At 66.6% G+C, this 56659-nt stretch carries 51 protein-coding genes and 1 pseudogene (2 of these 52 running past the window's edge); 28 read left to right on the forward strand and 24 right to left on the reverse strand.

Annotated elements, in window-relative coordinates; genetic code table 11:
• Positions 1-1094, reverse strand: partial view of an NADH:flavin oxidoreductase gene (locus AC07P1_RS15645; RefSeq protein ID WP_494696679.1) — the 5' portion only. 22 nt of this gene lie to the left of the window's left edge; the window shows 1094 of its 1116 coding nt (coding positions 1-1094); its start codon is at positions 1092-1094; its stop codon lies off the left edge, out of view.
• 99 nt (positions 1095-1193) lie between these two features.
• Between AC07P1_RS15645 and AC07P1_RS15650 the strand changes: the two genes are divergently transcribed.
• Positions 1194-1586: a winged helix-turn-helix transcriptional regulator gene (locus AC07P1_RS15650; RefSeq protein WP_494696680.1), complete on the forward strand. Its 393-nt coding sequence runs from the start codon at positions 1194-1196 to the stop codon at positions 1584-1586.
• Positions 1587-1670: 84 nt separating this feature from the next.
• On the opposite strand, the gene AC07P1_RS15655 is transcribed toward AC07P1_RS15650, so the two are convergent.
• The 6 genes and pseudogenes from AC07P1_RS15655 to AC07P1_RS15680 all read right to left on the reverse strand — a co-directional run bounded on the left by AC07P1_RS15655 (position 1671) and on the right by AC07P1_RS15680 (position 7094).
• On the reverse strand, positions 1671-2372 hold the full coding sequence (locus AC07P1_RS15655; RefSeq protein WP_494696681.1) for a DUF4197 domain-containing protein: 702 nt from the start codon (positions 2370-2372) through the stop codon (positions 1671-1673).
• 67 nt (positions 2373-2439) lie between these two features.
• Positions 2440-2979, reverse strand: coding sequence for a chemotaxis protein CheW (locus AC07P1_RS15660; RefSeq protein ID WP_494696858.1), 540 nt, complete (start codon positions 2977-2979; stop codon positions 2440-2442).
• 45 nt (positions 2980-3024) lie between these two features.
• A pseudogene (locus AC07P1_RS15665) lies at positions 3025-4017 on the reverse strand (chemotaxis protein CheW); the annotation flags it as partial.
• On the reverse strand, positions 3971-4546 hold the full coding sequence (locus tag AC07P1_RS15670; protein WP_494696682.1) for a chemotaxis protein CheD: 576 nt from the start codon (positions 4544-4546) through the stop codon (positions 3971-3973). The gene AC07P1_RS15670 and the pseudogene AC07P1_RS15665, both read right to left, overlap by 47 nt.
• Positions 4543-5388: a CheR family methyltransferase gene (locus AC07P1_RS15675; protein ID WP_494696683.1), complete on the reverse strand. Its 846-nt coding sequence runs from the start codon at positions 5386-5388 to the stop codon at positions 4543-4545. The genes AC07P1_RS15670 and AC07P1_RS15675 overlap by 4 nt, the downstream gene beginning before the upstream one ends.
• A gap of 8 nt (positions 5389-5396) precedes the next feature.
• Positions 5397-7094, reverse strand: a complete 1698-nt coding sequence (locus AC07P1_RS15680; protein ID WP_494696684.1) for a methyl-accepting chemotaxis protein — start codon at positions 7092-7094, stop codon at positions 5397-5399.
• Between the two features lie 290 nt (positions 7095-7384).
• Between AC07P1_RS15680 and AC07P1_RS15685 the strand changes: the two genes are divergently transcribed.
• Both AC07P1_RS15685 and AC07P1_RS15690 read left to right on the forward strand, forming a co-directional pair.
• Positions 7385-9472 (forward strand): 3-hydroxyacyl-CoA dehydrogenase NAD-binding domain-containing protein, encoded by a 2088-nt coding sequence (locus AC07P1_RS15685; protein WP_494696685.1) that lies wholly within the window; start codon positions 7385-7387, stop codon positions 9470-9472.
• Positions 9473-9685: 213 nt separating this feature from the next.
• Positions 9686-10321, forward strand: coding sequence for a PEP-CTERM sorting domain-containing protein (locus AC07P1_RS15690; protein ID WP_494696686.1), 636 nt, complete (start codon positions 9686-9688; stop codon positions 10319-10321).
• A gap of 71 nt (positions 10322-10392) precedes the next feature.
• Here AC07P1_RS15690 and AC07P1_RS15695 read toward each other — a convergent pair whose 3' ends face one another.
• Complete coding sequence (locus AC07P1_RS15695) at positions 10393-11625, reverse strand: lipase family protein (protein ID WP_494696687.1); 1233 nt, start codon at positions 11623-11625, stop codon at positions 10393-10395.
• Positions 11626-11752: 127 nt separating this feature from the next.
• Here AC07P1_RS15695 and AC07P1_RS15700 point away from each other — a divergent pair, with 127 nt between their 5' ends.
• Positions 11753-12775 (forward strand): helix-turn-helix transcriptional regulator, encoded by a 1023-nt coding sequence (locus tag AC07P1_RS15700; RefSeq protein WP_494696688.1) that lies wholly within the window; start codon positions 11753-11755, stop codon positions 12773-12775.
• 220 nt (positions 12776-12995) lie between these two features.
• Here AC07P1_RS15700 and AC07P1_RS15705 read toward each other — a convergent pair whose 3' ends face one another.
• On the reverse strand, positions 12996-14693 hold the full coding sequence (locus tag AC07P1_RS15705; protein WP_494696689.1) for an MFS transporter: 1698 nt from the start codon (positions 14691-14693) through the stop codon (positions 12996-12998).
• 191 nt (positions 14694-14884) lie between these two features.
• Between AC07P1_RS15705 and AC07P1_RS15710 the strand changes: the two genes are divergently transcribed.
• The 5 genes from AC07P1_RS15710 (at position 14885) to AC07P1_RS15730 (ending at position 19954) form a co-directional block, all read left to right on the forward strand.
• The gene (locus AC07P1_RS15710) at positions 14885-16063 is read left to right on the forward strand and encodes an acetyl-CoA C-acyltransferase (RefSeq protein WP_494696690.1); all 1179 of its coding nucleotides are present in this window, start codon (positions 14885-14887) and stop codon (positions 16061-16063) included.
• 4 nt (positions 16064-16067) lie between these two features.
• Entirely contained in the window at positions 16068-17993 is a 1926-nt protein-coding gene (locus AC07P1_RS15715) for an acyl-CoA dehydrogenase (protein WP_494696691.1), read from the forward strand.
• Positions 17994-18005: 12 nt separating this feature from the next.
• Positions 18006-18308, forward strand: coding sequence for a Dabb family protein (locus AC07P1_RS15720; RefSeq protein WP_494696692.1), 303 nt, complete (start codon positions 18006-18008; stop codon positions 18306-18308).
• Positions 18309-18314: 6 nt separating this feature from the next.
• Positions 18315-19313, forward strand: coding sequence for an NADP-dependent oxidoreductase (locus AC07P1_RS15725; RefSeq protein ID WP_494696859.1), 999 nt, complete (start codon positions 18315-18317; stop codon positions 19311-19313).
• Between the two features lie 113 nt (positions 19314-19426).
• Positions 19427-19954 carry a superoxide dismutase family protein gene (locus AC07P1_RS15730; RefSeq protein WP_494696693.1) on the forward strand — a complete coding sequence of 176 codons (528 nt, stop codon included), beginning with the start codon at positions 19427-19429 and terminating at the stop codon, positions 19952-19954.
• 149 nt (positions 19955-20103) lie between these two features.
• Here AC07P1_RS15730 and AC07P1_RS15735 read toward each other — a convergent pair whose 3' ends face one another.
• Positions 20104-21183 (reverse strand): tartrate dehydrogenase, encoded by a 1080-nt coding sequence (locus AC07P1_RS15735; protein ID WP_494696694.1) that lies wholly within the window; start codon positions 21181-21183, stop codon positions 20104-20106.
• Positions 21184-21290: 107 nt separating this feature from the next.
• On the opposite strand from AC07P1_RS15735, the gene AC07P1_RS15740 reads away from it, so the two are divergent.
• Together AC07P1_RS15740 and AC07P1_RS15745 are read left to right on the forward strand one after the other, a co-directional pair.
• Positions 21291-22220, forward strand: coding sequence for a LysR substrate-binding domain-containing protein (locus AC07P1_RS15740; protein ID WP_494696695.1), 930 nt, complete (start codon positions 21291-21293; stop codon positions 22218-22220).
• Positions 22217-22654: a GNAT family N-acetyltransferase gene (locus tag AC07P1_RS15745; RefSeq protein ID WP_494696696.1), complete on the forward strand. Its 438-nt coding sequence runs from the start codon at positions 22217-22219 to the stop codon at positions 22652-22654. Before AC07P1_RS15740 ends, AC07P1_RS15745 begins: the two co-directional genes overlap by 4 nt.
• Before the next feature lie 122 nt (positions 22655-22776).
• Here the strand turns inward: AC07P1_RS15745 and AC07P1_RS15750 are convergent, their stop codons facing one another.
• From AC07P1_RS15750 to AC07P1_RS15785, 8 genes are read right to left on the reverse strand one after another with little or no spacing between them, the layout of a single operon-like run.
• Positions 22777-25311, reverse strand: coding sequence for a hypothetical protein (locus AC07P1_RS15750; RefSeq protein ID WP_494696697.1), 2535 nt, complete (start codon positions 25309-25311; stop codon positions 22777-22779).
• Positions 25308-25976, reverse strand: coding sequence for a tetratricopeptide repeat protein (locus AC07P1_RS15755; RefSeq protein WP_494696698.1), 669 nt, complete (start codon positions 25974-25976; stop codon positions 25308-25310). Before AC07P1_RS15755 ends, AC07P1_RS15750 begins: the two co-directional genes overlap by 4 nt.
• Complete coding sequence (locus AC07P1_RS15760; RefSeq protein ID WP_494696699.1) at positions 25973-27283, reverse strand: glycosyltransferase; 1311 nt, start codon at positions 27281-27283, stop codon at positions 25973-25975. The genes AC07P1_RS15755 and AC07P1_RS15760 overlap by 4 nt, the downstream gene beginning before the upstream one ends.
• A complete protein-coding gene (locus AC07P1_RS15765; protein ID WP_494696700.1) occupies positions 27277-28128 on the reverse strand; it encodes a hydrolase 1, exosortase A system-associated in 852 nt (283 codons plus the stop codon). Before AC07P1_RS15765 ends, AC07P1_RS15760 begins: the two co-directional genes overlap by 7 nt.
• On the reverse strand, positions 28118-28981 hold the full coding sequence (locus AC07P1_RS15770) for a hydrolase 2, exosortase A system-associated (RefSeq protein ID WP_494696701.1): 864 nt from the start codon (positions 28979-28981) through the stop codon (positions 28118-28120). Before AC07P1_RS15770 ends, AC07P1_RS15765 begins: the two co-directional genes overlap by 11 nt.
• Complete coding sequence (locus AC07P1_RS15775; protein ID WP_494696702.1) at positions 28978-29229, reverse strand: acyl carrier protein; 252 nt, start codon at positions 29227-29229, stop codon at positions 28978-28980. Before AC07P1_RS15775 ends, AC07P1_RS15770 begins: the two co-directional genes overlap by 4 nt.
• A gap of 6 nt (positions 29230-29235) precedes the next feature.
• Entirely contained in the window at positions 29236-30384 is a 1149-nt protein-coding gene (locus AC07P1_RS15780; RefSeq protein WP_494696703.1) for a GNAT family N-acetyltransferase, read from the reverse strand.
• Positions 30333-31583: an aminotransferase class I/II-fold pyridoxal phosphate-dependent enzyme gene (locus AC07P1_RS15785; protein WP_494696704.1), complete on the reverse strand. Its 1251-nt coding sequence runs from the start codon at positions 31581-31583 to the stop codon at positions 30333-30335. Before AC07P1_RS15785 ends, AC07P1_RS15780 begins: the two co-directional genes overlap by 52 nt.
• A 259-nt stretch (positions 31584-31842) precedes the next feature.
• Between AC07P1_RS15785 and AC07P1_RS15790 the strand changes: the two genes are divergently transcribed.
• The 9 genes from AC07P1_RS15790 to AC07P1_RS15830 all read left to right on the forward strand — a co-directional run bounded on the left by AC07P1_RS15790 (position 31843) and on the right by AC07P1_RS15830 (position 42631).
• On the forward strand, positions 31843-33477 hold the full coding sequence (locus AC07P1_RS15790) for an acyl-CoA ligase (AMP-forming), exosortase A system-associated (protein ID WP_494696705.1): 1635 nt from the start codon (positions 31843-31845) through the stop codon (positions 33475-33477).
• Positions 33474-34760 (forward strand): pyridoxal-dependent decarboxylase, exosortase A system-associated, encoded by a 1287-nt coding sequence (locus tag AC07P1_RS15795; RefSeq protein WP_494696706.1) that lies wholly within the window; start codon positions 33474-33476, stop codon positions 34758-34760. Before AC07P1_RS15790 ends, AC07P1_RS15795 begins: the two co-directional genes overlap by 4 nt.
• Complete coding sequence (locus tag AC07P1_RS15800; protein ID WP_494696707.1) at positions 34757-36601, forward strand: asparagine synthetase B family protein; 1845 nt, start codon at positions 34757-34759, stop codon at positions 36599-36601. The genes AC07P1_RS15795 and AC07P1_RS15800 overlap by 4 nt, the downstream gene beginning before the upstream one ends.
• A 4-nt stretch (positions 36602-36605) precedes the next feature.
• Positions 36606-37631 carry a polysaccharide deacetylase family protein gene (locus AC07P1_RS15805; RefSeq protein ID WP_494696708.1) on the forward strand — a complete coding sequence of 342 codons (1026 nt, stop codon included), beginning with the start codon at positions 36606-36608 and terminating at the stop codon, positions 37629-37631.
• On the forward strand, positions 37628-38296 hold the full coding sequence (locus AC07P1_RS15810; RefSeq protein ID WP_494696709.1) for an arsenate reductase/protein-tyrosine-phosphatase family protein: 669 nt from the start codon (positions 37628-37630) through the stop codon (positions 38294-38296). Before AC07P1_RS15805 ends, AC07P1_RS15810 begins: the two co-directional genes overlap by 4 nt.
• A complete protein-coding gene (locus tag AC07P1_RS15815) occupies positions 38293-39417 on the forward strand; it encodes an acyltransferase family protein (protein ID WP_494696710.1) in 1125 nt (374 codons plus the stop codon). The genes AC07P1_RS15810 and AC07P1_RS15815 overlap by 4 nt, the downstream gene beginning before the upstream one ends.
• Positions 39410-40651, forward strand: coding sequence for a carboxylate--amine ligase (locus AC07P1_RS15820; protein ID WP_494696711.1), 1242 nt, complete (start codon positions 39410-39412; stop codon positions 40649-40651). Before AC07P1_RS15815 ends, AC07P1_RS15820 begins: the two co-directional genes overlap by 8 nt.
• On the forward strand, positions 40648-41655 hold the full coding sequence (locus tag AC07P1_RS15825) for a glycosyltransferase family 2 protein (protein WP_494696712.1): 1008 nt from the start codon (positions 40648-40650) through the stop codon (positions 41653-41655). Before AC07P1_RS15820 ends, AC07P1_RS15825 begins: the two co-directional genes overlap by 4 nt.
• Positions 41656-41755: 100 nt before the next feature.
• Positions 41756-42631, forward strand: a complete 876-nt coding sequence (locus AC07P1_RS15830) for a ThiF family adenylyltransferase (RefSeq protein WP_494696713.1) — start codon at positions 41756-41758, stop codon at positions 42629-42631.
• A gap of 197 nt (positions 42632-42828) precedes the next feature.
• Here AC07P1_RS15830 and AC07P1_RS15835 read toward each other — a convergent pair whose 3' ends face one another.
• From AC07P1_RS15835 to AC07P1_RS15860, 6 genes are all read right to left on the reverse strand, one after another.
• Complete coding sequence (locus tag AC07P1_RS15835; protein WP_494696714.1) at positions 42829-43935, reverse strand: nucleotidyltransferase domain-containing protein; 1107 nt, start codon at positions 43933-43935, stop codon at positions 42829-42831.
• A complete protein-coding gene (locus tag AC07P1_RS15840; RefSeq protein WP_494696715.1) occupies positions 43932-44846 on the reverse strand; it encodes an HprK-related kinase A in 915 nt (304 codons plus the stop codon). The genes AC07P1_RS15835 and AC07P1_RS15840 overlap by 4 nt, the downstream gene beginning before the upstream one ends.
• Positions 44840-45109, reverse strand: a complete 270-nt coding sequence (locus AC07P1_RS15845; RefSeq protein WP_494696716.1) for an HPr-rel-A system PqqD family peptide chaperone — start codon at positions 45107-45109, stop codon at positions 44840-44842. The genes AC07P1_RS15840 and AC07P1_RS15845 overlap by 7 nt, the downstream gene beginning before the upstream one ends.
• Positions 45106-45705 (reverse strand): hypothetical protein, encoded by a 600-nt coding sequence (locus AC07P1_RS15850; protein WP_494696717.1) that lies wholly within the window; start codon positions 45703-45705, stop codon positions 45106-45108. The genes AC07P1_RS15845 and AC07P1_RS15850 overlap by 4 nt, the downstream gene beginning before the upstream one ends.
• Positions 45706-45877: 172 nt before the next feature.
• A complete protein-coding gene (locus tag AC07P1_RS15855; RefSeq protein WP_494696860.1) occupies positions 45878-46483 on the reverse strand; it encodes an XrtA/PEP-CTERM system exopolysaccharide export protein in 606 nt (201 codons plus the stop codon).
• A 147-nt stretch (positions 46484-46630) separates the two neighbouring features.
• Positions 46631-47434 carry a S1C family serine protease gene (locus tag AC07P1_RS15860; RefSeq protein ID WP_494696718.1) on the reverse strand — a complete coding sequence of 268 codons (804 nt, stop codon included), beginning with the start codon at positions 47432-47434 and terminating at the stop codon, positions 46631-46633.
• A 206-nt stretch (positions 47435-47640) separates the two neighbouring features.
• On the opposite strand from AC07P1_RS15860, the gene AC07P1_RS15865 reads away from it, so the two are divergent.
• The 8 genes from AC07P1_RS15865 to AC07P1_RS15900 form a co-directional block, all read left to right on the forward strand.
• Positions 47641-49167, forward strand: a complete 1527-nt coding sequence (locus tag AC07P1_RS15865; protein WP_494696719.1) for an XrtA system polysaccharide chain length determinant — start codon at positions 47641-47643, stop codon at positions 49165-49167.
• Positions 49168-49255: 88 nt separating this feature from the next.
• A complete protein-coding gene (locus tag AC07P1_RS15870; protein WP_494696720.1) occupies positions 49256-50203 on the forward strand; it encodes an XrtA-associated tyrosine autokinase in 948 nt (315 codons plus the stop codon).
• Between the two features lie 34 nt (positions 50204-50237).
• On the forward strand, positions 50238-51776 hold the full coding sequence (locus AC07P1_RS15875; protein ID WP_494696721.1) for a TIGR03016 family PEP-CTERM system-associated outer membrane protein: 1539 nt from the start codon (positions 50238-50240) through the stop codon (positions 51774-51776).
• 15 nt (positions 51777-51791) lie between these two features.
• The gene (locus tag AC07P1_RS15880) at positions 51792-52799 is read left to right on the forward strand and encodes an XrtA/PEP-CTERM system-associated ATPase (protein WP_494696722.1); all 1008 of its coding nucleotides are present in this window, start codon (positions 51792-51794) and stop codon (positions 52797-52799) included.
• Positions 52796-53965 (forward strand): non-hydrolyzing UDP-N-acetylglucosamine 2-epimerase, encoded by a 1170-nt coding sequence (wecB, locus tag AC07P1_RS15885; RefSeq protein ID WP_494696723.1) that lies wholly within the window; start codon positions 52796-52798, stop codon positions 53963-53965. Before AC07P1_RS15880 ends, wecB begins: the two co-directional genes overlap by 4 nt.
• Complete coding sequence (locus AC07P1_RS15890) at positions 53962-54813, forward strand: XrtA system polysaccharide deacetylase (protein WP_494696724.1); 852 nt, start codon at positions 53962-53964, stop codon at positions 54811-54813. The genes wecB and AC07P1_RS15890 overlap by 4 nt, the downstream gene beginning before the upstream one ends.
• Positions 54810-55913: a FemAB family XrtA/PEP-CTERM system-associated protein gene (locus AC07P1_RS15895; protein ID WP_494696725.1), complete on the forward strand. Its 1104-nt coding sequence runs from the start codon at positions 54810-54812 to the stop codon at positions 55911-55913. Before AC07P1_RS15890 ends, AC07P1_RS15895 begins: the two co-directional genes overlap by 4 nt.
• A 3-nt stretch (positions 55914-55916) precedes the next feature.
• Positions 55917-56659: the 5' portion of a TIGR03087 family PEP-CTERM/XrtA system glycosyltransferase gene (locus tag AC07P1_RS15900; protein ID WP_494696726.1), read on the forward strand. 478 nt of this gene lie beyond the right edge of the window; 743 of the gene's 1221 nt are visible here — the first part of the coding sequence; it begins with the start codon at positions 55917-55919; the stop codon falls past the right edge of the window.

Consider the following 56659-nt stretch of genomic DNA (forward strand, 5'->3'; position numbering starts at 1 on the left):
GCGGGATCGAAACCTTTCAGGTTGTCGAACTTGCCGGCCTCGATCTTTGCCACCCAGTCGGGATCGGTGAGCAGGACGCGGCCCACCGCGATCAGATCGAACTCGTCGCGCTCCATCCGTTCGATCAGGCGGTCGATGCTCATGACGCCCGAACCCTTGCCGGCGAACGCATTCAGGACGTCGCCGTCGAGTCCGACCGACCCGACGCCGATGGTGACGGCGCCGGTCAATTTTTTAGCCCAGCCGGCGCAATTGAGGCCGTTTTCGCCGTCGATTTCCGGGAATTCGGGCTCCCAGAAACGTCGTTGCGAGCAGTGCAGCACGTCCACGCCGGCCTCGACCAACGGCAGCAGCCAGTCCGTCATCTCGGCCGGCGTCGCGGCCAGGCGAACGCTCAGGTCCTGCTGTTTCCATTGGCTGATACGCATCAGGATCGGAAAGTCCGGACCGACCGCCTTGCGCACCTCGGTGACGATCTCGCTGGCGAAGCGCGAGCGTTCCTTGAGCGTCGCGCCGCCGAAGCGGTCGCTGCGCAGGTTGGTGCCCGACCAGAAGAACTGGTCGATCAGATAGCCGTGGGCGGCGTGGATCTCGACGGTGTCGAAGCCGAGGCGCTTGGCGTCGGCCGCCGCCTTGGCGAAGGCGGCGATGGTGTCGGCGATGGCGCCGTCGCTCATGGCCTGGCCGCGCGGCTTGCCGGGGGCGTGGAGTCCGGAAGGGCTCTCGACCGCTGCCGCGGGTTCCCAGTCGCTGGAGCGGGTGGCGCCGGTGTGCCACAGTTGCGGCCCCATGCGGCCGCCGACGCCGTGCACAGCGTCAATCACGTCTTTCCACCCGGCCAGCGCCGGCTCGCCATGGAAGAAGGGGATCTGGGGATCGTTGCGGGACGCCGGGCGGTCGATGACCGTCCCTTCCGACAGGATCAGTCCCACCCGTCCGGCCGCGCGGCGCTGGTAGTAGGCGGCGCTTGCCTCCGTTGGCACACCGTCGGGGGAGGCGGTGCGGGTCATGGGGGCCATGACGATGCGGTTTTTCAGTTGCAGCGACTTGATGGTGAGTGGGCGGAAAAGTACGCTGGTATCGATGGATGACATTGTTTTAGCTCAATTGTGGTTGGAAATGGCATGGTATATGAATTATACTTAGAGTCAATTAGGCACCTTGAGGTGCCTAGGTATAGCCAAGGAAACCCCATGCCCGATAATCCGCTCGAACCTTCTATCCAATGCTTTTCCGCCGATTGCCCGAGCCGTTCGCTGTTCGATCAGATTTCCGATAAATGGTCGATGATGGTGCTCATCACCCTGGAGGATGGGCCGGTGCGTTTCAACGCCGTCAAGCGGCGTCTGGAAGGCATCACTCAAAAGGCGCTGACGCAATGTCTGCGCAGACTGGAGCGCAACGGGCTGTTGACGCGGCACGTGATACCCGTCTCGCCAATCGCGGTGGAATATGCGATCACGCCGCTGGGGCGCACGCTGCTGGACCCGATGAAAGTGATGCATGGCTGGACCATGGATAATTTGCAGGCGGTGGAGGAGGCGCGCCGCGCGTTCGATCAGCGCGGCGCGGGTAAGCCCGTTTAACGCTTAGGCGACCTTGCATTCAACCGCGCATCGGGATCGGGCTATTGCGCGACTGCAGCGAGGCGTTCGGCCTGCGCATGGTCATTATTGCGGCTTGATCGCCCCAAACACCTTGCCAATCAGCTTGCTGCCAGCGCCCAGCGGATCGGCACGGATCGCTTTCTCCTCCTCGGCGATCATCGTGTACAGTCCATCCAGCGCGCGCTTGGTCACATAGCCCTCGACCGTCCTCTGGTCTTCGGACACCAGGCCCATGGTCGGCGCCAGCGCCATCGTCGAATTGTATTGGGTGGACAGTTTCGAGCGGTCGGTGACTTTTTTCACGATCGGCAGGAACTGTACCGCCAGCTTGGCCGACGTCTTGTCGCGGAAGAAATCCGTCACCGACGTCTCGCCGCCGGTGAGGATGTTCTTGGCGTCGGTCACGCTCATCGACTTGACCGCATCCATCAACAACGGCTTGGCCATCGGCACGGCCGCTTCGGCGGCATGGTTCATCTGTACCACCAGCTCCTCGAGTTTCTGGCCCTTGCCGGTCATTTGCAGCAGTGGGCGTGCCTGTTCCAGGATCTTCGGCAGCTGGATGCGGACCTTCTCATTGTTCAGGAAGCCGTTCTCGGCGCCCAGCTTGGCCACCGCCAGGCTGGAGCCTTGCTCCAGTGCCGCCTTCAAGCCGCCGGTGGCATCCTTGTTACTGAGGTCGGACAGCGAGAGGGCGAAGGCGCTGGCGGCGACCAGCCCAAGCGGGAGCAGCGCGAAGGCGCGGAGGGAAATAGCGGCGGACATGATGGACCTCGGTAAAGAAAGCGTCGCCGGCGGTCGCCGGCACCCCGCTACTGTACCCGACGCCGTATCAAGCCGCCAGTGCGGGCATTTCGCGCGCCAGGCGCTGCAACAGGCGGTCGCATTCGAACACGCTGAGCGTCTTGTGGCTGTCGCCTTCGCCTTCGATGTCGATCACTTCCTCCATCTCGCCGCGCGGGCCGTCGTTGACGCTGCTGTTGCGCATCATCTTCGGCGCGGTGAAGCGGCGGTTGTCGTTGACGGTCATGATGTTTTCGACCGCGTCGACCAGCAGGCCGTAGCGGTCCTGGCCGCGCTCGATGACCAGGATCTTGGCCTGGCCGGTCTGCGGGGCCGGCGCCATCTGGTACAGGCTGCGCAGGTCGATCACGCTGATCATCTGCTGGCGCAAATTCAGCATGCCGCGCATGAACGACGGCATGCCCGGCGCGTGGGTGACGGCGTCGGAATAGTCGATGATCTCGCGCACCTGCTTGATCTCGATCGCATAGGTGTTCTCCAGCGCGAAGGTGATGTAAACCTGGCGCTGGTTGCGGCGCGCGTGGCCGCCCTCCTGGCCTGCGGCGCCCGGTTCGTCCTTGGGATACAGGTTGGCGTGGCCGGTGCGCATCGCCACGATCTCGGCGCTCGACAGGATCTGGCGGTGCTCCAGCAGGATGATGTCGCCCAGCTCGGGTTTGGAGAGGCAGCCGCCGAACATCCCGGCGCGCGCCTTGCCCAGCATCGGGATCGGCATGATCTCCTCGCTGAAGAAGTTGACGATGTTGTCGACCGAGTCGACCAGGAAGCCGATCGTGGCGTCGTCGATGCGGGCGATCACCACCCGCTGGTCGGGGTGGAACACGCGCCCGCCCGGCGGCGGGGCGCTGGCTGCGCCGGGTGTGAGCAAGGTGTGGAAGCACACCACCGCCACCGGGCTGCCACGGAAGTTGATGCGGCCCAGGCACAAGGCGCTATTGAGCACCGAGGCCTGGATCTCCGGCACGCGGATGATTTCCTGGATCGCGCCCATCTCCAGCGCGAACGACGAGCTGCCGACGCGGAAGCTGACGCACTGGCGCCGCTCGCCCTGGTGCCGGCGCGCGGCCTGGCGGCCCGCGCCTTGCAGCGCCAGCACCTGCGGGACGTTTTCGATGCGCGCCAGCGCCGCCGGGTCGAGCACCTGCAGCAGCCGCGCGCCGTCCTCGAGCAGGATGGTGCCGGCCACCACGCCGTGGCTCTCGCCGGACGCGTAGCTCAGCGTGCTGCGCTGTTCCGGGCGCACGCGCAGGATTTCGCCGGTGGCGTGGAACAGGATGCCGACCAGTACACCGTCGTAGTCGAGGATGGCGATCTTGTGCGTCCGCTCGGCGGCAGGCGCGGCCGGGTTGAACACGCGGCCCAGGTTGACCACGGGGATGACACTGCCGCGCAAGGTGAACATGCCTTCCAAAAACGGCGGCGACAGCGGCAGCGCGGTCATCTTGTCGGGGAAGTTGACCACTTCGCGGATGCACAACGCGGGCAGGGCGAATTCGTCGGGGCCCAGCACGAAGGAGCCGAACAGCTCGGTGGGGCCGGCGGTGGCGGGGGTTTTCTGTTCAAGCATGTGCATGGCGGCGTTCCAGGGGCTGGGCGGTGATGTCATCGATTTGATAACCGCAAGTGGCGCAGTCGACGGTCAGGGTGCGGCCGGTCTTGCCGCCGACGCGGCATTCCAGCACGTTCAAGCCGTACAGGTCGAGGTACTTGCGGGCGGCGTCGGCGTTTTGCTGACCGATCTGGAAGCGTGACGAGCAGGCGTCGAGCATCATGCCGCCGCCGGCCACCACCACCTCGATGTCGGCGTAGTCGGCGGCCGTCGCGCCCATCAGCCGCAGCAGCGACGGCACGGCCTGGCTGACGTAGCGCGCGCCGGGCTCCCACTGCTGTTCCGCCGTCTCGGGCAGCAGACAATGGGCCAGGCCGCAGCGGCCGCGTTTTTTCCACAGGAAGGCGATGCCGACGCAGGAACCGAGCAGCGCTTTCAACTGCTCGGCGCGGCCGCCGATTTTCAGTTCGCCGATGCCGACGTGCTGGAACGGTCCGGCGAGCCGGGCGGCCGGGTCGTCGGGGGTATCCCATGGCAAGGCCGGAAGGATCAGGGTGTCGCCGATCGTGGGGAGGAGTGCAATCATAGTGGTAGGCTGCCGAGCGTGTAGATCAACGGCCGCTCGAACTGCCAGGCGGTATCGAGGCCTGTGATCGATTCGGATTCGCCCAGGATTAACCTGGCTTGGGGCGCCATACTGTGGCGGACTTGCTGGAGCACGGCCTGTTGGTGTTCCTGGTCGAAATAGAACAGGACGTTACGCAGGAACACGAGGTCGAACTTCTGCTGCTTGAACGGCGCCGGCGGCCGCAACGGCTTGAGCAAATTATGCTGGGCCAGCGTGACGTGCCGTTTCAGCGCGTCGACCGCCTGCAGGCCGTCGTCGCGCGCCGTGAAATATTTGTTGACCCAATCCGGGTGCGAGGCCAGCAGCCGCTCGACCGAGCGGCCCGCGTACCTGCCGGCGCCCGCCTGCGCCAGCATCTGGCGCGAGATGTCGGTGCCGAGGATACGGTAGTGGAAACCTGGCGTGTTCGCCTCGAACTGGTCGCACAGCATGGCGATCGAATACAGTTCCTCGCCGCTGGAGGCCGCCGCCGACCACACCGTCAGCGTCCGGCCCGGATGTTCGCGCCACCAGCGCGGCAGGAACTCGCGTTCGACGTAATCCCACACGTGCCGGGTGCGGAAAAACAGCGTGTCGTTGGTGGTCACCAGATCGATGAAGTGGGGCACCTCGGCGTCGTCGTCGCGCACCCGCTGCACATAGCCCTGGTAGCTGCCGATGTCGAGCGCCAGCATCCGCGGCCGCAAGCGCCGCTCCAGCAGCAGGCTTTTGCGGTCGCTCATGGCGATGCCGGTGTGCTCGCGCACCAGCGCGATCAGGGCCGACAACGTCGCCGGTTGGATGCCCGCGCTGGTATCCATCTGTCCACTTAGACCACGAAGCCGGAAACGGTTTTGTTGAGGTCGCCGGCGCGCTCGTTCAGCCCCTCGGTCGAGCGGGCGATGCTGTCGCAGGCGGCGGCCGTCTTTTCCGCCTCCTCGGCGATGTATTGCACCGCCGTGCTCACCTCGCGCGCCGTCAGCAGCTGCTCGTTGGTGGCCTTGGAGATGTCGGAAATGGCCAACGTCGTCTTGGCCACGCCGGCGACGATCTTGTCGAAGGCGTCGCTGGCCTGGCGCGAGATCTCGCTGCCGGCCGAGACGCGCTTGACCGATTCGTTGATCAGCTTGGAGATCTCCTTGGTCGCCTGCGAGGAGCGCTCGGCCAGCTTGCGCACCTCGTCGGCCACCACCGAGAAGCCCAGGCCGTGCTCGCCGGCGCGCGCGGCCTCGATGGCGGCGTTGAAGGCCAGCATATTGGTCTGGTTTGCGATCTCGCTGATGACCTTGACGATCTCGCCGATGTCCTCCGACGAACGGTTGATCAAGTCCATCGCCTCGATCGACTTGGCCACCGCCTTGGCGCCGGCCTCGGCTTCGTGCTGGGTGTCCTTGGCCAGCGTGTCGGCGTTGGAGGTGTTGCCGGCGATGATGTTGATCGAATTGGTCAGGCCGTCGATCGAGGCGTTCATCTCTTCGACGGTGGCGCCCAGCGCCTGGGTGCCCATGGCCACGCCGCCGGAACGCTCGGCGATGGTGGTCGAGGCGTCGGCGAAGCCGTTGGCCGAGGCCACCACCTCGCCGATCACCTTGCGCAGGTCGGCGATCATCTTGCTGATGCCGCCGGCCAGATGGTCGAGCGGCTCGTCGCCGTCGATGGCGACGGTGCTGGTCAGGTCGCCGGCGGCGGCGCGTTCGACCGATTCGAGCAAACGCTTGATCTTGGCGCCGTCGGAGGCAGCCTGGGCGGCCACGGAGGCCTCCAGATTCACCTGCGCGGTAATATCGCTGGCGAATTTAACCACCTTGTAGGGGTTGCCATTCAAATCGAGGATGGGATTATAAGTCGCCTGTATCCATATTGTTTTGCCATTATTACCGATGCGTTTATAACGGCCCGAATCGAATTCGCCGCGATTGAGCTTTTGCCAGAAACGTTTATATTCCGATCCGGTCGCGTATTCGGGTTCGCAGAACATCCGGTGGTGTTCGCCGCGTATATCGTCGATGGTGTAGCCCATCGCGTCGAGGAAGTTGTCGTTGGCGCACAGCACGTGGCCGGTCATGTCGAATTCGATCACCGCCTGGGCCTTGGACATGGCGGCGACCTTGCTCTCGTACTCGGCGCTCTTGAGCTTGCTGTCGGTGATGACGGTGGCGAACTTGATGATCTTGTAGGCTTTGCCGTCGGCGTCGATGATGGGGTTGTAGGAGGCGTTGATCCACACTTCGCGGCCGCCTTTGCCCACCCGCTTGTAGTCGCCGCGGTCATATTCGCCGCGCCCCAGGCGGGCCCAGAAATCCTTGTACTCGGCGGTCTTGACGTATTCGGGATCGCAGAACATGGCGTGGTGGCGGCCCTGCACCTCGGCCAGGGTGTAGCCTACCGTGGCCAGGAAATTCTCGTTGGCGTGCAGGATGATGCCCTCGAGATCGAATTCGATCAGCGCCTGCACCCGGTTCAGGGCGGTATTAATCGCCTGTAAATCCTGGTCGCCCGATTGAACCGCCTGTGTATGCGCGTCCATAGAAGTCCTATATGTAAAGATAATAATGGGTAGATAATGTTGTGCGCTGATTGCATCGCAGGCGCGGCCATATATTATTTCCCTTAACCAAGTCGGAATACAAGCTGAGCCATTCGATTTAGATCGGACCGTGTACCTTATTTTCCACTCGCGGCCGTACTTTCTCCGCATTTAAAAGCGCGGCCGCCGCATTCAAAAGCCGGCGCCGGCCGACGCGATTTTCCGGTACGATCGTTCTTTTTTGCGGTATAGTTGCTTCGTTCCGTTTCACACAACAATAAGGAAGAGACATGACCGCTGAATATCAAGTCCACGGCGCCGTCGCCGTCGTCACCCTCAACAACCCGCCGGTCAACGGCCTGGGCCTGGCCACCCGCACCGCCGCCGTCAAGGGCATCCAGCAGGCGCTGGCGGACGACGCGGTCAAGGCGATCGTCATCACCGGCGCCGGCAAGGCGTTCTCGGGCGGCGCCGACATCAAGGAATTCAATTCGCCCAAGGCGCTCGCCGAGCCCAGCCTGCATACCCTGATCGCCACGGCCGAAGGCTCGACCAAGCCGGTGGTGGCGGCCATCCACACGGTCTGCATGGGCGGCGGCCTGGAGCTCTCGCTCGGCTGCCACTACCGGGTCGCCATGCCGGGCGCGCAGATCGCGCTGCCGGAGGTCAAGCTGGGCCTGCTGCCGGGCGCCGGCGGCACCCAGCGCCTGCCGCGCGTGCTGGGCCTGGAGATGGCGCTCAACATGATCGTCTCCGGCACGCCGGTGGCGTCCGAGAAACTGGCAGGCACCGCGCTGTTCGACCAGGTGTTCGCGCCCGACGCCGACCTGCTGGCGTCGGCCATCGCCTTCGCCGAGAAAATCGCCGACGCGCGTCCGCTGCCGAAGGTGCGCGAGCGCAAGGTCGACTACCCGAACCACGAAGCCTTCCTGCAATTCTCGCGCAACACCGTCAAGGCCATGGCCGGACCGTTCCCGGCGCCGCTCGAGTGCGTGGAGACGGTGGCCGCCTCGGTGACGATGAAGTTCGACGACGGCATGAAGTTCGAGCGCGAGCGCTTCATGCACCTGATCCAGACCACCGAGTCGAAGGCGCTGCGCCATGCCTTCTTCGCCGAGCGCGTCGCCAGCAAGGTGCCGGACGTGCCGGCCGATACCCCAACGCGCGCGATCAAACAGGCGGCCGTGATCGGCGCCGGCATGATGGGCGGCGGTATCGCCATGAACTTCCTCAACGCCGGCATCCCCGTCAAGCTGCTCGAGACCAAACAGGAGGCGCTCGACAAGGGCCTGGCCACGATCCGCAAAAATTACGAAAGCACGATGAAAAAGGGCAAGCTGACGCAGGAGAAGTTCGACCAGCGCATGGCCCTGGTCAGCGGCACCCTGGCCTACGAGGACATCGCTGACGCCGACATCGTGGTCGAAGCCGTGTTCGAGGAGATGGGCGTCAAGGAGGCGGTGTTCCGCCGGCTCGACGAGGTCATGAAGCCGGGCGCCATTCTGGCCACCAACACCTCGACCTTGGATGTCGACCGGATCGCCGGCTTCACCAAGCGGCCGCAGGACGTCGTCGGCACCCACTTCTTCAGTCCGGCCAACGTGATGAAGCTGCTGGAAATCGTGCGCGGCGCGCAAACCGGCAACGACGTGCTGGCGACGGCGCTGGCGCTGTCGAAAAAACTCAAGAAAACCGGCGTCGTCTCCGGCGTCTGCGACGGCTTCATCGGCAACCGCATGATCGAGCAGTACAGCCGCCAGGCCGGCTTCCTGCTGGAGGAGGGCGCATTGCCGGAGCAGGTCGACAAGGCCGCCGAGAAGTTCGGCTGGGCCATGGGGCCGTTCCGCATGGCCGACCTGGCCGGCAACGATATCGGCTGGGCCATCCGCAAGCGCCGCTACGTCGAGAAGCCGGAGATCAGCTATTCTAAGACGGCCGACCTGCTGTGCGAGATGGGCCGCTACGGCCAGAAAACCGGCGGCGGCTGGTACGACTACAAGCCGGGCGACCGCAAGGCTTACCCGAACGCCGAGGTCGACGCGATGATCGTCGCCCATTCGGCCGGGCTGGGCATCACCCGGCGCAAGATCGGCGACCAGGAGATCGTCGAGCGGCTGGTGTACGCGCTGGTCAACGAGGCGGCCAACATCCTGGAGGAGGGCATCGCCCTGCGCGCGTCCGACATCGACATGGTGTATCTGACCGGCTACGGCTTCCCGCTGTTCCGTGGCGGACCGATGTTCTACGCCGACACCGTCGGCCTGCCGAATGTGCTGGCCGCCATCAACAAGTATGCGCAAGGCAGCCACGGCGAGGCGTGGAAGCCGTCGCCGCTGCTGGTCCGGCTGGCCGACGAAGGCAAGGGCTTCAACAGCTGATCGTCGGCGCCGGCCGATGTTGTCGGATGCTCACATGCCTTGGAGAAAATTCAATGGCCTGTGAGCATTTCTTTGCAAACCTCGGTATAATTCTCGAAAGCACAATTTTTATCGAAGCCCTAAAAAACGGTTCGAGTCGCAGCGTGAGCAAAACCCGGCATCCCCATCGATGCCCCACGTTACCACCCAATCTATCCATTTTTAGAGGCCTACATGAAACGCACCATCATCGCCGCAGCACTCGTCCTCGGCGCATTCTCGACCGCCCAGGCGGCCAACATCAACGGCCTGGTCAACACCGGCGTCGGTGCCAGCGGCAGCACCGATACCCATTACACCCTCAGCTCGGCCAGCACGACCAACACCGTCCCTGTCATCACGTACAACAACCAGTGGCCGATCAGCCCGTGGATCGGCAACGATGCCATCTCCAAGTGGATCACGCCGACCGCCGACCAGGCGCAGAGTTTCGACGCCTGGAGCACTGGCACGTACACGTACTCGCTGTCGTTCGACCTGAGCGGCTTCAAGGCGGGCACCGCCAGCTTCGGCGGCCGCGTGGCCGCCGATAACGCGGTAACGGTGCTGCTCAACAACCATTCGATTTCCAGCGCCAGCGGCTTTACCGGCTGGAGCTCCTTCGCCGCGAATGGCGGTTTCATCGACGGCGTCAACAAACTGGACTTCGTGGTCACCAACTGGGCGCAAAATGGCGGCAATCCGACCGGCCTGCGCGTCGAATTCATGGACAGCACCGTCACTCCGGTGCCGGAGCCGGAAACCTACGCCATGCTGCTGGGCGGCCTGGCATTGGTCGGCGCCATCGCGCGCCGCCGCAAGTCAAAATAATAACAAGTGGGTTCAGCCTTGGGGCCGCCAGCGATGGCGGCCCTTTTTTCATGCCGCGACATCGAGCCCGGTTATGGCGCGCCGCAGTTGCTGGCGGCGGCCCGTCCGCTGAAGCGCTCCTCGAACCAGGCCGGCAGCACCTTGGCCGCCTGTCCGACCACCGCCTCGTGGTCCAGCCCCGGGAACTCCTGGTAATCGACCGCCGATCCGGCCGCGCACAGGGCGGCCCGCTCGCGCTTGGTCAGCGACACCGGGGTGGTGGTGTCGGCCGAGCCCTGGTAGATCTTGAACGGCATCGAGCCGCGCGGGGTGAAGTTGTCGACCGCCGTCATCGCCGTCCACCAGGCCGTGCCGGGGGACAGGGCGCCCGGCACGTAGGCGTCCTTGACGCCGGCGGCGGCGCTCCACACGTCGAAACAGCCGCTGGCCAGCACCGGCAACTGTTCCATCGCCTCCGGCGTCAGGAAGTCGCGGTACTTCAGCGCCGGGAAGTAGGCCTGGATGCCGGGCAAGGTCGAGATCACGTAGCCGGCGTTTTCCGTGCTGGTCATCGAGTTCAGGGTCAGGTCCTTGATGCGCACGGCCGGCGCGATCAACGCCGCGCCCAGGCCGGCGAACTCCGGCGCGTAGCTGGCGGCGATATTTTCCGCCCACATCGTGGTCTGGCCGCCCTGCGACCAGCCGTACATGACGTAACGCCGCGAGGCGTTGGCTTCGCTGAACTTCTGCGCCACGCGCAACATGTCGAGCGAGGCGCGGGCGTTCGGCTGGCCCGCCATGTAGAAGGCGGGGCCGGGCAGACCGAGTCCGGGATAGTCGCTCATGACCACCACGTAGCCCTTGGCCAGCAGCGCCTCCAGCGCCGGGGCGCGCTCGCGGCCCGCTTCGAGCCGGCTGCGGCGCGACGGCGCGCAGGCGTCGGCCAGGCCGGCCGTCTCGTGGTTCCACAGCACCACGTCGCGCTGGCCGCCCGCGGACCCGGCGGGGATGTAGATTTCCCCCGAGACGTAGGCCAGTTTGCCGGGTTGGATTTCCGAAACGTAGACCACGTCCCAGGCCTTGGCGCCGGCCGGGGCGTCGCTGCGCAACTGGGCCTGCAGGATGTCGCCCGCGGCGGCGCCGGATGGCGGCACGGCCGCGATGTCCCAGAACGAGGTGCCCAGCGACACCTCCTTGTAGCCCGCCACATTGGCCGCGTGCGCGGTGTTGTCGCCACAGCCGCCGAGCAAGGTGGTCGACAGCGCCGCGCCGCAGGCCAGTATCAGCGCGCCGGCCCGCGCCGCTTTGGTTTGAGTGATTGCCATGAAAAGTCTCCGATTATCGTTATGGGTGATATTTATCAGGTTGCCTGATACTATCCATACTACCGGCTGGCTTGCCGGCGCGGCCCTCCGCAAATGCGGGGGTGGCCGACTAATCGGGGGAGGGCGCGTGGCAGATCGATATCCAGGGATCAAGACAGGCTGCGGGACGGCGGCGGCCGTGCCGCAATCGGCGTACCTGGCGTTCAGCGGTGCGGTGCTGGCGTTGGGCGAACTCGCGCGGGAGGCCGGACCGGAGCAGTTCCTGCGCGAGTCCTTGCTGATACTGCGGCGCTGCATCGGCTTCGATTCCGCCTGGTGGGGCGAGGTGAGTCCGGCCACGGCCGAGCGGGCGCCGCGCAACCTGATGCACGCGAGCATAGGCCTGAGCCCGGACTTCGCGCGGGAATGGAACCAGACGATCGCGGCCTCCGACAGTTTCGCGCGCGCGTCGATGGACAGCCTGGGCGTGGTGGTGCGCGAGGGCGGCGGCGAATGTCCGGACGACGCGGATGAGATGACCGCGTTTGTCGAACGCCATGGCCTGCGCACGACCATGGCCATCACCGAGGAGTTGCCGGGCAAGGGCTTGCTGTTTTTCGTCTGCCTGTACCGCAACTGCCCGCGCTCGCCGTTCAGCGATCTGGAGAGCATGTTGTTCCAGATGTTCAGCCGGCATTTGCTGCAACACTGGGGACATCGTCTGGCCGACATACGGGTGTCGAGCCAGGCCACGTCGCTGGCGTCGCTGGCGATCGCGGACATGCAGGGGCGGCTGTCGTTTCTGGGTGGCGGCGTCGGCCGGCTACTGTGGAATGCCTGCGAAAGCTGGCAGGGCACGATCTTGCCGGCCCGGGTGGTCGACGGCTTGGCGCGCGCGCCGTGCGGCATCGCGCTGGCCGGACGGCGGCTGCTGCTGGACCGCAGCGGCCCGTTGGCGGTGCTGTCGCTGGTCGACGACGCCACGCGCGCGTCGCGGGTCTCGCCGCGCGAGCTGAGCGCCGCGATGTTGTACGCGCGCGGCCACTCGTACAAGGAAATCGCCCGGCTGATGGGCCTGACGCCGGCGACGGTGCGCAGCTATCTGAAGAACGCCTACGGCGGCCTGGGCGTGTCCAACAAGATCGAGCTGCTGGCGGCGTTAAACCAGTAAGCGTGTGGCCGTCAACCTATGCGTCCTCTAAACCACGTAGGGCGGATTAGCGAAGCGTAATCGGCCAATGCGTGCGTTTCGACGGCGCATGCATTGGCCGATTACGGCGTGCCGCCTAATCCGCCCTACGTGATTCAGAAGACTTCTGGCGCCGCCTGAACAAAAAAAAGCCGGGTCCGCTTAGCGGAACCCGGCCTCTTTGCGCTTGAGCGCGCCAGCGTTAGTCGTTGGCGTAGATGTTGTTGTCCTTGGTTTCGCGGACGAACAGCGCGCCGATCACGGCGGTGATCAGGGCGATGACGATCGGATACCACAGGCCGTAGTAGATGTCGCCCTTGAACGCGACCAGCGCGAACGAGATCGTCGGCAGCAGACCGCCGAACCAGCCGTTACCGATGTGGTAAGGCAGGGACATCGAGGTGTAGCGGATGCGGGTCGGGAACATTTCAACCAGCATCGCGGCGATCGGACCGTACACCATCGTTACATACAGCACCAGGATGAACAGGATACCGACGATCATCGGCTTGTTCATTTGCGTCTCGTCGGCCTTGGCCGGATAGCCTGCCACCTTGATCGCGGCCGCCACGTCTTTCTTCAGCGCGGCTTCGGCTTTCTTGCTGTCGGCGTCGAAGTTCAGGCCGTCAGGCGTCATGACAGCGTTGAACGCCGGCACTTCCTTGTCGCCGATCTTGATCTTGGCGACGCTGCCGGCCGGTGCCGCTTCCTTGGTGTAGGCGACCGAGGCGTTCGACAGGATGCCGGTGGCGATGTCGCACGACGATGGGAACTTGGCGGTGCCGGTCGGGTTGAACTGGAAGTGGCACGATGCGGGATCGGCGACGACCACCACTGGCGAGTTCTTCAGTGCGGTTTCCAGCGCAGGGTTGCCGTAGTGGGTCAGCGCGCCGAACAGCGGGAAGTAGGTCGCCGCAGCGATCACGCAACCGCCCAGGATGATCCATTTACGACCGATCTTGTCCGACAGCATGCCGAAGATGATGAAGAACGGCGTGGCCAGGGCCAGCGAGATCGCCGTCATGATGTTGGCGCTGGCGCCGTCGATCTTGAGGGTTTGCGTCATGAAGAACAGCGCGTAGAACTGGCCGGTGTACCACACCACCGCCTGGCCCATGGTCAGGCCGACCAGCGCCAGGATCACCACTTTCAGGTTTTTCCACTTGCCGAACGCTTCGCTCAGCGGTGCTTTCGAGGTCTTGCCCTCGGCTTTCATTTTGGCGAAGGCCGGCGATTCATTCATCGACAGGCGAATCCAGACCGAAACGCCCAGCAGCAGGACCGACACCAGGAACGGCACGCGCCAGCCCCAGGCGTTGAACGCTTCTTCGCCGATGGCGGTGCGGGTGCCCAGGATGACCATCAGCGACAGGAACAGGCCAAGGGTCGCGGTGGTTTGGATCCAGGCGGTGAACGAGCCGCGCTTGCCGTGCGGTGCGTGCTCGGCGACGTAGGTCGCCGCGCCGCCGTATTCGCCGCCCAGTGCCAGACCCTGCAGAATACGCAGGAACACCAGGATGATAGGCGCGGCGATGCCGATCGCCGCGTAGCCCGGCAACAGGCCGACGATGAAGGTGGAGGCGCCCATGATCAGGATGGTGATCAGGAAGGTGTATTTACGGCCGATCATGTCGCCCAGGCGGCCGAACACCAGCGCGCCGAACGGACGCACGATGAAGCCGGCGGCAAAGGCCAGCAGCGCGAAAATGAAGGTGGTGGTGGGGTCGCCGATGAAGAACTGCTTGGCGATGATCGACGCCAGCGCGCCGTACAAATAGAAATCGTACCATTCAAAGACGGTACCGAGCGACGAGGCGAAAATCACCTTGCGTTCTTCCGGAGTGATCCCTACTGCCTTGGGCGGGTTGCGCAGGTCTGCTGTGCCTGATGGGGTTGCCATATATGTCTCCTGTAATTATTTGAACTTCACTAGCCGCGATAGTTATTTCTCCGTCAGCTTGAATGCAGTGTGGCCGCCGAACCTTACGTCATGCTTGCTTCAAACTTACGCGAAACTGACAAATTGAATTAAGAACGGTCGTACTAAATATGCTATTCTGGCCCGACTAAAATAATCCACAGGAGATATCCATGATAGATGCCGTCATCGTTTCGACCGCCCGCACCGGGCTCGCCAAATCCTGGAAGGGCGCGTTCAACATGACGCACGGCGCCACCCTGGGCGGCCACGTGTTGCAAGCGGCCATCGCCCGCGCCGGCATCGAGGCCGGCGCGGTCGAGGACGTGCTGGTCGGCTGCGCCAACCCGGAAGGCGCCACCGGCGGCAACATCGCCCGCCAGATCGCGCTGCGCGGCGGCTGCCCGGTGACCACCGCCGGCATGACCATCAACCGCTTCTGCTCGTCGGGCTTGCAAACCATCGCCACGGCCGCGCAACGCATCATCGCCGGCGAGGGCGACATCTACGCCGCCGGCGGCGTCGAATCGATCTCCTGCGTGCAGCAGGAAATGAACACCCATATGTACAAGGAAGTGTGGCTGTCCGAACACAAACCGGAATTGTATTGGCCCATGTTGCAGACGGCCGAGACGGTCGCCAAGCGCTACAACATCAGCCGCGAGCGCCAGGATCACTACGGCGTGCAAAGCCAGCAACGCGCCGCCGCCGCCCAGGCGGCCGGCCTGTTCGACGCCGAGATCGTGCCGATGACCACGGTGATGGGCGTGGCCGACAAGGAATCGGGCATGTTGCTGAGCCGCGAAGTGACGATCTCGGCCGACGAAGGCATCCGCGCCGACACCACCTATGACGGCGTGGCCAAGATCCGCAGCGCCGTGCCGGGCGGCGTCATCAGCGCCGGCAACGCCAGCCAGTTCTCCGACGGCGGCTCGATGTCCATCGTCATGAGCGCGCAGACGGCCGCCGCCAAGGGGCTGGCGCCGCTGGGCATTTTCCGTGGCTTCGCCGTGGCCGGCTGCGAGCCGGACGAGATGGGCATCGGCCCGGTGTTCGCGATTCCCAAGCTGCTCAAGAAGGCCGGCCTGAAGGTCGAGGACATCGGCCTGTGGGAATTGAACGAGGCCTTCGCCGTGCAGGTGTTGTACTGCGCGGACAAGCTGGGCATTCCGATGGACCGCCTCAACGTCAACGGCGGCGCGATCGCCGTCGGCCATCCGTACGGCGTGTCGGGCGCGCGCCTGACCGGCCACGCGCTGCTGGAAGGCAAGCGGCGCGGCGTCAAGTACGTGGTGGTGACGATGTGCATCGGCGGCGGCCAGGGCGCGGCCGGCCTGTTCGAAGTGGTCTAAGCCCATGGCCTCGAAACTGCTGTCGCGCCGCGACATCGACTTCATGCTGTACGAATGGCTGGACGTGGAAGCGCTGACCAAACGAGAGCGCTTCCAGGACCATAACCGCGAAACCTTCGACGCCGCGATCGACACCGCCGAGCAACTGGCGGCCGATCTGTTCGAGCCGCACAACAAGAAAAGCGACAGCCAGGAGCCGCACGCGGTTCCCGGCGAGCACTGTCTGAACGTCAAAATGATTCCCGACGTGAAGGTGGCGCTGGACGCTTATTCGGCGGCCGGTCTGATGGCGTCCGGACAGGATTACGAGCGCGGCGGCATGCAGCTGCCGTGCGTGGTGGAGAAGACGCTGGCGTGCTACTTCACCGCCGCCAACGTCAGCACCACGGCCTACACCTTCCTGACCACCAGCAACGCCGGCACCTTGCTCAAGTGCGGCACGCCGGAGCAGGTGCGGCGCTTCGCCGATCCGATGTTCGCCGGCCGCTACTTCGGCACCATGTGCCTGTCCGAGCCGCAGGCCGGCTCCAGCCTGTCGGACATCACCACCCGCGCCGAGCCCGATCCGGTCGACGGCGTCGATGGCGAACGCCAGTACCGACTCAGCGGCAACAAGATGTGGATCACGGCCGGCGAGCATGAACTGTCGGACAACATCGTGCATCTGGTGCTGGCCAAGATACCCGGCCCCGACGGCAAGCTGATTCCCGGCGTCAAGGGCATCTCGCTGTTCATCGTGCCCAAGTTCCTGGTCAACGAGGACGGTAGCGCGGGCGAGCGCAACGACGTCGTGCTGGCCGGCCTGAACCACAAGATGGGCAACCGCGGCGCCACCAATTGCCTGCTCAACTTCGGCGAGGGCAAGTTCAAGCCGATGGGCAAGGGCGGGGCGGTCGGCTATCTGGTCGGCACCGCCCACCAGGGGCTGGCCAATATGTTCCACATGATGAACGACGCCCGCATCAGCGTCGGCCTCGGCGCGGCGGTGCTCGGCTACACCGGCTATCTGCACGCGCTGGACTACGCGCGCAACCGCCCGCAAGGCCGGCATCCGGCGCAGAAGGACCCGGCCCAACCGCAGTTGACCATCATCGAACACACCGACGTGCGCCGCATGCTGCTGGCGCAGAAGGCGTATGTCGAAGGCGCGCTGGGACTGGTGTTGTATTGTTCGCGCCTGGTCGACGAGCAGCGCACCGCCGAAACGCCGGAAGCGCGCGAGCACGCCGGACGCCTGCTCGACTTCCTCACGCCGGTCACCAAGTCGTGGCCGTCGCAGTGGTGCGTCGAGGCCAACAGCCTGGCGATCCAGGTGCACGGCGGCTACGGCTACACACGCGAGTACAACGTCGAACAGTTTTACCGCGACAACCGCCTCAACGCCATCCACGAAGGCACGCACGGCATCCACGGCCTGGACTTGCTGGGCCGAAAAGTCGCGACGCAGGACGGCGCGCTGTTCAAGGCCTTCGGCGCCGAGCTGCGGCGGACGGTGCGCAAGGTGCGCGGCGGCGTCGGCGCGCCCGGCGCGGTCGACGCCGCCAGCGCGCAACTAACGGCCGAAGCGGCCAGCGGGATCGCCGTCGAACTGCTGGCCCACGCCGACGCGCTCGATACGGCATGGCGGAGAGTGGAAGAAGTAACGCAGAGCCTGTATGCTGTCGGCGACATGAACAAGACGCTGGCCAACGCCAGCGCTTATCTGGAGGCGGTCGGCCATGTGGTGCTGGCATGGATCTGGCTCCAGCAGGCGTTTCTGGCGGCGCGCGCGCTCGCCGACGCCAACGTGTCGGATGTCGACTTTTATCGCGGCAAGCTGCAGGCTTGCCGCTTCTTCTACCGCTGGGAGCTGCCCAAGGTGGCGCAGCAGCTGGAGCTGCTGGCCAGCGTGGACACCACCACGCTCGATATGCAGGACGCGTGGTTTTAACAAGGAATAAAAATGCTGAAACACATCGTAATGTGGAAACTGAAAGAACAGGCCGAAGGCGGCGACCGTGCCACCAATGCCGCCAGGATGAAGGCGATGCTCGACGGCTGCGCCGATCTGGTGCCGGGCATCCTGAAGTTCGAGGCGGCGCTGGCGCAGCCGGGCCTGGAGGCGACCTACGATGTGATTCTGTATTCCGAGTTCACCGACAAGGCCGCGCTGGACGCGTATCAGGAGCATCCCGACCACGTCGCCATCAAGCCGTTCTTCGGCGCCGTGCGCGATCAGCGCCAATGCATGGATTACGAGGTCTGAATGGATATTCCATCGACCTACCAACGCATGGTCCTGGCTTCGCGTCCGCGCGGGCCGGTGCTGCCCGAGAACTTCCGCCTGGAAACCGTGCCGGTGCCCGAGCTGGCCGACGGCCAGGTATTGATACGCAATCACTATCTGTCGCTGGACCCGTACATGCGGGGGCGCATGAGCGCATCCAAAAGCTACGCCGATTGCCAGGCGCTGGATGAAACCATGATCGGCGGCACGGTCGGCCAGGTGCTGGCGTCGCGCAACCCGCGTTATCAGGAAGGCGATTTCGTCGGCGGCGTGCTCGGCTGGAGCGAGATGGGTGTCTCCGACGGCGCCATGCTGCGCAAGCTCGATACTTCCGGTATTCCGCTGTCGGCCTATCTCGGCGCGGTCGGCATGCCCGGCATGGCCGCCTGGTACGGCTTCAACCAGATCATGGCGTCCAAGCCGGACGAGACGATCGTGGTCTCGGCCGCCAGCGGCGCGGTCGGCAGCGTGGTCGGACAGTTGGCCAAGCTGCGCGGCTGCCGCGCGGTCGGCATCGCCGGCGGCGCGGACAAATGCGCCTATGTGGTCGACGAGCTGGGCTTCGACGCCTGCGTCGACTACAAGGCGGGAAATCTGGAAAAGGATCTGGAGGCGGCCACGCCCGATGGCGTCGACGGCATTTTCGAAAACGTCGGCGGCGCCGTGCTGGACGCGTCGCTGGCCCGCACCAACGCCTTCGCGCGCATCGCGCTGTGCGGCATCATCGCCGGTTTCGCGGGCGCCGACCTGTCGATCAAGAATTCGCGGCTGCTGCTGATCAATCGTTTGACCTTGCGCGGCTTCATCATCACCGAGCACATGGACTTTTGGTCGCAGGGCTTACAGGAACTGGGCGCGCTGGTGGCGGACGGCAAGCTCAAGTACCGTGAATCGGTGGCCAACGGATTGGCGTCCGCGCCGGACGCGTTCATCGGCCTGTTGGAAGGGCGGAATTTCGGCAAGCAACTTGTCAAGCTGGTCTAGTGGGCGAATTGTTTCACACACTCTACATTACCACTGTTGTCGAGGCGGCCAATAAGCGGTAGCCTAGGCGCTGCTTGACGTATCCGAAATACACTCTTGAAAATAGGAAATATATGAAGAAGATCGCCGTAGTGAGCTGCATGATGAGTTTGTCCCTGATGGCGGCATCGACCGCCTTTGCCGCGACCACCAGCGCCGAGGCGCCGTTGAAGGCGACCGCCGGCAACAAGGTCGCCGGCGTGGTGAGTTTCGAACAAGGTAAAGACAGCTTGCGCGTCAAGGCGCGCGTCGAAGGACTGACGCCAGGTTTGCACGGCTTCCACATCCACGAAAAGGGTGACTGCTCGGCGCCGGACGGCACCAGCGCCGGCGGCCACTTCAACCCATCGACGACGACGCATGGCGATCCGGCCAAACCGATGCACCACGGCGGCGACTTCGGCAACCTCAACGCCAACGACAAGGGTGTGGCCGAGCTGGATGTGACGGTGCCCCTGACCCAGATCAATCTGACCGACGGCAACCCGGCCAACGCCGTCGGCCGCTCGGTGATCGTGCACGCCGCACCGGACGACATGGTCACGCAGCCGACCGGCAACTCCGGCGCGCGTCTGGCCTGCGGCGTCATCGCCGCCAAATAAGGCGATTTGCATGCATGGCGGATTACGGCGTGCCGCCTAATCCGCCCTACGTGGAACAGTAGAATACGTCGGCCGGTGGGCAATCGCGGAGACACGTAGGGCGGATTAGCGAAGCGTAATCCGCCACGGCGCCGCCCGAGGCCCAACAATTACCCCAAGGCTGCAGCGATCGCCTTACCCGCCTCGGTCGTATCCGCCGTGCCGCCCAAATCCGGCGTCCTCGCGCCATGCTGGATACACGATTCAATCGCTGCCACGATCGCATCATGCGCCGCCCGGTACTTGCCTTCGCCAGCGCCTAAAAAGTCCAGCATCATCGCCCCCGACCAAATCATGGCCACCGGGTTGGCGATATTCTTCCCATAAATATCCGGCGCCGATCCATGCACCGGCTCGAACAACGAGGGCCATGTCCGCTCCGGATTCAGGTTCGCCGACGGCGCGATGCCTATCGTCCCCGTACAAGCCGGCCCCAAATCCGACAGGATATCCCCGAACAAATTGGACGCCACCACCACATCGAAACGCTCCGGCGACAACACAAACCGCGCGCACAAAATATCGATATGGTACTGGTCGCGCCGGATCTCCGGGTAAGCCTCGCCCATGGCCGCAAAGCGCTCGTCCCAATAAGGCATGCTGATGGAAATACCGTTCGACTTCGTGGCCGACGTCAGATGCTTCTTCGGCCGGCTCTGCGCCAGCTCGAAAGCATACTTGAGCACACGATCGACGCCGGTGCGGGTGAACACCGATTCCTGCAGGACGAATTCGCGCTCGGTCCCTTCAAACATCTTTCCGCCGACGGATGAATACTCACCCTCCGTATTTTCGCGGACAATATAGAAATCAATGTCGCCCGGCTGCTTGTTCGCCAGCGGACAAGGCACGCCGGGCATCAGCCGCACGGGCCGCAGGTTCACATACTGATCGAACTGGCGGCGGAATTTCAGCAACGAGCCCCACAGTGAAATATGATCCGGCACCGTCTCCGGCCAGCCCACGGCGCCGAAAAAGATCGCGTCGAACCCCTTGAGCTGTTCGAACCAATCGTCCGGCATCATCTTGCCGTGCAGCGCATAGTAATCGCAACTGGCCCACTCGAAGGTGGTCCACTCGATGCCGATCTCAAAGCGCTGTGCCGCCGCCTCGACCACCCGTATGCCCTCGGGCATGACCTCCTTGCCGATGCCGTCGCCGGCGATGACTGCGATTTTGTGCGTTTTCATGGGGTGGCTCCTCTTTATTAGCTGATGGATGCCAGCATAACGCGCCCGGCATCGTTTAAAATGTGTCCAATTGTGATCTCATAAAACACGATCAGTGAATAATCACCTTGAATAAGAATATCGAAAACAACGACCTGCGCGTGTTCGCCACCGTCGTGCGCAAGGCCAGCTTTGTCGCCGCCGCCGAGGAGCTGGGCATGTCGCCGGCCTACGTCAGCAAGCGGATCGGCATGCTGGAGGAGGCGCTTGGCGTGCGCCTGTTCCACCGCACCACGCGCCGGGTGGTCGTCAGCGACGACGGCGAGCAGGTTTACGCGCGCGCGCTGACGATACTGGCCAGTCTGGACAGCCTGTTCGACGAGGTGGCCGAGCGGCAGGGCGTGCCGCGCGGGCAGCTGCGCGTCAGCAGCAGCTTCGGCTTCGGGCGCAACGTGGTCGCGCCGGCGATCGCCCGCTTGGCGGCCGACCATCCGGCGCTGCGGGTGCGGTTCGAGGTGTTCGACCGTCTGGTCGACATCGTCAGCGAGGGTTTCGACATCGACGTCCGCATCGGCGACGAGATCGCGCCGCAACTGATCGCGCGTCGCCTGATGACCAACTACCGCATCCTGTGCGCGTCGCCCGCCTATCTGGCGCGGCGCGGCACCCCGGAAACCTTGCGCGAGCTCGAGGCCCATGACTGCCTGCCGATCAAGGAGCGCGACCTGCCGTTCGGCGTCTGGCGCCTGCGCAGCGCGGAGGAGGAGGGCGTGGTCAAGGTGAACGGCCCGCTGTCGACCAACCATGGCGAGATCGCATTGCAATGGGCGGTGGCCGGCGCCGGCATCGTGCTGCGCTCGCGCTGGGATGCGCAGGCGTATCTGGATCGGGGCCAACTGGTGCAGGTCTTGCCGGCGTACACGCAGGAAGCCAATGTCTGGGCGGTTTACCCGCAACGGCTGGCCAGCTCTGCCAAGGTACGCGTGTTCGTGGACTTTCTCGAACAGCATCTCGCGTGCGACAATCCACGCTTATGCAACCAGATGCCACGCGAATGAACAATCAAGCACAATACGATATCCGTTTCGGAGACTGGACCGACCTCAACGCGGATGCCAAAACCATCCGTTTTGAAGTCTTTGTCGAGGAACAAAAGGTTCCCGCCGAGCTTGAGATGGACCACATGGACGCGGTCTGTCTGCACGCGGTCGCCTATGACGCCGCCGGCATTCCGGTTGGCACCGGCAGGTTGCTGCCGGACGGCCACATCGGCCGCATGGCGGTGCGCAAGAGCGGACGCGGCACGGGCGTCGGCGGCGCCTTGCTGCAAGGGTTGATGGCGCAAGCCAAGGCGCGCGGCGACCGGCAAGTGATGCTCAGCTCGCAGACGCACGCCGCTCCATTCTACCAGCGTCACGGCTTCACGATCGAAGGCGAAGAGTTCTTCGAAGCGGGCATCGCGCACATCAACATGCGGCACATCTTCGCCTAACCGGCCACCGCTATGTGATGAACAATGGATGCACGTGGGGCGGATTAGGCGGCACGCCGTAATCGGCCATCCATGAGCCGCCGGCAGCGCATGCATGGCCGATTACGCTGCGCTAATCCGCCCTACGTGTCTCCCGGGCGATTCATGATTCTCCGGCGCGGCCGCATCAGGCCCGCCGCCAGCAGCAACATGAACAACAACTGCACCTTCGGCACGTCGAACAGGCTGTCGAACACGCCCACCACGAGCGCCCCGGTCAGCGCCGCCAGGAACACCGCCGCGTCCACCCGGCCGTGCCAGGCACTGCCCGCCATCCGCCAGGCCGCATACACCAGCAGCAAGCCCATCGCCAGCGCCCCCAGCCATCCCTGCTCGAAGTATGTGTGGATGTAAAAATTCTTAATATGCCACGGCAAGTGATCCCGGTCGCTGGTGAAGAACCACCCCGCCTGTCCGCCCGTAAAATCGCCATTGCGCAGCAGCTCCGGCCCGCCATCCCGCGCGCGCACGCTCACGTTGTCGATGTCGATCACGCCGCTCTGGTCGCCGCTGGCCAGTTCCAGTTGCACCGGCGCTTGTGCGCCCGGTAACCGTCCCAACAAGCCGTGGCGTTGACCCATGCCCGCGCTGTAAAAGTCCACCTCGAAGTGTTGCCAGCGGTCGTCCGCCCCGCTCAGCCTGAGTCCGGGCGACACGCATGTTTGCGGATAGAGCAGCCACCGCTCGCAAACAGCCATCCACACCACGGCCTTGGGATCGCTGCGTTTGACGTCCAGCGAAATCCGGTAGTTGGTATTCGGCTCCAGGCGCAGGTGTTGTATGTGGCGCAGCGCGTCGCTGTAGCCGCGCGGATGGACCGGCGCGGCCAGGCGCAGGTAGTTGTTGCCGACCAGATCGGTCTCGTAACGGAAGCTGCCCGGACGGATGCCCAGCATGTTGCCCCAGTAATAGGTGCGCGGATAACTTCCCAGCCCGGCGCCGAGCAAGGTCGTCGGCAAGTCGTCCGGCATCATGTGCACAGCCTCGTCCCAGTGGCGGGTGCGCAGCTCCCAATCCTGCGCGACCGTGCTCATGCGCTCGCCCATGTACGAGCTGCCCAGCACCGGAATGGCCATCGCCAGCAGCGCCGCCGCGCCCGCGCCGAAGGTCACGCTGGCGCGGCCGATGTGCCACAGCGGTTGGTGAACCAACAGACTCATCACGCATATCACGCAGCTCAGCCCGACCACCCAGGCCGCGTCCAGCGCGGCCGGCATGCCGCCCCAGTGGCGCGCCACCAGCAGGCAGGCGATCGCGAGCGCCGGGTAGGTGCCCAGCGCCAGCGCCGTGGCCTGCTGGCGCCAGGCGCGCGGACCGGCGAGGGCGGCCACGCCCGCCAGTCCGATGGCGAAGGCGGCAGCCGCCAGCGACAGGTAGGGCGCCTTCGCCCAGCCCGGCATGGGGAGCTTGCGCAGCGCGGCGAACAGGGCCAGGTCCAGCAACAGCAAGGCGGCGGTGGCCGCGCCAGCCCACAACAGGTAGCGCGGCTGCAGCACGCGGCCGGCGGCGCGCGGCAGCCCGCCGGTCAGCAAGGTCGCGCCCAGCAAGACGAGCAAGGCGCCCAGCGTGCGGTAGCCGCCGGTGGCGAACGAGCGCATCAGCAGCACGCTGATCACGGCGAGCAATACCGCCACGGCCGCCAGCACGCCGGGCCGCAGCTTGCCGGCGGCCAGTTGCGGACCGCAGACCAGGCAGCCGATCACGACGCCGGAGCCGGCATACGCCAGCCAGACGTCGCGCGAGAAGGTGGTGAAGCCGGTGAACAGGCCCATCAGCAGCAGCGCCAGTGCGGCGCCCAGCTGCCAGCGCCGGGCTTTGCCCAGCAGCCAGCAGGCCACGAACGGGAAGCTCAGCGCCAAGAAAGCGTCGAGCGCGGCGCCGCCGGTGTGCATGGCCGAGAACGACGCGGTCGGCCGGTAGTCGGTGGAAAAGTTGAGCAGCCCAGGAAACAGCCAGCGCTCCCAGCCTTGGATCATGGCCGTACAGAACAAGCCGAGCAGCATGCCGGGCACCAGCAGGGCGCGCAGCCGCGACAGTTCCGGGCCCACGCTGCGGGTCAGCAACGGCAACAGCACCAACGCCCACGCCAACCCCTTGGCCACGCGCAGGCTGTTGTAGTGGCCGTTGTAGCTGGCGAAGGCGTTCAGGTCCAGCGGCGGGAGTGGAAACAGGCCGCGCACGGCGGCGATGGCGGTGGTGGCGGTCACGGCGGCCAGCAAAAGCTTGGCGATGGTGGGCAGCTTGCCCGTGCGATGGCAGGGCGCCAGCCGCCAGTAGCCGACCGTCGCCGTTGCCAGCAGCATCAGATCGAATTCATCGACGTAGAACCAGCCGGTCCAGGTGGCCAGGTCCAGCCATGGCAGCGCGGCCGGCACCAACAGCAGCCACAGCGCGGGGCGCCACCACAGCAGCGCCGCGTAGGCCGCGACCGCCAAGGTGGCCGCCAGCGGCCATAACGGATAGTGCATCAGCAGCGCCGCCAGCAGCGCCAGCGGGATCAGCGCCAGCAGGCGCCACAGCACGATCCTGGCGGCGCCGACCGATGGCTGGCGCGTCACGCCCCCGGCCGTGTGGGCGGCCGTTCCGCCGACAACATGGCCGGCGGCGGGCTCGTTCATGGCGCCGGGTCCTGCCATTTTCCGGCTGCCACGAGCAGCTGCTTGAGGCCAGGCAGCGGGAAGCCGAGCGCATAGGCCTTGTGCGCGTATTCATTGGCTTCCTTGTATTGCTTGGTCTTGTAGTACACCAGGCCGAGATTGTAGTTATACGTCGGGTCTGCCGGCGCCAGCGCCACCGCCTCGCGCAACTGGTCGCGCGCCATGTCGAGCTTGCCCAATGCCATCAGGTAGGTGGCGTAGGTGGCGCGCACGGCCGGGTCGGCCGGCTGGAATTCCATCGCCCGCACGAAGTAGCACTCGACCGGGAACTGGGCGCCGGGCAGTTGCGTGACCTTGTCGCGCACGCCCACGCGCGCCATCGTCGCCAGCGCGCGCGGATGGTTGGGAATGGCGCGCAAGGTGTAATCGATGTCGCTGCCGAGCGGGCCGGTGGCGCCGCGTATGCCCAGTTCCACCTCTTCGGGGAAGTGGTGCGGCTCGACCATGGCGATATTCTGGACATTGCCCGGATCGTTGTAGTCGAACGGGCCGAAGGAGTTGGCGATCTGTCCGCACAGCTTCTTCGGCGCAGCCTGGGTTGGCGCCGCCATGCCGGCCAGTGCCAACGCGGCGAGCAACGGCACCAGAAGCCGGCGGGACGGCCGGAATGAGGGCGCGTGTTTCATGCCGCCGCCGCGCCGGCCTTGAACGCCACCGGGGCGCCGGCCACATCGTCGAGCAACTGGGCCAGCACGGCGCTGCGCGCGTGGCGGGAATGGGCGGCGACCACGGCGGCCGGCGGCAACGGTGCCTTGCCTTCCCGCACCAGCGCCAGGAAACGCGGCAGTGTTTGCATGATGTCCTCCTCGGAGTCGAGCGCGGCGATCGTGTCGATGCCGGACGCGCGCAGGGTGATGGCGGTGTCGCCGATGGCGTCGGTCAGCGCCAGTATCGGGCGGCTGGCGCGCAGATATTCATATAGCTTGGCTGGAATCTGGTGGTTGCAGTTGGACGCCTGCAGTATCAATAGCGCGTCGACGGTGAGCATCTCCGTCAGCGCGGCGCGGTAGGGCTGGTGCGGGGCTATGGTCACCATGTCCTGCAGTCCGTACGTCGCCAGCAAGCCGGCCAGGAAGGCGTCGTGTCCGGTGGCGCGCAGCACCAGCTTCAGGGTTTCCGGGCCGATCAGTCCCTGGCGCCGCAGCGCGGCCATGGCGGCGAACAATGGCGCCGGATCGCGCTCGGAAGGGTAGATGACGCCGCTGTGCAGCAGCACCAGCGGACGGTCGGCGGACGGCGGCGCGCTTGCGGCGCCGATGGCGCCATCGCGCTGTGCGTCGAGGAAATTCTCCTCGTCGTAGCCGTTCTCCACCAGGCGGAAGCGTTCGGCGGGCAGGTGCGGGAAGCGTTGCCGGTAGGTCTGGATCGCCCCCGGCGTGGTGCACACGGCCACCGTGCAGCGCTCGACCGTGCGCCGTTCTATCCACAGGTAGACCTTGCGCGTGAGCGGATTTTCCGGATAGCCGACATCGGTCATCGGGTCGCGCAGGTCGGCCACCCACGGCAGGCCCGACAGGCGCTGCAGCACGTAGGCGATCAGGTGGGCGGTGGCGATCGGATAGGTCGACCACAACACTTGCGGACGATGCCGGCGGATCAGCCGCAGCCCGGCCGGCACCGCGCCCAGCAGCCACGACACCCAGCGGTCGGGCAGCGCCATCAGGCTCGAGTAGCGGCCGCGCAGCGACAGGTGGCGCGCCGTGTCGAGCGCGAAGGCGCGGCACACCGGCACGTCGGCGGGGATCTCGCCCATCTGGTCGTCGCCGGGATTGCTGTAGGCGCGCGGATGCGCGGACAACAGCACCGGCTTCCAGCCCCATTCCGGCAGGTACTGCGAGAACTTCAGCGTGCGTTGGATACCGCTGCTGCCGCGCATCGGCGGGTAGTGGAAGGCGATCATCAGCACTTTTTTGGACGTTGCCGTCTCTACCATGTGTGCACCCAGTTTGCAGTCCAGTCGGCGACCTGGTCGCGCCATGCGCGACGGGAAAAAGTGTGGTCGGCTTCGTCGATTTCGTGTCGTGTGGTGCCGCTGCGCGCGAGCAGGTTTTGCCATGCGGGCGAAGCGCCGGCCAGGTCGGTGAATTCCTTCGCCGTCAGGTCGGCGCCGCTGAGGATCAGCAGCACCGGTCCCTTGAAGCGCGACCAGCTCGCCAGCATGCGCGCGGGCAGGTCCGCCGGTGGCGTGTCGGCATCGGGCGGCGGCTTGCCGCCGGACCCGCTGGCGGCCAGCAGTCGGCGCAGCGAGCGCCAGGCGGCGCCGGCGTCGAATTGCCCGCTGAACAACTTGCGCCACAGTTCGCCCTGCAGCAGGCGGCCACGGTAATAATGCTTGAGCGTGGCGCGCGCCGCGCCCGCCTCGGTGCGCACCCACGGGTTGAGCAGCACCAGGCCGCGCACGCGGGCGTCCTGGCCGGCATAGAACAGCGCCGCCGAGGCGCCGTCGCACAAGCCCCACAGCACCACCTCGCGCATGCCGGGCACCGCCGCCATGAAATGGTCGATGGCCGCGCGCACGTCCAGTTCGACATCGCTGAAGTCGCGCTGCATGCCTTCGCTGTCGCCCATGCCGCGATAGTCGAAGCGTTGCACCGGGATGCCGCGCGCCGCCAGCGTGCGCGCCAGCAGGGTGAACTGGCGGTGGCTGCCGGCACGGTATTGCGGCCCGCCGACGATGATCAGCACGCCGCGCGGCGACGCTTGCTCGGGCAGGCTCAGCACGCCGTGAAGTTGTTCGCCGCCGCAGCGGAAGGCCACGGCTTGTTCTTCATAGCGCATCGGCGCTCTCCATCGCGAACCATGGGGCCAGCGCGGCGGTTGCCTCCAGCAGCGGTTGGCAGGTGGCGATTTCCTGGCTGCCCCAGAAGGCGGGGCCATCGATCCGGGTCATGTCGACCTCGGCGCCGCGCTCGCGCAGCGCCGCCAGCGTCTTGTCCGTGGCGGGCGACTGCGCGCGCTCGGGCTGGCCGATGTCGAACCAGTGCAGCGCGCAGCCGGCGCGGCCGAGCGGTGCCAGCTTCAGGCCATCGATGGCCAGCGCCAATTCCGGCGACAGTTCGTAGCCGGCGACTTCCAGCGAATGGCCTGCCGCCAGCATCGTGCGCAGGGCGGCGGTGGAATTGTCAGCCGCGCCCGTCGCGCTCATCATCGCGCCGGCCATGCGCAGGCGCAGGAATTGCGTGAGGAAGGTGGCGCCGTCCAGCACCGGCTGCCACAGGATCAGTTGACGCGGCGCGCCGGCTTCCGGCGCGTTGGCAACGTAGTCCATCGCCAGCAGCGCGCCCAGACGCAGCCCGAGCAGCGCGGGGCGGTGGCCGCTGCGCTGTTCCAGCCAGGCGCTGGCCAGGCCGATGTCGTCGCGCCAGCCTTGCCAGCGGGCGTCGGCGAAATCGCCGCTGCTGTCGCCGCAGCCGTGCAGGTCGATGCGCAAGGTGGCGATGCCGTGCCGCGCCAGTTCCAGGGCCAGCAAGGCGGCCATCCGGCGCGACTTGTTCATTTCCTCGGCGAACGGCGGCACGTAGACCAGCGCGCCACGGCACGCGCCCGCAGCCGGCTGGTACAGGCAATAGCGCTGCCCGCCGGCGCTATCGCCCGCCGGCAGAAAGAACGCCTCGGCCGCCCCGTTGTTCATGCCGCCATCATCTTGTCGGTGACAAAATCGGTCAGGCTGCCGACGGTGGCGAAGGTGTGGGCGCTGATGTCGTCGTCCTCGATGGTGAAGCCGTAGTGCTCCTCCAGCGCGGCCAGCAGTTGCACCACGGCCATCGAGTCGAGCTCGGGTATGCTGCCAAGCAAGGCCGAGTCGCGCGTGAGCGCCTGTGCGGACGGCCCCAGGCTCAGTACGTCGCCGAGGATGGTTTTGACGGATTCCAGTTGCATTTGACGCTACTCCATTGATTGTTCGGTTGTTGCGGCGGTCGCGGCGGTTCCGGAAGGCGCCGGCGCCAGGTTGCGGTTCTCGGCGCGGCGCTGCCAGGCGTGGTGCAGGCGGCGCAGTCCGGACCAGCGGTAACTGTTGACGTGGTACAAGGTGCGCACTTCGTCGCTCCAGCGGCGGTGCCACTCCATCACCTTGCCATAGAATTCAAGCCCCTTGAAACGACGTAGCGCAAACAAATGCTGACAAAGTTCTTCCAGCAGCAGAAAAGCCGGGCTGTACTGGCTGCCCAGCGACTCGTCGTACGTGGTTTTCAGAATGATGACGCTGTCGCCGCCCTCGACGCACAGGTTCACCGCGACCAGGCGGTCGTCGAACCAGTAGCGGTAGACGGCGGCGTCGCCACGTCGGGCCATGCCTTCGAGCATGGCGCGGTAGAAACGGCCCTGGGCGTTGTCGAGATGCACCGAGGTGCCTTCCTTGGATTTCCAGCCGGCGCTTTCGAGCCGGCCGAAGTCGGCCACGGCGGCGGCCATGCCCTCGGCCTCGCGCGTGACTTCCATGCGCGTGGCGATGCCTTCCTTGAGCAGTTTGGCGCGCTGTTTCTTCATGTTGGCGCGCAGGTTCTTGCCGCGCCCGTTCCAGTAATCGGCAAACTCGCCTTGCAGCGCCACGCGGGCGGTGTCCAGATAGGGCAGCACGGTGATGCGGTCGCTGTCCTCCGGTTGGCGGGTGACGGCCGGATCGCACTGCGTCATGCCCAGTAACAAGGCGCCGCCGGGCAAAGTGCGGATCAGGGCGTCGAGCAGGCGCGGCAAATCCTCCGGCGCCAGCGCGCCAGGTTGCTCCAGCCATAAAGTGACCGGCGCCTGCGACGGTTGAAAGGTTTCCCAGACACCGGCGCGGCGCGGGCAGACGATGGTCATGACGACCACTTCGTTGTCCTTTCGCCACATGGCCAACCATTCGTTGCCCTTGCCGAACTCCTTCAGCAACGGCTGGATGAATTCGGGCGACAGCAATGGCGCGGCCGGTCCGGCGATGTTCAGCCCGGCCCAGGTGGCGGCGTGGTCGGCGAAGCGGGCGGCCGGCACCAGCGACCAGCTCATGCTGGCGCTCCCGCCGCCAGCGCGGCGCGGATCTGGACGATCAGCCATTCCAGCTCATCGTCGCGCAACTCCTGGTGACAGGGAAACTGCATCACGTGGCGCGACAGCTCGACGCTGGCGTCGCACACGGCGGCGCCAGCGTCCGGCCACAGGAATTCGCCGAAGCGCAGGACCGGCACGGCGCCGCGCTTGAGCGCCGCGAACACTTGTCTCGGTTGCTCCACCCACAACGGAAACACCCACGGATAGACGTTGTCCGGCAAGGCCGGGAACAGCGGCCGGCAGCCGGGCAGGTCGGCCAACGCCGCGTGCAATCTTAGATAGTGGCGCCGCCGCAACGCGCCCATGCGGCGCCGCGACACCAGCCGCAGCATCAGCCGCGAATACACCGACGAGCGCTTGTCCAGCCAGGCCGGATCGAAGCTGAAGCCGCCTTCCGACGAACCCGGCGACAGCGGTTGCGCGCGCGCCGGATTGCGCGCCTTCATCCGTTGCCACAGCACGTTCTTGAGCGCCATCGGCAACGCCAGCAGGTGGCGCAGCAGGCCCAGGCGACGGTACTGGCAACCTTCCTCGAGCGCATTGATGGCCACTTTGGCCTCGAAACCGGCGCCGGCCGAGCGCAACCGCACGCCGTCCAGCGCATGGCGCGCCGACACCAGGCAGCCGCCTTCATATATAGGGAGGAATTTCATGCTGCTGGCGATGGCATAGTCGCCGAACGAGCCCAGCGGCTTGCCCTGGTACTCGCCGAGGAAGGAATGCGCGCAGTCTTCCAGCAGTTTGATGCCGTGGCCGTCGCAAAAGGCCCGCAGCTTGTCCAGCGGTTGGGGAAAGCCGAAGTAATTGGTGGCCATCAGCACCTTGGTGCGTGGCGTGACCCGGCGCGCCAGGTCCTCCAGGTCGATCTCGGTATTGCGCAGGATGCGGTAGAACACCGGCAGCGCGCCCGACCAGATCACCGGCTCTATCATCGACGCGCAATGGTAGGCCGGCACCAGCACCTCGTCGCCGGCGCCGACCGCCATTTCCCTCAGCGCAAGCGCGATGGCGACCCGGCCGCTGGTGACCAGGCGCGCCGGCCCGGCATCGACGATGGAGCGCACGGCGGGATGTCCCCGGTGCAGGAAGGAGGCGGCGGACAGCACGGGCGCGAGCGGAATCGGCGAGGCCGGCGGTGGTGCGGATGCGGCTTGCGCGCCGCCAACGGCCGGCTGGAAACCGACATCCTGATTGACATTCAACATGCTCAACTACTCCCCGGCCGGTAAGATTGGAGGCGACTCTTCGTCCGCCTCTCCGTTACCATTTAGACATTTTTCGAGTATAGCGCTACTGATTGGCCGATGCACTATTAATAACGAACGATGTCAAATTGTGTTGTTTTCGTTGTAATTGAATATTGAAATGCTAATCTGCGTGCCATTCTGATATCATCATTCGATCTGTGGCCGAGGCCGGCCGATCAGCAAAAAACCTGCAAAAAAACCTGCAAAAGAGGGTGACATGGGCTGTGCTACGAGCTATCTGGTGCACGATTTTATTTTCTCATCGGCCGAGCGCGCACCCGCCGCCGAAGCGTTGGTCGACGGCGCCCGGCGCCTCACCTATGCGCAACTTGCCACCCTGACCAAGCGCACTTCCGTGGCGCTGCGGGCACGTGGCGCGCGGCGCGGCGAACGGGTCGCCGTCTACATGGAAAAGAATATCGAGCATGTCGCGGCGCTGTTCGGCGCCGCCGCCGCCGGCATGGTGTTCGTCCCCGTCAATCCACTGTTGAAGCCCGAGCAGGTCGCCTACATCCTGCGCGACTGCGACGTGCGCGTGCTGGTCACCAGCGCCGACCGGCTGCGCCAGCTGGCGCCCAGCCTGGGCGGCTGCGACAGCCTGCACACGGTGCTGGCGCTGGGCGCGGCGCGCGCGGCCACGCCGGTCGCCGATATCGGCCAGATCAGGGTGCTGGACTGGGACGCGGCGCTGGCGGAAGCCGCCGCCGCCGAGGCCAACGCCGACACGGCCAACTTGCCGGCCCGCCGCCTCACCGATTCGGACGTCGCCGCCATCCTGTACACCTCCGGCAGCACCGGCCAGCCCAAGGGCGTGGTGCTGTCGCACCGCAACCTGGTGGCCGGCGCGGCCAGCGTCGCCAGCTACCTGGGCAACACGGCGGACGACCGCATCCTGGCCGTGCTGCCGCTCAGCTTCGACTACGGCCTGAGCCAGCTCACCACGGCCTTCCTCAGCGGCGCCTGCGCGGTGCTGATCAACCACTTGCTGCCACGCGACGTGATGACCGCCGTGATCGCCGAACGCATCACCGGTCTGGCCGGCGTGCCGCCGTTGTGGATACAGCTGGCCGCGCTCGACTGGCCGACCGTGTGCACCTTGCGCTATCTCACCAATTCCGGCGGCGCCATGCCGCGCGCCACGCTCGACCAGTTGCGCGCGAGGCTGCCGGCCGCCCAGCCCTACCTGATGTACGGCCTGACCGAGGCGTTCCGCTCGACCTTCCTGCCGCCGGCCGAGCTGGACCGGCGTCCCGACTCGATGGGCAAGGCCATCCCCAACGCCGAGGTGCTGGTGCTGCGGCAGGACGGCAGCGAATGCGCACCGGGCGAGCCGGGCGAGCTGGTGCACCGTGGACCGCTGGTCTCGCTCGGCTACTGGAACGACGCCGCGCGCACCGCCGAGCGCTTCAAACCCTACCGCTCGCCGCTGACGGGCCTGATGTTGCCGGAGATGGCGGTGTGGTCGGGCGACACGGTGCGCCGCGACGAGGACGGCTTCCTGTATTTCATCAGCCGCGCCGACGAGATGATCAAGACCTCCGGCTACCGGGTCAGCCCGGGCGAGGTGGAGGCGGTGCTGTACGCGCAGGGCGAGGTGGCCGAGGCCGCCGCGCTGGGCGTGCCGCATCCGGTGCTGGGCCAGGCGATCGTGGTGGTGGTGGCCGTGCGCGATGGGCGCGTGCTCGACGAGGCTCGTCTGCTGGCCGCGCTCAAGCCGCACCTGCCAAACTACATGCTGCCGCATAAAATCATCCTGGCCGACGCCAGCCTGCCGCGCAATGCCAACGGCAAGATCGACCGCAAGCTGCTCAGCACGCAGTATCTGGCCAGCTTCACGGCAGCGGCGGCATGAGCGACGAACTAAGCCGCGCGGCGAGCCAGGCGCCGGTCCACGCGCCGCTGGAGCAATTCCCGGTGCGCGACGACTGCCTGCAGGTAGGCGGCGTGCCGCTGACGCGCCTGGCCGCGCAACTGGGCCAGACCCCGTTCTATGCCTACGATCGTCACGCGATCGCGCGCCGCGTGGCCGAGCTGCGCGCCGCGTTGCCGCCCGGCGTGCAGCTACACTACGCGATGAAGGCCAATCCGATGCCGGCCGTCGTGCAGCACCTGGCCGGCCTGGTCGACGGCATCGACGTCGCCTCCGGCAACGAGCTGCGCGTGGCGCTCGACACCGGCGTGGCGCCGACCGACATCAGCTTCGCCGGCCCGGGCAAGGGCGACGGCGAACTGTCCTGCGCGGTGGCGGCCGGCGTGATCATCAACGTCGAGTCGGAAGCCGAGCTCGATCGTATCGCCGCGATCGGCCTGCGGCTCGATATCCGTCCCCAGGTGGCGCTGCGCGTCAATCCCGATTTCGAGCTCAAGTCGTCCGGCATGCGCATGGGCGGCGGCGCCCGCCAGTTCGGCATTGACGCCGAGCTGGTGCCGGCTTTGCTTGAACGGCTGGCGGCGATGCCGGTCGACTGGCACGGCCTGCATATCTTCAGCGGTTCGCAGAACCTGAAGGCGGCGGCCTTGCAGGAAGCCCATCAGCAAACCCTGGCGCTGGCGATGCGGCTGGCCGAGTTCGCGCCCCGTCCGATGCGCTTGCTGAACATCGGCGGCGGCTTCGGCATTCCCTATTTCCCCGGCGAGCAGCGGCTTGACGTGGCGGCGGTCGGCGCCAACCTGGCACTGTTGCTGCCGGACGTGCGCCGCGCGTTGCCGGAAGCGCAGATCGTCATCGAGCTGGGCCGCTATCTGGTCGGCGAGGCCGGCGTCTACGTCAGCCGTGTGATCGAGCGCAAGGTCTCGCGCGGGCAGGTGTTCCTGGTCACCGACGGCGGTTTGCACCATCACCTGTCGGCCTCGGGCAACTTCGGCCAAGTGATCCGCAAGAATTATCCGGTGGTGATCGGCAACCGTGTTCATGGCGCGGCGCGCGAGACGGTGTCCGTGGTCGGGCCGCTGTGCACGCCGCTGGACCTGCTGGCCGACCGCATGGAATTGCCCGCCGCCGGTCCGGGCGACCTGGTGGCGGTGCTGCAATCGGGCGCCTATGGATTGAGCGCGAGTCCCGGCGGCTTTCTCAGCCATCCGGCGGCGCTGGAAGTACTGGTGGGACAACAAGATCGCGATGGAGCGGCTTCATGAGTGGAATCTGTGGGTGGATAGGGCAGGGCCGCGACGCCGGCGCCAACCGTGAACTGGCCGAGGCGATGGCCGCGCCGCTGGTGGGTGTCGACGGCCAGCCGCCGCAAATCATGACTGGCGCGGCAAGCGCCATGGCCGGCGCCGGCGTGCAATGCTACGAGGCCGACGGCGTGCGCTTCATGCTGGTGGGCGAGGCCCGGTTGCGTGGTGGCGCCGATACCATCCCCGGCCCGGCCTGGACCGAACTGTGGCGCGGGCAGGGCGCGCTGGCGTTGTGCGAAGCGCTGACCGGCGCCTTCGCGCTGGCCGTCATCGACGAGCGCGCCGGCGAGGCCTTGCTGGCCACCGATCACATGGGCAGCTTCCCGCTGCTGTATCAGCGGCAGGGCGAGACCCTGGTGTTCGCCAGCTCGGCCCAGTCCCTGCGCCGCCACCCGCTGACGCCGGCCGAAATCGATCCCCAGGGTTTGTACAACTACGTCTTCTTCCACATGATCCCGGCCCCGGGCGGCATCTACCGGCACCAGCAGCGCCTGCTGCCGGGCAGCTGCCTGCATTACCGGCAGGGACGGATCGAGTCGCACACTTACTGGCGCATGCGCTTCGACGAGCGTGTCGAGACGCCGTTCCCGCAACTGAAAGAGGAATTCCGCCAGGTGCTGCGCGACAGCGTGCGTGAATCCACCGGCGCCGGCAAGGTCGGCGCCTTTCTCAGCGGCGGCACCGACAGCTCCACCTTGGCCGGCATCCTGTGCGAGACGGGCGGCGCGCCGGCGCAAACCTATTCGATCGGCTTCTCGGCCGACGGCTACGACGAAATGTCCTACGCCCGCCTGGCCTCGCGCCACTTCGGCACCGACCACCACGAATACTATGTGACGGCCGACGACGTCGTCGACATCATTCCGCGCATGGCGAAGGCCTTCGACCAGCCGTTCGGCAATGCCTCGGCCGTGCCCGCGTATTACTGCGCGCGCATGGCGGCGGCCGACGGCGTCACGCGCATGATAGGCGGCGACGGCGGCGACGAGCTGTTCGGCGGCAACGAGCGCTACGCCCGCCAGCAGGTGTTCGCGCTGTACCAGAAGGTGCCGGCGCTGCTGCGCGAGGGCTTGCTTGAGCCGGCGCTCAACCATTTTCCCGGCGCCGACCGCGTGGCGCTGCTGCGCAAGGCACGCAGCTACGTGGCGCAGGCCTCGGTGCCGATGCCGGCCCGGCTGGAAACCTACAACCTGCTCAACCGTTACGGCGCGGCCGAGGTGTTCGAGCCCGGCCTGCTGGCCGGCGCCAACCCCGGGCGTCCGCTGGACGAACTGGCGGCGTCCTACGGCCAGAGCGACGCCGCCAGCCTGATCAACCGCATGCTGGCGCTGGACCTGAAGATCACCCTGGCCGACAACGATCTGCCGAAGGTGCGCGGCGCCTGCGCGCTGGCCGGCGTCGAGGCCGCGTTCCCGTTCCTGAGCGAATCGATGGTGGCGTTTTCGTCCCGCCTGACGCCGCGCCAAAAGCTCAACGGCAGCCAGTTGCGTTACTTCTTCAAGCAGGCGCTGGGCGACTTCTTGCCGCAGGAAATCATTCACAAGGAAAAGCACGGCTTCGGCCTGCCGTTCGGCGTCTGGATGCAGCAGTATCCGCGACTGAATGCACTGGCCGGCGACAGCCTGCAGTCGCTGCGCCGGCGCGGCGTCGTGCGCGGCGAGTTCATCGACAAGCTGCTCGGCCATCACGTGCGCGAGCACGCCGGCTACCACGGCACGATGGTGTGGGTGTTGCTGATGCTGGAGCAGTGGTACCAGCAACACCAGCACACCCCGCAACCCCGACAAACCCGGAACTGATGTCATGCGCGTTTGCCTGACCATCGATACCGAATTCAGCATTGCCGGCGCCTTCGCCGACCCGGCGCTGCGTCCGGTCGGCGCGCAGATGGTCCGTTGCGACGTCGATGGCCGCTCGCAGGGCCTCGACTTCATGCTCGACTGCTTCGCCCGCAACGACATCACCGCGACGTTCTTCATCGAGACCTTGCAACGCCATTACTTCCGCGACGATCCGATGCGGCCGCTGGCGCAGCGCATCGCCGCCGCCGGCCACGAGCTGCAACTGCACGCCCATCCGTGCTGGGCGGTGTTCCAGCACGACGACTGGGCCGAACGCGTGCGGCGCGAGCCGCGCCAGGACGACTTCGCCGGCCGCGACGAGGCCTCGACCCTGGAGCTGCTGCGCCAGGGGCAAGCCACGTTCCGCGAATGGGGCCTGCCGCCGCCACAGGTGTTCCGCAGCGCCAGCCTGCAGCACGACAGCGGCTTGTACAGCGCGATCGCCGCCGCCGGCATCCCTTACAGTTCCAACATCGGGCTGGCGATCTACGACAGCGGCGATCCGCGCTACCGTCTCTACGGCGGGCGCCACCTGCGCCACGGCGTGCTGGAATGCCCGGTGTTGACCTTCAGCGACTGGCGCCTGCGCCGTCCGCACCTGAAGACGCTGTCGATCTCCGGCACCAGCTTCGCCGAAACGCGCACCCTGCTCGAACGCGCGCGCCGGGCCGGCATGGAGCTGGTGGTGATCCTGACCCATCCCTTCGAATACGTGCAAAGCCGGGGCGCCGATTACCGCACCTTGCGCCGCCACGGCGTCAACCAGGAGCGGTTGGAGCGCCTGTGCGGCTATCTCGCGGCCAACGGCGACCGCTACCAGGCCAGCGGCCTGGCCGCCGCCGCCAGCCTGCCATTGGCCCCACAGCACGCGGAAAACCATTTGCTCAGCGGCGCGCCGTGGCAAAGCGTGTGCCGCATGGCGACCCAGGTGTTGTACGACCGCTACGGCCACTGGGCGTTGGCGCGCCAGGGCGCGGGGGCGGCATGAACTGGCGCCGTCCATTCGCGCCGCTGGCCGAGGCCATCGACCGCCGGCACGGCACCTGGCGCGGGCTGGTGCGCGCCTGGCTGGCCCGGATCGAGCTCGCCAGCGGCCGCCTGTCCGGCTTCCACCTGCGCCACCCGCACAAGGTGCGCCGCGCCGTCTTCATTTGCCTCGGCAACATCTGCCGCAGCGCCTTCGCCGAACAGGTGGCGGCGCGGCTGGACATGACGGTGGCCTCGGCCGGCCTGTCGACCCACACCGGCTCCGCCTCGCCGGACAGCGCGCTGCGCGCGGCGCGCCGCCACGGCTACGACATGAGCGCCCACCGCGCCACCGACCTGACCGATTTCGACGTCCAGCCGGGCGACCTGTTCCTGGTCATGGAAGTGCGCCAGGCGCGCGAGCTGCGACGCCGGCTGGGACCGCGCACGGACGTCGAGGTGGTGCTGCTGGGCCTGTGGTGCACGCGACCGATGCCGCACCTGCACGACCCCTTCACGTTGAGCGACGCCTACTTCGACCAGTGCTTCGCAAGGGTGCGGCAAGCGGTGCGCGGGCTGCAGCGCGCCGTGCCGCAGTTGACGCGGCGCCAGCCCGCCACCACCAACGAACCGGCGGCGATCCGGCGCGCCGCCGGCGCATCCAACCGCAGCGGGAGCATCGCATGAACCGGGGATTTTCCATTTACCTCGATCTGGTGCGGGTTCTCGCCGCGCTGGCGGTGATCGTCTACCACTCCAATTTCCGCCTGCTGACCACGGAGAAGCTACCGTTCAGCAACCACGGCCACGCGGCGGTGATCGTCTTCTTCGTGCTGTCGGGCTATGTCATCGCCTACATCACCTCCGAGCGCGAGAACACGCCGCTGTCGTACTGGTCCAGCCGGCTGTCGCGCTTTTACTCGCTGGCGCTGCCGGTCGTGCTGCTGACGCCGCTGCTGGACATGGCCGGGGAGGCCATGGCGCCGCAGTTCTACACCGGCGGCACCACCACCTACGGCCTGGCCTGGCTGCGCATCCTGACCAGCCTGACCTTCCTCAACGAGGTGTGGCTGGTGTCGATCATGTCGTTCTCCAACGTGCCGTACTGGTCGCTGTGCTACGAGTTCTGGTATTACGTGCTGTTCGCCATCGTCACCTTCACGGCCGGCCGCACCCGCGTGCTGCTGGCCGGCGCCGTCATGCTGCTGCTCGGCCCCAAGATTTTGCTGCTGGCGCCGGTGTGGGTGGCCGGCGTGGTGCTGTTCCGCTGGCAATGGCTGCGCACGCTCAAGCCGCTGCCCGGCGCGCTGCTGTTCGCCGCCTCGTGGCCGGCTTACTGGCTGTTCCATCATTACGGCATGACCGAGGCCGGTTCGAACCTGCTGCTGCGGCTCGTCGGCGCCGACTTGCACCACCAGATGGCGTTCTCCAAGTTCTTCATCACCGACTACCTGCTGGCGGTCATCGTGCTGGCCAACTTCGCCGGCATGCGGGCGCTGGCCGACATCGCCGCGCGGCCGCTGGGTATGATCGAACCGATGATCCGTCCGCTGGCCGCCTACACCTTCAGCGCCTATATTTTGCACCAGCCGCTGATGCAGTTCTACGCCGCGCTGATCGATGGCGACCCGGGCCGGCCATGGTTCTACGCCGCCACGATGCTGGCCACCTTCGCCACCATCGGCGTGCTGGGCAGCCTGACCGAACAGCAGCGCCACCACTGGCGGCACGCGATCCGCAAGCTGCTGGCGCGCATCTTCGACAGACCAAGCCGGCAGGTGCCGGTGGCGGGAGTGCCCCATGGCTGAGGCTTTGATACCGGCGGTGGTGCTGGGCATCGACACCCCGATCGGACTGGCCATCATCCGCGACCTGGGCCGGCGCGGCGTGCCGGTGATCGGCATCGCGCACAGCGCGTCCGGGCTTGGCCTGCGTTCGCGCTACCTCGCGCGGGGCCTGATACGTCCCGGCGGCGGCGCCGCCGGCCTATTGCAGCAACTGCGCCAACTGTCCTCGGAGATCGGCCCGGCCTGCCTGTTCGCGATCTCCGAAACCGACATCGCCGCGCTCAACCTGGAGCGCGCGCAGCTGGACGGCTACCGCCTGATGTTCGCCGACACGGCGCGCATGGAGCGGGTGCTGCACAAGGACCAGACCTATGCGGCCGCCGCCTCGGTGGGCATCCACGTGCCGCGCACGCTGCACCCGAACTCGATGGAGGAGGCCGCCGCCGCCGCGCCGGCGCTGCGTTATCCGGCCATCCTCAAGTGGGCCGATCCGAACGGCGCGATGCAGCCGCTGCGCCGGGCCGGCCTGTCGCTCGACAAGCTGCGCTACTGCGCCGACGCCGACGAACTGCTGGCCGGGCTGCGCCGCTACGAGGCGGTCGGCATCTATCCGATGGTGCAGGAATTCTGCGCCGGTTACGGCCTCGGCCAGTTCGTGCTGATGCGCGACGGCCAGGCGCACTGCCTGTTCCAGCACCGCCGCGTGCACGAATGGCCGCCGGAGGGCGGCATTTCCACGCTGTGCGTGTCGCTGCCGCCGGACCAGCACGCGGCCCTGATGGAACAGTCGGTCGCGCTGCTGCGCGCGCTCGACTGGGAGGGCGTGGCCATGGTCGAATACCGCTACGACCCGGCCACCGGGCGGGCCGCGCTGATGGAAATCAACGGCCGCTTCTGGGGCAGCCTGCCGCTGGCCTGCCAGGCCGGCGCGGCGTTTCCGTGGTACGCCTACCAGCTGCTGGGACTGGAGCGGCCGGTGGCCCAGGCGCCGTACGTGCCAGGGCTGCGCGCCCGATTCATGGTGCCGGAAACCAAACGCCTGTGGCGCGTGCTGACCCGCAAGCCCGGCGACGGCTATGTGCCGGCGGCCGGCGCTCTGGCCGAGATCGCCGGCTATCTGTTCGACTTCGTCCGGCCGAGCACCCGTTATTTCGTCCACAGCTGGCGCGACCCGATGCCTTTGTTGAGCGACCTGTGGCTGACGGCGCGGCGCTTGCTGCCCGCGCCGCGCATCCCGCAACGGAGAAAAACATGAACGTCGCAGTCGACGAGGACGCCGGCGCTTTGCCCACGGTCGCCGTGATCATTCCGTACTACCAGCGGCAGGAGGGCATCCTGCGCAAGGCGGTCGTGTCGGCGCTGGCCCAGCGCGGCGAACACCGGCTGACCATCATCGTTGTCGACGACGCCTCGCCGGTGCCGGCGCGCGCCGAGCTGGCCGGCTTGCTGGCCGATGAGCCGGAGCGCATCGTCATCATCGAACGGCCCAACGCCGGTCCCGCCGCCGCCCGCAACACCGGACTGCACGCGCTGCCGCCCGGCACCGACTTCGTCGCCTTCCTCGATTCCGACGATGAATGGATACCCGAGCACCTGGAGCGCGCGCTGACGGCGCTGGGGCAGGGCAACGATTTCTATTTCTCCGACCACTACCAGTTGCACCAGACGGTCAGCGCGTTCCGCCGTGCCGGCCGCATCGATCCGGCGCAGCACCCGGCGCTGGCCGGCGCCGACGAGTTGTACGCCTACCGGGGCGACATGTTCGACCAGATCCTGAGCGGCAACATCATCGGCACCTCGACCGTGGTGTACCGCCACGCGCCGCTGGCGACCTTGCGCTTCCGCGAGGAGTTCGTCTACGCCGGCGAAGACTATCTGTTCTGGCTCGAGCTGAGCCAGCGAACCGGCCGCATCGCGTTTTCGGCGCGCTGCGAGTGCGTCTACGGTGCCGGCGTGAACATCTTTTCGGGTTCGGGCTGGGGCAGCAAGACGTCGCTGTTGCGGCTGCACCACGAAATGAAATTCCAGCGCGCGCTGTCGCGCCTGTTCGACCTGTCGGCACCGCAGCGGCAGGCCAATCTCGCCAGCGTGCGCCGCCTGCGCCGCAGTTTTGTCGCCGATCTGCTGCACCGCGTGCTGCACCGGCAGGAAGTCTCGCCGTCGCTGCTGGGACGACATTGCAAGGTCGATCCGCAGACCTTCATCTACGCCTTGCCATTGGCGGTCGGCATCGCGTTGCAGCGCGAGCGGGGGAAGTAGCCCACCATTTAAAGACTCACCGAATATCCTGAGTGGAACGATGGCGTTGGGGAGGCGGCCACGATTCCGGTGGTCCAGGATCACTAGAAAGGTAGCTGCCATGGATCAAGCATTTATTTACGATAAGGCGTTCTCGCGCAATATCGGCTGGGTCACCGAGGCCGAGCAAGCGGTATTGCGCGGCAAGCGCGTGGCGATCGGTGGCGCCGGCGCGGTTGGCTCGTTCTACGCCAACACCTTCGCCCGGCTCGGCTTCGGCAAGTTCGTCATCGCCGACTTCGACACCTACGACATCGTCAACTTCAACCGCCAGCTGGGCGCGACCATGAGCACGCTCGGCCAGCCGAAGTCGGAGGTGATACGCCGCATGATCCTCGACATCAATCCCGAGGCCGACATCCGCGTCTTTGCCGAGGGCGTCACCAGCGCCAACTTGCCGGAATTCCTGCGCGACGTGGATTTCTATGTCGACGGACTGGATTTCTTCGCGTTCGACGCGCGCCAACAGACCTTCGCCAAATGTGCGGAGATGGGCATTCCGGCGACCACGTGCGCGCCGTTGGGCATGGGCGGGGCCAGCCTGACTTTCTTGCCCGGCAAGACGACCTTCGAACAATACTTCCAGTGGGGCGATTTGCCGGAGCTGGACAAGGCGATCCGCTTCATGGTCGGGCTGGCGCCGGCCGGCCTGCACCGGGCGTATCTGGTGGTGCCGTCGGCGGTGAATTTGAAGGAGCGGCGCGGGCCGTCGACGATCATGGCGTGCAACCTGTGCGCGGGCATCTCGGCCACCGTTGCGCTGAAGGTGTTGCTGGGCAGGGGAGAGGTGCTGGCCGCGCCGCACGGCCTGCATTTCGACGCTTATCGGAACAAGATGGTGCACACCTACCGCCCCGGCGGCAGCAGCCACCCCTTGCAATGGCTGGCGATCACCATCGCCAAGCGGATCTATGGCAAGGCGTTGGCGGAGGCGTGAGTTGGCGGGGTTTCGGGCGCGTTGGTGGCGGCTCGGCGATGGCGGATTACGGCGTTCCGCCTAATCCGCCCTACGTGTCTCCCCGGTATGCCAGTGTCCCCGGGGCGCCGGCGTCCATCTAAAACACGTAGGGCGGATTAGCGTAGCGTAATCCGCCATGCATGCGCCGCCGACAGCTTTAAGATTGAACACGCCCGTCAAACATCCCTCGTCCGCGCCGCCTGAAGCGGCGTCAGCAGCGCCTTGTGGAACAGGTGGCGCGCCAGCAGCCAAGGCGGCATGCGCAGCCAGTTGCCGCGCAGGTAAAGCATCTGGCGCGCCAGTTTGCTCAGCGGCCCGTCGCAGCTGGCGTGCCGCGGCAGCAAGGCCCGGTCCAGCAGCGCGTCCATCAGCGCCAGCACTACCGGCCCCGGCCGCGCCACCTCGTTCCCCTCCAGCAGCGACGCCGGCACCGGCGTATGCAACAGGCGCGCGGCGTGGCGCAGCGCGTAAAACAGCGGCCGTTGCAGTTGCAGCATCGCGGCCCGGTCCGTCAACCGCACCCAGAATCCCGGCAGCGACGAAAACTCGTGCAGCAACCGGTCGATGTCGACCAGATTGCGCAGGCCGTGGTCGAACTCGCTTTCGTAAAGCAGGTGGGTGGCGCTGTGCAGCACCATGTCCACCGGCCCGAGCGTGAACACCGCCGGCAGGCTGCCGCTGGCCGGATGGCCGGGCAGCGGCTCGGCGGCCGCGCGCAGCAGCATGGCGTCGGGATGCGCGGCGGCCGTGCTCGGCAGTATGGCGTGATGGACGTCGATCACCGTCTCGCGCCAGACGTGGCGCATCGGCGGCAGCTCGTGCATCCAGCGCCGGTAGTAATGCTGGTCGTAGTCGTCGTGGCCGACGCCGGCCCAGCCGTGCAACATCAGCGCCGATTCGACGTCGGCCAGCGCCGCGCGCGGCACCAGGATGTCGATGTCGGAAAAAATCCTGCCCTCGGCGGCGGCCAGCCCGGCCATTGCGTAGGCGCCTCCCTTGAGCAGGATCAGCGGCACCCCCAGTCCCGCCATTGCCTGCCGGATCTGCCGCACCTCCCAGCGCACCGCCTGCAGGTGGCGCTCGCCCTGCTGGCGGGCCCACTCCAGTTGTCGCCGCGCAGGCGCCGGCAAGCGCTCGAGCACGCCGGCGTCGCGCGCCCGCGCGTGCAGGCTGGCCAGCAGTTGCGCGCGCTCGGCCTGTCGCAGCACCAGGTCGCACTGGGCGGGGGTGAACGCGGCCAGCGCCGCCGGCGTGCGCAGCACCTCGATCAGCAGCGGCGTCATGGCGCCGCCGCCAGGCGCTCGAACGTGGCGATGCCGTCGGCCAGGCTGCTGTAGCGGAAGTCGTGGCAGTCCGATCGTTCGACCAGCTCGGCCATGGTGTCGAAGCCGCGCGCGCCCAGTACGCTGTAATTGAAGGCGTTCTCGGCAGCGCGCAGATGGGCGCGCCCCTTGGCCACCGGCAGCAGCTCGGCCGCCGCGCCGGCTTCGTAACGGGGGAAGACGATCCAGGCCGGCCGCGCCGGCTCGGCCAGGCGGCCGACGCTGTCGGCCGGCGCCCGCAGGTGGGCCACCGTGCCCTTGTTGGTGTCGTGCACGGGTGGCGAGAACAGGGCGGCCGGCAGCGCCGCGCGCATCAAGTCGATCGAGCCGTTCTTCAGGCTGATCGGACGCGGCATCGGCACGATCAACCCGTCCTCCAGCCGGACCATGGTCAGTTCGTCGGACAGCAGGCGCCAGCCGTGGTGGACCAGCGCCGCGCACAGCGTGCTTTTTCCGGAGCCGGGCGGCGCCGGCAGGATGGCGGCGCGGCCGTTCTTTTCCACCACCGCCGCGTGCAGCATCAGGTAGCTGTGGGCGCGGCTTGAGATGCACCAGTTCAGCCCCCATTCGAACATCGGATAGGCCTGCGCCAGCGGCAGCGGCTTGAACGGAGCCAGCCCGTCGGCCAGCAACTGCACCTGCGGGCGCAGCCAGCGCCGCCAGTTGAGCGGACGCACCATGCGCAGGTGGAAATCGGCGTAGCCGTCGTCGGGGCCGAGCGGATAGTCGGCGTACATCAGCCCCACGCCATGCACCACGCCCGGTATCGTGCTTTGCAGGCGGGTGACGAAGGCGCCGGTCTGCAGGTACAGGCCGGCGCCGGCCAGGCGCGCGGCCAGTTGGCCGGCCGGCAGCTGCGCCACAGTCAGCATACCGCCTCGACCAGGGCCAGGCCTTCCAGGTCCGCCAGCAGCGCGTCCACCCCGTCCGCGTCCAGTCCGGCCGCCAGCAGCCTGCGCGCCAGGGCGTCGGCGTCGGCCGCTCCGGCCAGCAGCGCCAGCAGCAGCTCCAGCGCGTCGGCGCCGAGCAGGTGGGTGTCGCCGGAGAGGTCGTTGTACAGCACGCATTCCCCGTCCCACTGCCGCCGCCGCAGTTGCTGGCCCGGCGTCAGCCGCCAGGAAATGGCCGTGCTCATGTCATGGTGCTGGCGAGGTAGGCGACGATTTCGCGCGAGCCCCATTTGCGGCCCCCGGCGATCGGCGTGTAGGTGCCGCCGAGGTTGGCGCCGGAGCCCTGCCACTCGTTCCAGATGGCGATCACCGCCGGCACTTTCAGGAACGAGGTCTTGCCCGTGTAGGCGTTGAAGTAGGCCGCCATCAGGTACATGCCCACCCGGTCGCGGTCGTAGGTCTGGGCCTTCAGGATCTTGAGGATCGGCACGTTGGCGTAGGCCGTGGTGCGCGAGCCGCAGGTGAACACGTGGCCGAAGGCGGCGCAGGTCGGCGGCAGCGGACAGGCCTGCATGGCCCACCACGACGGCAGGCGGCCCTTGCACACCAGCGTCGTCGTCGGCTTCTGGCTGCTCAGTCCACCCGACATCGCGCCCGACGGCGCCTTGCACATCGTCGTGCCCATGGCGGACGGACTTTTCAGTGTCAGGATGACGCCGCTGGCGATGCCGGCCCCGGCCAGGCGTCGGCGCGACGGCCGCGACGGGGCGTTGGCGTCCACCACCACCTGCACCGGCACAGGCGCATCGCCTGGATTATCTTGATGCGTTTGCTTAGCCACGTCTGCCATCCCCTGTGTTTTACTTGTCTGCACAATCTAATGCAAGTTTCATTCCCGACACTGAACCCTGGCTGGAGTTCAATTAAAATCAAGGACTTATGATCGGTTTTATGCTATCGCCGCCGGCGCGCTCGGCGCGGGGCCGGCGACTGTAAAGAATCCCGACACTATCTTAGAAGAAACTCTCAGGGATGATCAGGATGTCGCCCGGCCACATGCGCACGTTGGCCGAGATGTCGCCGTCCTTGATCAAGTCGCTCAGTCGCACCGGCAGCTTCTCCTGCTTGCCGTCGATCTTGCGCACGATGCTGGCGCGGTTGCCCGCCGCGAACTCGGTGACGCCGCCAACGGCGATCAGCACGTCCATCAGCGACATGTCGCGCCGGTACGGCAGCGACTGCGGCTTGGCGGCCTGGCCGATCACGCGGATCTGCTGGTCGTAGGTGCCGACGAAGCCGTTGACGACGACGCTCACGGCCGGTTGCTGGATGTAGCGCGCCAGCGCCTTTTCGATGTCGCGCGCCAGCTGGCTCGGGGTCTTGCCGCTGGCCGGCAGGTCCTCCACCAGCGGCGCCGTGATCTTGCCGTCGGGGCGCACCGGCACCGTCTGCGACACCTCCGGATTGCGCCAGACGTTGATGCTGATGCTGTCGCCCGGCCCGATCAGGTAATCGATCTCCGGCGAGGACTCGGCCGGCGCCGCCAGCGGGCGCTGCGTCGCGCAGCCGGACAATGCCGCGATGGCCAGGCCGCAGGTCAACGCCAGGACGCAGCGCAGCGCGCGCCGGTAAAGATTGGGGGAAGAGTGCGCGTTCACGGTCGTCCTTTAATGGAGTGCGATGGAGAAAACTGGCACGGCGCAAGTGACGCCGATATTTTCATTTTGGCATGCCTTTTTGATCATGGCAAGAAAGTTATTGTGGCTTTATTGTGACGTGTTGCGCAGCAGGTCGCGCACGTAGTTCGACGGCACGGCATAGCCGATTCCGCTCGGCGTGCTGATCGCGTTCTCCTTGCTGCCCTTGACGTACACCATGTTCAGCACCCCGTAGACGGCCCCGGTCGCCGGGTCGTACAGCGGGCTGCCGCTGTTGCCGGGGTAGGCGATGGCGTCGAGTTGGAACACCGTCACCGGCGGTCGCCCGAGCTGCTTGACGGCGCGCGCGTCGAGCTGGCGCGAGGTCGCCGCCGGCCGCGTCATCGGCGTGATCGCCGCCAGCACCGCGCGGTGCGTGGCCGGATGCAAACCGAGCACCATGCCCAGAGGGAAGCCCGTGAAGGCCAGGTCCTGGCCCTCGCCGGCGGTGTCGGAATCGGCCAGTTTCAACGCCGGCAACGGCGTGCCCGCCAGGCGCAGGTGCAATAAATCGTGTTCGGTGTCGCGTCCGGCCAACGTTGCCGGGCGGAAGCGCACATTCTGGCCGTCGGCCACCACCACGCCCCAGCTTTCCTGGCGCGCCAGATCGGGCGCCTCCGGCACCACGTGGGCGTTGGTGATCACGCTCAGGCCGTCGCCGGCGACCCAGCCGGTGCCGCTGTACACGATGGACGGCGAGCGGGTCGGCTGGTAGCTGCCGATCGCCACCACCGAGCGCTTGACGACGGCCGCGGTTTCCCTCAGCTCGGCCGCCCGCGCGCCCGGGCAGACGGCAAGCGCCGCCCCCGCGAGCAAGGCGCACAGCGAGGCGGTACGGCGCGCGCTGCTTAAAATTGTAGCGATTATGATCATGCCCGCAATCTACACCATCTGATGATTTTTGCAATAAATCTTCGCCGCCCCGGCGCTTGTCCATTTCTTGCAACGTTGTAGCCAAGTGTGTAAAAAATAATAACAACGAATTGATCCGTTGTACTATGATTCATAGAAATGTTGTTTTGATAATCGACGCGCCGGCCTTCCAGACAGGACCTGGCGCGCACTTGGCGAGGCAAGAGATGGCGGAATTGAGTGCATTGCTGCTGACGTTTCTGAAAGCGCTGGGCAAGTATCGCTGGTATGCCGTGGCGGTCGCTTGGGTGGTCGGCCTGATCGGCTGGGCGGTCGTGTACCGCATGCCCGACGAGTACCAATCGACGGCCCGCGTCTATGTCGACACCCAAAGCATCCTCAAGCCCCTGATGGCCGGCATGACCACCATGCCCAACATCGAGGAGCAGGTGATGTTCATGCGCCGCACCCTGATCAGCCGGCCCAACGTCGAGCGCGTCATCCGCATGGTCGATCTGGACATCAAGACGCGCAGCGTCAACGACAAGGAACGCCTGATCGACGAGCTGACCTCGCAGATCAGCATCAGCGGCACCGGCAACGACGACATCTACACCATCGCCTACACCAATCCCGATCCCAAGCTGGGCAAGGACGTGGTGCAATCGCTGCTGACGATCTTCGTCGAGGGCAGCGTCGGCGGCAAGAAGCAGGATTCCGACAAGGCCATCTCCTTCATCGCCGAGCAGATCAAGAGTTACGAGGAAAAACTGGCCGCCGGCGAGAACGCGCTCAAGGACTTCAAGATCCGCCACATGGGGCTGATGTCGCGCCAGGGCGGCGACTACGCCAGCAAGCTGGCCGAGACCACCGAGCTGCTCAACCAGGCGCGCCTGGAGGCGGCCGAGGTGGAGCAGTCGCGCAACGCCATCAAGCGCCAGATCGTCGGCGAGGAACCGGCGCCGGTGCTGGGCGCGACGCCGAGCGAGGACGCCAATCCCGAGCTCGACGGCCGCATCCAGGCGCTCGAGAAAAACCTCGACCAGTTGCGCATGCAATACACCGACGAGCATCCCGACATCGCCGGCACCAAGCGCCTGATCGACCAGTTGAAGGCCCGCAAGCGCGAGGAGGCGTCGAAGAAGGTGCGCACCGCCGGCGCCAATTTCAGCCCGATGCTGCAGCAGATGAACGTCGCGCTGTCGGTCGAGGAGGCGCGCCTGGCCGCGCTGCAGACCCGCGTGCGCGAATACAGCAGCCGGGTGGCGGCGCTGCGGGCCATGAGCACGGCCGCGCCCGAGGTCGAGGCCGAGCTGTCGCAGCTGAACCGCGACTACGCCATCAACAAGGAAAACTACGCCAAGCTGGTCGAGCGGCGCGAGTCGGCCCGGCTGTCGGGCGACCTCAGCTCGGCGTCGGACATGATGACCATCCGCGTCATCGATCCGCCGAGCGCGCCGGTGATGCCGGTCGGCCCCAACCGCGCGCGGCTGTGCTCGATCGTGTTCGCCGGCGCGCTGCTGGCCGGCCTGGGCTCGGCGCTGTTGTTGAGCCAGATACGGCCGACCTTCATCAGCCAGCGCTCGCTGCGCGAGACCACCGGCATTCCCATCCTTGGAAGCATTTCGATGAACTGGACCGACACCCAGCGCCTCAAGCGGCGACGCCGCCTGTACGCGTTCGGGCTGGCGGTGTCGCTGTTCTTCGGCGGCTATGGCGGCGTCATGGCATCGGTGTTGTGGATGCAACGCTAGTCACACTTAAAACCATCGGCCTGACGGGCGTCCATCGGCGTCACCCCGCCCAGTCAGCCAGTTTCATCAGCGAAACCAGGAGTTTTCCGTGAGCATAATCGAACGAGCCACCAGCCGGATGCACCAGGACGCTGCGACGCGGCAGGGGGAGGCGCAGGCCCAAACCCGCGCCGACGAAGCCGTCGTCGCGGCGCTGGCCGCCAACGTGGCGGCGCCGTCGCCGTCGGATTCGCCGACCCGCGGCCTGCCGCCGTCGGCATCACCGGCGGCCGTGCTGCGCAACCGCGGCAACGGCAAGAACATCGAACTGGACGCGGCGCGCATGCAGGCCATGGGCTTTATCACCGCCGGCACCCGCACGCCGCTGATGGAGGAGGTCAGGGTCATCAAGCGCCCGCTGATCACGCGCGCCTTCTCGCCCAAGCACCGCAGCGACAAGCCGGCCAACCTGATCATGATCACCAGCTCGCTCCCGGGCGAGGGCAAGACCTTCTGCGCCATCAACCTGGCCATGAGCATCGCCATGGAGCTGGACCACACCGTGCTGCTGGTCGACGCCGACGTCGCCCGGCCGTCGGTGCTGCGCACCCTGGGCCTGCCCGGCCAGCGCGGCCTGATGGAGCTGCTGCTCGACGAGCGCGCCGACATGTCCGAACTGCTGCTGCACACCAATATCGACGGCCTGACGCTGCTGCCGGCCGGCGGCGCCAACGCGCGCGCCACCGAGCTGCTGGCCAGCCAGGCCATGGCCAACCTGCTGCAGGAGATGGCCGGGCGCTATCCCGACCGCATCATCATCTTCGATTCGCCGCCGCTGCTGCTGACCACCGAGGCGCACGTGCTGGCCGCGCACATGGGGCAGATCGTGGTGGTGGTCGAGGCCGAGAAGACCAGCCAGCACGCGGTGCAGGAATCGCTGCGCCAGCTCGAGGGCCTGAGCAACGTCAACCTGGTGTACAACAAGACCCGCGAGTTCCCCGGGACGGCGGCGTATGACTACCAATATAACTATACTTATCATAATGGCCAGTCCTGAACGCCGCCGGGGGCGGGGCGTCGTGGGGTTGGCCATGAGGCTGCCCGTGCCGACCGTGACGGCGGCGGCGGTGGCGTTGTTGTTTTCGCCCGCGTGCCGGGCGGAGCTGAAGGTCGAGCCGTCCGCGCAGTTCCAGCAAACCTACACCGACAACGTCAGCCTGGCGCCGCCGGACCAGGCGCGCAGCCTGTGGATCAGCGAGCTGACGCCGGGCATCACCGTACGCGACGACAGCCCGCGCCTGCAATTGCTGGCCGCCTACGAGGCGCGCCTGTACGCCTACTCGCGCGACGACCCGGCGGCCAACCAGAGCCTGTCGCACAACTTCAACGGCAAGTTGCACGCCGAGGCCGTCAGCGGCCTGTTGTTTCTGGACGCGGCCGGCGCCTACCGCCAGCAGGCCATCTCGGCCTTCGGCCCGCCGGTCGCGCAAAACGGCTCGGACGGCTACCTGACCGACAACCGCACCAACGTCAAAAGCTACAGCGTCAGTCCTTATCTGACGCACAGCTTCGGGCGCCTGGTGACGGGCGAGCTGCGCTACACGCACGACGTGGTCAGCGCCGACAGCGCCGGTTTCAACCACAGCAACGCCGACAGCGTGCAGGCCTCGCTGGGCGGCGGCATCGGCGCGCGCATCGGCTGGGGCGCGCACTACTACCGCCAGCGGCTGGAGGACGGCACCGGCCCGACCACCATCAGCGGCAACACCGGCGTCGACGGCTCCTACCTGGTCGCCGCGCCGCTGCGCCTGACCGCCAGCATCGGCCGCGACCAGTACAGATACGAATCGCAGGTGGGCGAGGCGCCGACCGGCAAGTCGTGGTCGGTCGGCTTCGGCTGGACGCCGTCGAGCCGCACCAGCGTCAGCGCCAGCTTCGGCAAGCGCTTCTTCGGCGACAGCTACCACCTCGACGCCGTGCACCGCACCCGCGCCACCGCCTGGAGCGTGCGCTATTCGACCGACGTCACCACCTCGCGCGACCAGTTCCTGCTGCCGGCGTCGGTCTCGACCTTCGAACTGCTCGACCGCATGTACGCCGGCGCCATCGCCGATCCGGCGCGGCGGCGCCAGGCGGTCGACGCCTTCATCCGCGCCAACGGCCTGCCGCTGGCGCTGACCGACAGCGTCAACTATCTGAGCAACCGCTACATCCTGCAAAAGCAGTTCCAGGTCTCGCTGGCCTGGACCCTGGCGCACAGCGTGCTGGTGCTGAGCCTGACGGACGAGCGGCGCAACGCGCTGTCGTCGGTGCAGTCGGACAGCGCCTTGCTGGGCAGCAGCTTCGGCAGCCTCAACGACAACAGCCACCAGCAGGGCGGCAGCGCCACCTTCAACTACCGGCTCTCGCCGCGCAGCTCGCTGAACCTGTCGGCCAGTTTCAACAAGGCCGACTCGCTGGTGCAGGACGCCAGCAGCATCAACCGCGCCTTCCGTGTCGCGCTGACGCGCCAGCTCGGCCGCCAACTGACCGGCGACCTCGAACTGCGCCGGCAGACCGGCAGCGTGGCCGGCGCCCGTGGCGGCTACCGCGAGAACGCCATCGTGTTTCATCTCAACCAACGCTTCTGAGGAGCCAGGCCCGCGATGTATGAGAACTATTATGGGCTCAGCGCCAAGCCGTTCCAGCTGCGCCCCGACCCCCACTTCTTTTTCGGCAGCCAGGGCCACAAGCGCGCCATGGCCTATCTCGAATACGGCCTGTCGCAGCGCGAGGGCTTCATCGTCATCACGGGCGAGGTCGGCGCCGGCAAGACCACCTTGATGCGCAATATGTTCAACGGCCTGCCGGCCGACGAGATCGTCGCCGCGCAGATCACCAACACCTACCTGAACACCGAGGACACCCTGCGCATGGTGCTGGCCGCGTTCGGCCTGCCGGCCGAGGAGGGCAGCAAGAGCATGCTGCTGGTGCGGCTGGAACAGTTCCTGCGCAACTGCGACAAGCAGGGCAAGCGCGCGCTGCTGGTCGTCGACGAGGCGCAAAACCTCACCGCCCGCACCGTCGAGGAGTTGCGCATGCTGTCGAACTTCCAGTCCGACGAGCGCTCGCTGCTGCAAACCTTCCTGCTGGGCCAGCCGGAGTTCCGCACCACGCTCAACAGCCCGGAATTGCGCCAGCTGCGCCAGCGCGTCATCGCCACCTACCACCTGGGGCCGATGAACGGCGACGAAACGCGCGCCTACATCGTGCACCGGCTGCAAACGGTGGGCTGGCGCGGCAATCCATGCTTCACCGACGGCGCGCACGCGGCGATCCACGCCTACGCCGGCGGCATTCCGCGCACCACCAACCACGTCTGCGACCGCCTGCTGCTGATGGGCTTCCTCGAGGAGCTCGACACCTTCACCGAGGCCGAGGTGGCCACGGTGCTGCGCGACATCCGCGACGAGACGGCCGTGCCGGACGGGCCGGATTCGGCGCCGGCCATGGAGCCTCCGGGCGAGTGGCCGCCCAGCGGCGGCATGGTGTCCCAGGGCACGATCGACGAACGCCTGGTGCGCGTCGAACGCTCGATGGTGTCGCTGCTGCACGTGCTGAGAAAGCTGGTCGCCACTCCCGCCAACCTGCCACAGATGGACAACATCGAATGAGCCTGATCGACCAAGATACGCCCGCGCGCAAATTCCGCATCCTCTGCGTGGTCGGCGCCCGCCCCAACTTCATGAAGATGGCGCCCATCATGACGGCGCTGGCCGAGCCGACGGCCGGATTCGAGGCGCGCCTGCTGCACACCGGCCAGCACTACGACGTGGCCATGAACCACCAGATCTTCTCGGCGCTGGGCATCCGGGACCCGGACATCAACCTGGAGGTCGGCTCCGGCAGCCACGCGCTGCAGACCGCCGAGGTGATGCGCAAGTTCGAGCCGGCCATGGACGAGGTGGCCCCCGACGGCGTGCTGGTGGTGGGCGACGTCAATTCCACGCTGGCGTGCGCGCTGGTGGCCAGCAAGCGCGGCGTTCCGGTGTTCCATGTGGAGGCGGGCCTGCGCAGCGGCGACCGCGCCATGCCGGAAGAGATCAACCGCATCCTCACCGACCAGTTGTCCGACCTGCTGTTCACCACCGAGTCCAGCGGCCGCGACAACCTGCTGCGCGAGGGCATCGAGGAACAGCGCATCCATTTCGCCGGCAACGTCATGATCGACACGCTGCTCGCCAACCTGCCGCGCGCGCTGCCGGCCGCCAACATCGCCGCGATGGCCGGGCGCCCCGGCTTCGCCGACGGCGAGGACGGCTACGCGGTGCTGACCCTGCACCGGCCATCGAACGTGGACCGGCCGGAAGTGCTGCGCAGCCTGCTGGAGACGGCGCTGATCGTCTCGCGCCGCACTCCGGTTATGTTCCCGCTGCACCCGCGCACGCGCGCCATGATCGAGCGCGCCGGCCTCGGCGACCTGCTCGACCAGCCGGGCATGCTGCCGCTGCCGCCGATGGGCTATCTCGAAATGCTGGGCTTGATGCGCGGCGCCCGCGTGGTGCTGACCGATTCCGGCGGCATGCAGGAGGAGACCACCGCGCTGGGCGTGCCGTGCCTGACCCTGCGCAACAACACCGAGCGGCCGATCACGGTCGAGCAGGGCACCAACACCATCGTCGGCCAGGACGCCGGCCGCATCCTGGCCGAGTACAACAAAGTGCTCAGCGGCGGCGGCAAGACCGGCCGGGTGCCGCGCTACTGGGACGGCCAGGCGGCGCGCCGCATCGTCCAGATCATGCAGCGCTGGCTTACCGAGCGTGAAGGAAGCACGCAATGACAACCATGCAGCCGGTGCGCAACGCCATGACGATCGACGTCGAGGATTACTTCCAGGTGTCGGCGTTCGCGCCGCACATCGCCCGCGACAGCTGGGCCGGGCGCGAATGCCGGGTCGAGGCCAATGTCGACCGCATTCTGGGTATTCTGGACGACGGCGCCGTCGTCGCCACTTTCTTCACCCTGGGCTGGATCGCCGAGCGCTATCCAACGCTGGTGCGGCGCATCGTCGACGGCGGCCACGAGCTGGCCAGCCACGGCTACGGCCACCTGCGCGCGTCCGATCAGAGCCATACCGCCTTCCTGGAAGACATCAGTTCCAGTAAAACGATACTGGAAGACATCGGTGGCCAAGCCGTGCACGGCTACCGCGCGCCCAGCTTCTCGATCGGCCCGGCGAACCTGTGGGCGCTGGACGCGCTGCAACAGGCCGGCTACCGCTACAGCTCCAGCATTTATCCCATCGTGCACGACCACTACGGCATGCCGGACGCGCCACGCTTCGCCTTTTATCCGAACGGCGAGCAGGGGCTGCTGGAAGTACCGATCACCACCGTGCGCCTGATGAAGCGCAACCTGCCGGCCGGCGGCGGCGGCTATTTCCGCCTGATGCCGTACGCGATGTCGCGCTGGATGATGCGCCAGGTGAACCGGCAGGACCGCCAGCCGGCCATCTTCTATTTCCATCCGTGGGAGCTCGATCCCGGCCAGCCGCGCCCGCAGGGTCTGGCGTGGAAGACGCGCTTCCGCCACTACGTCAACCTCGACCGCATGGACGGCCGCATCCGCGCCTTGACGCGCGACTTCGCCTGGGACCGCATGGACCGGCTGTTCCTGGGGGCCGCATGAGCGCGCTGGCCGACCACGTGCACCTGGCCGGCACGCAAGCACCGGCGGCCGGCCAATTGCGCCTGCGCCTGATGGAGGAGCACGACGGCCGGCGCTGGGACGCCTACGTCGACCAGTGCCCGCAGGCGACGTTCTTCCACCGCGCCGGATGGCAGCGCGTGCTGCGCCAGGCGTTCGGCCACCGCACCTGGTTTTATTATGTCGAGCGTGCCGGCGTCATCGAAGGCATCTTGCCGCTGGGCGAGGTGCGCAGCCGCGTGTTCGGCCACTGGCTGGGCGCGTTGCCGTTCTGCGTCTACGGCGGCATCGCCGCCAGCTCCGACGAGGCGCGCGTCATGCTCGACCAGGCCGCGCAGGCGCTGGCGCGGGAGCTGGGCGTCGGCCACCTCGAATACCGCAACATCGCGCGCAGCCACCCGGGCGATCCGGGCTGGCTCGCCAAGCCCCTGTATGTGACGTTCCGCAAAGCCATCGTCGCCGACGACGAGCAGAATATGAACGCCATTCCGCGCAAACAGCGCGCGATGGTCAGGAAGGGCATCAAACTGGGCCTGCAAGGCGAGGTCGACCAGGACGTCGGACGCTTCTACGCCGCCTACGCGCGCAGCGTGCACCGTCTGGGCACGCCGGTGTTTTCGCGCCGCTACTTCGCGCTGCTGAAGGAAACCTTCGGCGACGATTGCGAGGTGCGGGTGATCACACATAACGGCGCCCACAACGGCGAACTGGTGGCCGGCGTGCTCAGTTTCTTCTTCCGCGACCAGGTGCTGCCGTACTACGGCGGCGGATTGGACAACGCCCGCGCGCTGGCCGGCAACGACTTTATGTACTGGAACCTGATGCAGGCGTCGGCCGCGCGCGGCATGCGGCTGTTCGATTTCGGCCGCAGCAAGCTGGGCACGGGCGCCTTCGACTTCAAGAAGAACTGGGGCTTCGAGGCGGAGCCGCTGGACTACGAGGTCAAGCTGATCAAGGCGTCGGCGGTGCCGGAAAACAATCCGCTCAATCCCAAGTACCGCCTGTTCATCCAGATGTGGCAGCGGTTGCCGCTGCCGGTGGCGAACATGCTGGGGCCGCACATCGTCAAGAACCTGGGCTGATCCGTGGAAAAACTGCTGCTCCTGGTGCACCGCATTCCGTATCCGCCCAACAAGGGCGACAAGATACGGTCGTACCATTTGCTGCGGCACCTGCGCGCCCGCTACCAGGTCTATCTGGGTACGTTTGTCGACGACGCCGACGACTGGAAACATGTCGCGCATCTGCAAGCGATGTGCGCCGGCAGCCATTTCGCCGCGCTCCGGCCGCTGCGGGCGCGGTTGCGCAGCCTGGCGGCGCTGGCCGGCGGGCGGGCGCTGTCGTGCGACTATTACCGCAACGGCGGCATGCGGCGCTGGGTCGATCAGACCGTGGAGCGCGAAGGCATCACCCGCATCGTCTGCTATTCCTCGCCGATGGCGCAATACGCGCACGCGCATCCGTCGGCCCGGCGGGTGATGGATTTCGTCGATGTCGATTCCGACAAGTGGCGCCAGTACGCCGACGGCAAGCGCTGGCCGATGCGCCAGGTCTACCAGCGCGAGGCGCGGCTGCTGCTCGACTATGAGCGCGAAGTGGCGCGCGCCAGCGACGCGGCCTTGTTCGTGTCGGCGCCGGAGGCGGCGTTGTTCCGCGCCTTGGCGCCGGAGAGCGCGGACCGCGTCGGCCACTACAGCAACGGCGTCGATACCGACTTCTTCTCGCCGGCGAACGGCGGCGCCTCGCCGTATCCGGCGGGCGCGCGCGTGCTCGCCTTCACCGGCGCCATGGATTACTGGCCCAACATCGACGCCGTCAGCTGGTTCGC

The organism is Duganella sp. GW821-FHT07F09 (genome assembly GCF_059418705.1).

Excerpts from the sequence above, each read along its gene's own strand:
- AC07P1_RS15710 (WP_494696690.1), top strand. The coding sequence starts at position 14,885 with ATGATAGATGCCGTCATCGTTTCGACCGCCCGCACCGGGCTCGCCAAA.
- AC07P1_RS15815 (WP_494696710.1), top strand. The coding sequence starts at position 38,293 with ATGAACCGGGGATTTTCCATTTACCTCGATCTGGTGCGGGTTCTCGCC.
- AC07P1_RS15680 (WP_494696684.1), bottom strand. The coding sequence starts at position 7,094 with ATGGACGCGCATACACAGGCGGTTCAATCGGGCGACCAGGATTTACAG.
- AC07P1_RS15690 (WP_494696686.1), top strand. The coding sequence starts at position 9,686 with ATGAAACGCACCATCATCGCCGCAGCACTCGTCCTCGGCGCATTCTCG.
- AC07P1_RS15730 (WP_494696693.1), top strand. The coding sequence starts at position 19,427 with ATGAAGAAGATCGCCGTAGTGAGCTGCATGATGAGTTTGTCCCTGATG.
- AC07P1_RS15745 (WP_494696696.1), top strand. The coding sequence starts at position 22,217 with ATGAACAATCAAGCACAATACGATATCCGTTTCGGAGACTGGACCGAC.
- AC07P1_RS15845 (WP_494696716.1), bottom strand. The coding sequence starts at position 45,109 with ATGAGCACGGCCATTTCCTGGCGGCTGACGCCGGGCCAGCAACTGCGG.
- AC07P1_RS15810 (WP_494696709.1), top strand. The coding sequence starts at position 37,628 with ATGAACTGGCGCCGTCCATTCGCGCCGCTGGCCGAGGCCATCGACCGC.
- AC07P1_RS15735 (WP_494696694.1), bottom strand. The coding sequence starts at position 21,183 with ATGAAAACGCACAAAATCGCAGTCATCGCCGGCGACGGCATCGGCAAG.
- AC07P1_RS15835 (WP_494696714.1), bottom strand. The coding sequence starts at position 43,935 with ATGACGCCGCTGCTGATCGAGGTGCTGCGCACGCCGGCGGCGCTGGCC.
- AC07P1_RS15675 (WP_494696683.1), bottom strand. The coding sequence starts at position 5,388 with ATGGATACCAGCGCGGGCATCCAACCGGCGACGTTGTCGGCCCTGATC.
- AC07P1_RS15750 (WP_494696697.1), bottom strand. The coding sequence starts at position 25,311 with ATGAACGAGCCCGCCGCCGGCCATGTTGTCGGCGGAACGGCCGCCCAC.
- AC07P1_RS15775 (WP_494696702.1), bottom strand. The coding sequence starts at position 29,229 with ATGCAACTGGAATCCGTCAAAACCATCCTCGGCGACGTACTGAGCCTG.
- AC07P1_RS15755 (WP_494696698.1), bottom strand. The coding sequence starts at position 25,976 with ATGAAACACGCGCCCTCATTCCGGCCGTCCCGCCGGCTTCTGGTGCCG.
- AC07P1_RS15890 (WP_494696724.1), top strand. The coding sequence starts at position 53,962 with ATGACAACCATGCAGCCGGTGCGCAACGCCATGACGATCGACGTCGAG.
- AC07P1_RS15760 (WP_494696699.1), bottom strand. The coding sequence starts at position 27,283 with ATGGTAGAGACGGCAACGTCCAAAAAAGTGCTGATGATCGCCTTCCAC.
- AC07P1_RS15840 (WP_494696715.1), bottom strand. The coding sequence starts at position 44,846 with ATGCTGACTGTGGCGCAGCTGCCGGCCGGCCAACTGGCCGCGCGCCTG.
- AC07P1_RS15825 (WP_494696712.1), top strand. The coding sequence starts at position 40,648 with ATGAACGTCGCAGTCGACGAGGACGCCGGCGCTTTGCCCACGGTCGCC.
- AC07P1_RS15670 (WP_494696682.1), bottom strand. The coding sequence starts at position 4,546 with ATGATTGCACTCCTCCCCACGATCGGCGACACCCTGATCCTTCCGGCC.
- AC07P1_RS15865 (WP_494696719.1), top strand. The coding sequence starts at position 47,641 with ATGGCGGAATTGAGTGCATTGCTGCTGACGTTTCTGAAAGCGCTGGGC.
- AC07P1_RS15695 (WP_494696687.1), bottom strand. The coding sequence starts at position 11,625 with ATGGCAATCACTCAAACCAAAGCGGCGCGGGCCGGCGCGCTGATACTG.
- AC07P1_RS15685 (WP_494696685.1), top strand. The coding sequence starts at position 7,385 with ATGACCGCTGAATATCAAGTCCACGGCGCCGTCGCCGTCGTCACCCTC.
- AC07P1_RS15655 (WP_494696681.1), bottom strand. The coding sequence starts at position 2,372 with ATGTCCGCCGCTATTTCCCTCCGCGCCTTCGCGCTGCTCCCGCTTGGG.
- AC07P1_RS15800 (WP_494696707.1), top strand. The coding sequence starts at position 34,757 with ATGAGTGGAATCTGTGGGTGGATAGGGCAGGGCCGCGACGCCGGCGCC.
- AC07P1_RS15795 (WP_494696706.1), top strand. The coding sequence starts at position 33,474 with ATGAGCGACGAACTAAGCCGCGCGGCGAGCCAGGCGCCGGTCCACGCG.
- AC07P1_RS15830 (WP_494696713.1), top strand. The coding sequence starts at position 41,756 with ATGGATCAAGCATTTATTTACGATAAGGCGTTCTCGCGCAATATCGGC.
- AC07P1_RS15805 (WP_494696708.1), top strand. The coding sequence starts at position 36,606 with ATGCGCGTTTGCCTGACCATCGATACCGAATTCAGCATTGCCGGCGCC.
- AC07P1_RS15880 (WP_494696722.1), top strand. The coding sequence starts at position 51,792 with ATGTATGAGAACTATTATGGGCTCAGCGCCAAGCCGTTCCAGCTGCGC.
- AC07P1_RS15715 (WP_494696691.1), top strand. The coding sequence starts at position 16,068 with ATGGCCTCGAAACTGCTGTCGCGCCGCGACATCGACTTCATGCTGTAC.
- AC07P1_RS15785 (WP_494696704.1), bottom strand. The coding sequence starts at position 31,583 with ATGTTGAATGTCAATCAGGATGTCGGTTTCCAGCCGGCCGTTGGCGGC.
- AC07P1_RS15860 (WP_494696718.1), bottom strand. The coding sequence starts at position 47,434 with ATGATCATAATCGCTACAATTTTAAGCAGCGCGCGCCGTACCGCCTCG.
- AC07P1_RS15875 (WP_494696721.1), top strand. The coding sequence starts at position 50,238 with ATGAGGCTGCCCGTGCCGACCGTGACGGCGGCGGCGGTGGCGTTGTTG.
- AC07P1_RS15820 (WP_494696711.1), top strand. The coding sequence starts at position 39,410 with ATGGCTGAGGCTTTGATACCGGCGGTGGTGCTGGGCATCGACACCCCG.
- wecB (WP_494696723.1), top strand. The coding sequence starts at position 52,796 with ATGAGCCTGATCGACCAAGATACGCCCGCGCGCAAATTCCGCATCCTC.
- AC07P1_RS15720 (WP_494696692.1), top strand. The coding sequence starts at position 18,006 with ATGCTGAAACACATCGTAATGTGGAAACTGAAAGAACAGGCCGAAGGC.
- AC07P1_RS15780 (WP_494696703.1), bottom strand. The coding sequence starts at position 30,384 with ATGGCTGATCGTCCAGATCCGCGCCGCGCTGGCGGCGGGAGCGCCAGC.
- AC07P1_RS15895 (WP_494696725.1), top strand. The coding sequence starts at position 54,810 with ATGAGCGCGCTGGCCGACCACGTGCACCTGGCCGGCACGCAAGCACCG.
- AC07P1_RS15765 (WP_494696700.1), bottom strand. The coding sequence starts at position 28,128 with ATGCGCTATGAAGAACAAGCCGTGGCCTTCCGCTGCGGCGGCGAACAA.
- AC07P1_RS15770 (WP_494696701.1), bottom strand. The coding sequence starts at position 28,981 with ATGAACAACGGGGCGGCCGAGGCGTTCTTTCTGCCGGCGGGCGATAGC.
- AC07P1_RS15790 (WP_494696705.1), top strand. The coding sequence starts at position 31,843 with ATGGGCTGTGCTACGAGCTATCTGGTGCACGATTTTATTTTCTCATCG.
- AC07P1_RS15650 (WP_494696680.1), top strand. The coding sequence starts at position 1,194 with ATGCCCGATAATCCGCTCGAACCTTCTATCCAATGCTTTTCCGCCGAT.
- AC07P1_RS15705 (WP_494696689.1), bottom strand. The coding sequence starts at position 14,693 with ATGGCAACCCCATCAGGCACAGCAGACCTGCGCAACCCGCCCAAGGCA.